46 protein-coding genes and 1 pseudogene (1 of these 47 running past the window's edge) are annotated in these 57,671 nt (G+C 70.6%); 17 read left to right on the forward strand and 30 right to left on the reverse strand.

What is annotated here, in order from left to right; genetic code table 11:
- On the reverse strand, positions 1-880 hold an 880-nt coding region (locus tag IEZ20_RS31505), incomplete at its 3' end, for a non-reducing end alpha-L-arabinofuranosidase family hydrolase (RefSeq protein WP_189305010.1).
- 620 nt (positions 881-1,500) lie between these two features.
- Here IEZ20_RS31505 and IEZ20_RS31510 point away from each other — a divergent pair.
- From IEZ20_RS31510 to IEZ20_RS31520, 3 genes are all read left to right on the forward strand, one after another.
- Entirely contained in the window at positions 1,501-2,937 is a 1,437-nt protein-coding gene (locus tag IEZ20_RS31510) for an endo-1,4-beta-xylanase (protein WP_189305012.1), read from the forward strand.
- Positions 2,938-3,436: 499 nt separating this feature from the next.
- Positions 3,437-5,749 (forward strand): beta-L-arabinofuranosidase domain-containing protein, encoded by a 2,313-nt coding sequence (locus tag IEZ20_RS31515; RefSeq protein ID WP_189305014.1) that lies wholly within the window; start codon positions 3,437-3,439, stop codon positions 5,747-5,749.
- A 185-nt stretch (positions 5,750-5,934) separates the two neighbouring features.
- Positions 5,935-7,347 carry a non-reducing end alpha-L-arabinofuranosidase family hydrolase gene (locus tag IEZ20_RS31520; protein ID WP_189305016.1) on the forward strand — a complete coding sequence of 471 codons (1,413 nt, stop codon included), beginning with the start codon at positions 5,935-5,937 and terminating at the stop codon, positions 7,345-7,347.
- 331 nt (positions 7,348-7,678) lie between these two features.
- Here the strand turns inward: IEZ20_RS31520 and IEZ20_RS31525 are convergent, their stop codons facing one another.
- The 7 genes and pseudogenes from IEZ20_RS31525 to IEZ20_RS31550 all read right to left on the reverse strand — a co-directional run bounded on the left by IEZ20_RS31525 (position 7,679) and on the right by IEZ20_RS31550 (position 21,606).
- Positions 7,679-8,785, reverse strand: a complete 1,107-nt coding sequence (locus IEZ20_RS31525) for a ricin-type beta-trefoil lectin domain protein (protein ID WP_189305018.1) — start codon at positions 8,783-8,785, stop codon at positions 7,679-7,681.
- 156 nt (positions 8,786-8,941) lie between these two features.
- On the reverse strand, positions 8,942-11,134 hold the full coding sequence (locus IEZ20_RS31530) for a 1,4-beta-glucanase (protein ID WP_189305020.1): 2,193 nt from the start codon (positions 11,132-11,134) through the stop codon (positions 8,942-8,944).
- Between the two features lie 5 nt (positions 11,135-11,139).
- A pseudogene (locus tag IEZ20_RS40045) lies at positions 11,140-11,421 on the reverse strand (Tat pathway signal sequence domain protein); the annotation flags it as partial.
- A 1,178-nt stretch (positions 11,422-12,599) separates the two neighbouring features.
- The gene (locus tag IEZ20_RS31535) at positions 12,600-15,368 is read right to left on the reverse strand and encodes a pPIWI_RE module domain-containing protein (protein ID WP_189305022.1); all 2,769 of its coding nucleotides are present in this window, start codon (positions 15,366-15,368) and stop codon (positions 12,600-12,602) included.
- A 31-nt stretch (positions 15,369-15,399) separates the two neighbouring features.
- Entirely contained in the window at positions 15,400-18,909 is a 3,510-nt protein-coding gene (locus IEZ20_RS31540) for a pPIWI_RE_Z domain-containing protein (protein WP_189305024.1), read from the reverse strand.
- On the reverse strand, positions 18,902-20,047 hold the full coding sequence (locus IEZ20_RS31545) for a pPIWI_RE_Y domain-containing protein (RefSeq protein ID WP_189305026.1): 1,146 nt from the start codon (positions 20,045-20,047) through the stop codon (positions 18,902-18,904). Before IEZ20_RS31545 ends, IEZ20_RS31540 begins: the two co-directional genes overlap by 8 nt.
- Positions 20,044-21,606: a PD-(D/E)XK nuclease family protein gene (locus IEZ20_RS31550; protein WP_189305028.1), complete on the reverse strand. Its 1,563-nt coding sequence runs from the start codon at positions 21,604-21,606 to the stop codon at positions 20,044-20,046. The genes IEZ20_RS31545 and IEZ20_RS31550 overlap by 4 nt, the downstream gene beginning before the upstream one ends.
- A 39-nt stretch (positions 21,607-21,645) precedes the next feature.
- On the opposite strand from IEZ20_RS31550, the gene IEZ20_RS31555 reads away from it, so the two are divergent.
- A complete protein-coding gene (locus IEZ20_RS31555; RefSeq protein ID WP_189305029.1) occupies positions 21,646-22,548 on the forward strand; it encodes a serine/threonine protein kinase in 903 nt (300 codons plus the stop codon).
- A gap of 30 nt (positions 22,549-22,578) precedes the next feature.
- On the opposite strand, the gene IEZ20_RS31560 is transcribed toward IEZ20_RS31555, so the two are convergent.
- Positions 22,579-25,284, reverse strand: coding sequence for an AfsR/SARP family transcriptional regulator (locus IEZ20_RS31560; RefSeq protein WP_189305031.1), 2,706 nt, complete (start codon positions 25,282-25,284; stop codon positions 22,579-22,581).
- Between the two features lie 299 nt (positions 25,285-25,583).
- On the opposite strand from IEZ20_RS31560, the gene IEZ20_RS31565 reads away from it, so the two are divergent.
- The 5 genes from IEZ20_RS31565 to IEZ20_RS31580 all read left to right on the forward strand — a co-directional run bounded on the left by IEZ20_RS31565 (position 25,584) and on the right by IEZ20_RS31580 (position 27,874).
- Positions 25,584-25,742, forward strand: a complete 159-nt coding sequence (locus tag IEZ20_RS31565) for a hypothetical protein (protein ID WP_157854403.1) — start codon at positions 25,584-25,586, stop codon at positions 25,740-25,742.
- A 304-nt stretch (positions 25,743-26,046) separates the two neighbouring features.
- Complete coding sequence (locus IEZ20_RS31570) at positions 26,047-26,814, forward strand: hypothetical protein (protein WP_189305033.1); 768 nt, start codon at positions 26,047-26,049, stop codon at positions 26,812-26,814.
- 35 nt (positions 26,815-26,849) lie between these two features.
- Positions 26,850-27,086, forward strand: coding sequence for a helix-turn-helix domain-containing protein (locus IEZ20_RS31575; RefSeq protein WP_078992515.1), 237 nt, complete (start codon positions 26,850-26,852; stop codon positions 27,084-27,086).
- Between the two features lie 130 nt (positions 27,087-27,216).
- Positions 27,217-27,345: a hypothetical protein gene (locus tag IEZ20_RS40500; protein WP_268253089.1), complete on the forward strand. Its 129-nt coding sequence runs from the start codon at positions 27,217-27,219 to the stop codon at positions 27,343-27,345.
- Between the two features lie 235 nt (positions 27,346-27,580).
- Positions 27,581-27,874, forward strand: a complete 294-nt coding sequence (locus IEZ20_RS31580; protein ID WP_189305035.1) for a hypothetical protein — start codon at positions 27,581-27,583, stop codon at positions 27,872-27,874.
- Between the two features lie 812 nt (positions 27,875-28,686).
- On the opposite strand, the gene IEZ20_RS31585 is transcribed toward IEZ20_RS31580, so the two are convergent.
- Together IEZ20_RS31585 and IEZ20_RS31590 are read right to left on the reverse strand one after the other, a co-directional pair.
- Complete coding sequence (locus tag IEZ20_RS31585) at positions 28,687-30,018, reverse strand: class I SAM-dependent RNA methyltransferase (protein WP_189305037.1); 1,332 nt, start codon at positions 30,016-30,018, stop codon at positions 28,687-28,689.
- A 216-nt stretch (positions 30,019-30,234) separates the two neighbouring features.
- Positions 30,235-32,283 (reverse strand): APC family permease, encoded by a 2,049-nt coding sequence (locus tag IEZ20_RS31590; RefSeq protein ID WP_189305039.1) that lies wholly within the window; start codon positions 32,281-32,283, stop codon positions 30,235-30,237.
- Between the two features lie 371 nt (positions 32,284-32,654).
- Here IEZ20_RS31590 and IEZ20_RS31595 point away from each other — a divergent pair, with 371 nt between their 5' ends.
- Together IEZ20_RS31595 and IEZ20_RS31600 are read left to right on the forward strand one after the other, a co-directional pair.
- Positions 32,655-33,326, forward strand: coding sequence for a potassium channel family protein (locus IEZ20_RS31595; protein ID WP_189305041.1), 672 nt, complete (start codon positions 32,655-32,657; stop codon positions 33,324-33,326).
- The gene (locus tag IEZ20_RS31600) at positions 33,326-33,994 is read left to right on the forward strand and encodes a potassium channel family protein (RefSeq protein WP_189305043.1); all 669 of its coding nucleotides are present in this window, start codon (positions 33,326-33,328) and stop codon (positions 33,992-33,994) included. The genes IEZ20_RS31595 and IEZ20_RS31600 overlap by 1 nt, the downstream gene beginning before the upstream one ends.
- Positions 33,995-34,076: 82 nt before the next feature.
- Here IEZ20_RS31600 and IEZ20_RS31605 read toward each other — a convergent pair whose 3' ends face one another.
- The 8 genes from IEZ20_RS31605 to IEZ20_RS31640 all read right to left on the reverse strand — a co-directional run bounded on the left by IEZ20_RS31605 (position 34,077) and on the right by IEZ20_RS31640 (position 41,560).
- On the reverse strand, positions 34,077-34,856 hold the full coding sequence (locus tag IEZ20_RS31605) for a DUF3159 domain-containing protein (protein WP_189305045.1): 780 nt from the start codon (positions 34,854-34,856) through the stop codon (positions 34,077-34,079).
- Between the two features lie 3 nt (positions 34,857-34,859).
- Positions 34,860-35,258: an OB-fold nucleic acid binding domain-containing protein gene (locus tag IEZ20_RS31610; protein ID WP_189305047.1), complete on the reverse strand. Its 399-nt coding sequence runs from the start codon at positions 35,256-35,258 to the stop codon at positions 34,860-34,862.
- 106 nt (positions 35,259-35,364) lie between these two features.
- Complete coding sequence (locus tag IEZ20_RS31615) at positions 35,365-36,051, reverse strand: response regulator (protein ID WP_189305049.1); 687 nt, start codon at positions 36,049-36,051, stop codon at positions 35,365-35,367.
- Complete coding sequence (locus tag IEZ20_RS31620; RefSeq protein ID WP_189305051.1) at positions 36,048-38,606, reverse strand: ATP-binding protein; 2,559 nt, start codon at positions 38,604-38,606, stop codon at positions 36,048-36,050. Before IEZ20_RS31620 ends, IEZ20_RS31615 begins: the two co-directional genes overlap by 4 nt.
- 145 nt (positions 38,607-38,751) lie before the next feature.
- Positions 38,752-39,444 carry an ABC transporter ATP-binding protein gene (locus tag IEZ20_RS31625; protein ID WP_189305053.1) on the reverse strand — a complete coding sequence of 231 codons (693 nt, stop codon included), beginning with the start codon at positions 39,442-39,444 and terminating at the stop codon, positions 38,752-38,754.
- Positions 39,445-39,664: 220 nt separating this feature from the next.
- Positions 39,665-40,426: a DUF3710 domain-containing protein gene (locus IEZ20_RS31630; RefSeq protein WP_189305055.1), complete on the reverse strand. Its 762-nt coding sequence runs from the start codon at positions 40,424-40,426 to the stop codon at positions 39,665-39,667.
- 1 nt (position 40,427) lies between these two features.
- A complete protein-coding gene (gene dut, locus IEZ20_RS31635) occupies positions 40,428-40,979 on the reverse strand; it encodes a dUTP diphosphatase (RefSeq protein WP_189305057.1) in 552 nt (183 codons plus the stop codon).
- Positions 40,976-41,560 (reverse strand): PaaI family thioesterase, encoded by a 585-nt coding sequence (locus IEZ20_RS31640; RefSeq protein ID WP_189305059.1) that lies wholly within the window; start codon positions 41,558-41,560, stop codon positions 40,976-40,978. The genes dut and IEZ20_RS31640 overlap by 4 nt, the downstream gene beginning before the upstream one ends.
- Before the next feature lie 58 nt (positions 41,561-41,618).
- On the opposite strand from IEZ20_RS31640, the gene IEZ20_RS31645 reads away from it, so the two are divergent.
- A complete protein-coding gene (locus IEZ20_RS31645) occupies positions 41,619-42,083 on the forward strand; it encodes a DUF3093 domain-containing protein (protein WP_189305061.1) in 465 nt (154 codons plus the stop codon).
- 14 nt (positions 42,084-42,097) lie between these two features.
- Here the strand turns inward: IEZ20_RS31645 and IEZ20_RS31650 are convergent, their stop codons facing one another.
- From IEZ20_RS31650 to IEZ20_RS31665, 4 genes are all read right to left on the reverse strand, one after another.
- Complete coding sequence (locus IEZ20_RS31650; protein ID WP_189305063.1) at positions 42,098-43,009, reverse strand: hypothetical protein; 912 nt, start codon at positions 43,007-43,009, stop codon at positions 42,098-42,100.
- A 13-nt stretch (positions 43,010-43,022) separates the two neighbouring features.
- A complete protein-coding gene (locus tag IEZ20_RS31655) occupies positions 43,023-43,319 on the reverse strand; it encodes a DUF4193 domain-containing protein (RefSeq protein WP_003997302.1) in 297 nt (98 codons plus the stop codon).
- A gap of 393 nt (positions 43,320-43,712) precedes the next feature.
- Complete coding sequence (locus tag IEZ20_RS31660; RefSeq protein ID WP_189305065.1) at positions 43,713-44,960, reverse strand: sensor histidine kinase; 1,248 nt, start codon at positions 44,958-44,960, stop codon at positions 43,713-43,715.
- A 5-nt stretch (positions 44,961-44,965) separates the two neighbouring features.
- A complete protein-coding gene (locus IEZ20_RS31665) occupies positions 44,966-45,619 on the reverse strand; it encodes a response regulator transcription factor (protein WP_003993508.1) in 654 nt (217 codons plus the stop codon).
- A gap of 412 nt (positions 45,620-46,031) precedes the next feature.
- Here IEZ20_RS31665 and IEZ20_RS31670 point away from each other — a divergent pair, with 412 nt between their 5' ends.
- A complete protein-coding gene (locus IEZ20_RS31670; RefSeq protein WP_023546087.1) occupies positions 46,032-46,205 on the forward strand; it encodes a hypothetical protein in 174 nt (57 codons plus the stop codon).
- A gap of 136 nt (positions 46,206-46,341) precedes the next feature.
- On the opposite strand, the gene IEZ20_RS31675 is transcribed toward IEZ20_RS31670, so the two are convergent.
- Both IEZ20_RS31675 and IEZ20_RS31680 read right to left on the reverse strand, forming a co-directional pair.
- Positions 46,342-47,157 (reverse strand): inositol monophosphatase family protein, encoded by an 816-nt coding sequence (locus IEZ20_RS31675; RefSeq protein WP_189305067.1) that lies wholly within the window; start codon positions 47,155-47,157, stop codon positions 46,342-46,344.
- Between the two features lie 8 nt (positions 47,158-47,165).
- Positions 47,166-48,293, reverse strand: a complete 1,128-nt coding sequence (locus IEZ20_RS31680; RefSeq protein WP_189305069.1) for a ferrochelatase — start codon at positions 48,291-48,293, stop codon at positions 47,166-47,168.
- Between the two features lie 162 nt (positions 48,294-48,455).
- Between IEZ20_RS31680 and IEZ20_RS31685 the strand changes: the two genes are divergently transcribed.
- Both IEZ20_RS31685 and IEZ20_RS31690 read left to right on the forward strand, forming a co-directional pair.
- On the forward strand, positions 48,456-49,694 hold the full coding sequence (locus IEZ20_RS31685) for an MFS transporter (RefSeq protein ID WP_189305070.1): 1,239 nt from the start codon (positions 48,456-48,458) through the stop codon (positions 49,692-49,694).
- Positions 49,654-50,973: a D-arabinono-1,4-lactone oxidase gene (locus IEZ20_RS31690; RefSeq protein WP_189305072.1), complete on the forward strand. Its 1,320-nt coding sequence runs from the start codon at positions 49,654-49,656 to the stop codon at positions 50,971-50,973. The genes IEZ20_RS31685 and IEZ20_RS31690 overlap by 41 nt, the downstream gene beginning before the upstream one ends.
- On the opposite strand, the gene IEZ20_RS31695 is transcribed toward IEZ20_RS31690, so the two are convergent.
- Positions 50,897-51,673 carry a hypothetical protein gene (locus IEZ20_RS31695; RefSeq protein ID WP_189305074.1) on the reverse strand — a complete coding sequence of 259 codons (777 nt, stop codon included), beginning with the start codon at positions 51,671-51,673 and terminating at the stop codon, positions 50,897-50,899. The two genes, IEZ20_RS31690 and IEZ20_RS31695, sit on opposite strands and share 77 nt — an antisense overlap.
- A 480-nt stretch (positions 51,674-52,153) precedes the next feature.
- On the opposite strand from IEZ20_RS31695, the gene sepH reads away from it, so the two are divergent.
- Positions 52,154-53,194 carry a septation protein SepH gene (sepH, locus tag IEZ20_RS31700; protein WP_189305076.1) on the forward strand — a complete coding sequence of 347 codons (1,041 nt, stop codon included), beginning with the start codon at positions 52,154-52,156 and terminating at the stop codon, positions 53,192-53,194.
- Positions 53,195-53,246: 52 nt separating this feature from the next.
- On the opposite strand, the gene IEZ20_RS31705 is transcribed toward sepH, so the two are convergent.
- On the reverse strand, positions 53,247-54,098 hold the full coding sequence (locus IEZ20_RS31705) for a sulfurtransferase (protein ID WP_189305078.1): 852 nt from the start codon (positions 54,096-54,098) through the stop codon (positions 53,247-53,249).
- Between the two features lie 319 nt (positions 54,099-54,417).
- Here IEZ20_RS31705 and IEZ20_RS31710 point away from each other — a divergent pair, with 319 nt between their 5' ends.
- A complete protein-coding gene (locus IEZ20_RS31710; RefSeq protein WP_189305080.1) occupies positions 54,418-55,209 on the forward strand; it encodes a VOC family protein in 792 nt (263 codons plus the stop codon).
- Positions 55,210-55,274: 65 nt separating this feature from the next.
- Here the strand turns inward: IEZ20_RS31710 and IEZ20_RS31715 are convergent, their stop codons facing one another.
- The 3 genes in view from IEZ20_RS31715 to IEZ20_RS31725 are tightly spaced (at most 43 nt apart) and all read right to left on the reverse strand, a layout consistent with a single transcriptional unit that may run on beyond the window.
- Positions 55,275-55,925, reverse strand: coding sequence for a thymidine kinase (locus IEZ20_RS31715; protein ID WP_189305081.1), 651 nt, complete (start codon positions 55,923-55,925; stop codon positions 55,275-55,277).
- 43 nt (positions 55,926-55,968) lie between these two features.
- Positions 55,969-57,165, reverse strand: a complete 1,197-nt coding sequence (locus IEZ20_RS31720) for an alkaline phosphatase family protein (RefSeq protein ID WP_189305083.1) — start codon at positions 57,163-57,165, stop codon at positions 55,969-55,971.
- Positions 57,165-57,671: the 3' portion of a DUF5998 family protein gene (locus tag IEZ20_RS31725; protein ID WP_189305084.1), read on the reverse strand. It continues 90 nt past the right edge of the window; only the last 507 of its 597 coding nucleotides appear in the window; its start codon lies off the right edge, out of view; its stop codon occupies positions 57,165-57,167. Before IEZ20_RS31725 ends, IEZ20_RS31720 begins: the two co-directional genes overlap by 1 nt.

Raw genomic sequence — 57,671 nt, forward strand, 5'->3', positions numbered from 1 at the left:
GCTGCGGAGCGGACCAGCCGTTGGGGTTGGTGGGGTCGCTCGACGTGCGGTAGACGAAGGGCGACGCACCCCACTGGTACGCGAGCACCCAGATGTTCTTGGGCGCGAAGTAGAACAGCGTGGGCGCCACCGCGGCCTGGTTCATGCCGGTCTGGCCGGCCGACGCCATGTCCGACCAGTTCGTGAAGGGCTTGAACATCATCGAGCCGTACGACGAGCCCGACACGTTGGACGCGTAGACCAGGTGCTTGCCGTTGTACGTCACGGTGGTGAAGTCCTTCAGCGAAACCCATCCGTTCGCCGGCTGCGCCAGCGCACCCGTCGACGTCCACCGGTAGGTCGACGGAAGGGCACACGTGCCGTCCGGCGGGGTCGAGGTCCCGGACAGGCCGGTCCACTTCTGGTTGCTGCCGCCGTTGCACGTCCCGATCTGCGCCGCCGTGCCGTTGGACGTGCCGGCGCCCGCGGCCTCCAGGCACAGCCCGGACTCCGCGCCGACGACCGTGCCGTCGGAGTTGACCCGCCACTGCTGGTTCGCGCCGCCGGAACAGGTCCAGATCTGCACCCGCGTTCCGGCCGTGGTGGAGTGGCCCGGAACGTCCAGGCACTTGTTGCCGTACACGGTGAGCTGGCCGCTGTCCGTCAGCGTCCACTGCTGGTTGGTGCCGCCCCAGCAGTCGTACATCTGCAGGAGCGTGCCGTCGGTCTGGGCGGCACCCGGCACATCGAGGCACCGGTTCGAACCGACACCGCGCAAGGCGCCGGTGGAAGCCGCCTGAGCCGGAGTGGCGACGAGCATCGCCGCCAACGCGGACAGGACCGCAACCGCGGCGGCGAGCACCGCAGACAGATGCCTGCGGCCGAAACTTCCTCTGTGCATGGGGGTTTCCTCAACCTTTGAGTGGGCGGTTCCGGTCGGCCTCGTCAGAGGTTGTCCGGACTGTCGGTGCAGTGCGGTGCGCAACGGCCCGTGACCACAGTGGCGGACGCGCAACTCGACGCGTTCGCAATATCGAACAAGGGCCGAGGTGTCGAGCAAGCTGAATGATAGGGAACCGGTGAACGGCGTCAACACCTCTCGCACGCGTCGCCAGTGAGGTCGAAACATTCGAGACCGCCGCGACACAAGCGCGGCAGGCGGCGCTGACCAACAGCCGAGTCGCGGTGCACCGGTCACCGGAATGAAGGCGGACCGACGCAGAAAGCGGGGCAGATTCGCCTCCCGTTCCAGGAATTCGAATGTTTCGAAGATGGAACGGAATGTTTTCTTGTGAGGACTATTGACGATGCCTCGTCAACACCTCAATCATTCCTGCCGGAGCAATCGCCCCCACCAGAGCACCCGCGCCACCCCAGTGTCGATCCGGGGACGTTCACGCCAGCGCACCCTGGCTCTTCCCGGCAACCCAGGCTCCGCCCCGCCCATCTGCCCACCGGTTGCGGATGACGCAACCCCCTGCACGTGAGTCCTTCCGTGATGTCCACCTTGGAGGCACAGCCATGGGCTCGTACGCCCTTGCCAGATCCGTTGTCCACAAGAAAATCCGCGGCCTGTTGCTGGCGCTGTTCGTCGGCGTCCTCGGTGCGGCCGTCGCACTGGTCGCGCCGCCGGCCGCACACGCCGCCGAGAGCACGCTCGGCGCCGCGGCGGCGCAGAGCAACCGCTACTTCGGCACCGCCATCGCCTCCGGCAGGCTGGGTGACTCGGCGTACACCTCGATCGCGAACCGTGAGTTCAACATGGTGACGCCCGAGAACGAGATGAAGATCGACGCCACCGAGCCGCAGCGGGGCCAGTTCAACTTCACCGCCGGCGACCGCGTCTACAACTGGGCCGTGCAGAACGGCAAGAAGGTGCGCGGCCACACCCTGGCCTGGCACTCCCAGCAGCCCGGCTGGATGCAGAGCCTCAGCGGCAGCCAGCTGCGCCAGGCGATGATCGACCACATCAACGGCGTGATGGCCCACTACAAGGGCAAGATCGCCCAGTGGGACGTCGTGAACGAGGCCTTCGCCGACGACGGTTCGGGAGGCCGCCGGGACTCCAACCTCCAGCGCACGGGCAACGACTGGATCGAGGTCGCCTTCCGCACCGCGCGCGCCGCCGACCCCGCGGCCAAGCTCTGCTACAACGACTACAACATCGAGAACTGGACCTGGGCCAAGACCCAGGGCGTGTACAACATGGTCCGCGACTTCAAGCAGCGCGGCGTGCCGATCGACTGCGTCGGGTTCCAGTCGCACTTCAACAGCGGCAGCCCGTACAACAGCAACTTCCGCACCACCCTGCAGAACTTCGCCGCTCTCGGCGTCGACGTGGCCATCACCGAACTCGACATCCAGGGCGCCTCGTCCACGACCTACGCCAACGTCACCAACGACTGCCTGGCCGTCTCGCGCTGCCTCGGCATCACCGTCTGGGGTGTGCGCGACACCGACTCCTGGCGCTCGGGGGACACGCCGCTGCTGTTCAACGGCGACGGCAGCAAGAAGCCTGCCTACACCGCCGTCCTCAACGCGCTCAACGGCGGCTCCACCACCACGCCTCCCCCCACGGGAGGCGGACAGATCAAGGGCGTCGGCTCGGGACGCTGCCTGGACGTGCCGAACGCCAGCACCACCGACGGCACCCAGGTCCAGCTGTGGGACTGCAACAGCGCCACCAACCAGCAGTGGACGTACACCGACGCCGGCGAGCTGAGGGTCTACGGCAACAAGTGCCTGGACGCCGCCGGCACGGGCAACGGCGCCAAGGTCCAGATCTACAGCTGCTGGGGCGCCGACAACCAGAAGTGGCGCCTCAACTCCGACGGATCCATCGTCGGCGTCCAGTCCGGCCTCTGCCTCGACGCCGTCGGAGCCGGCACCGCCAACGGCACCCAGATCCAGCTCTACTCCTGCTCGAACGGCACCAACCAGCACTGGACCCGCACCTGAGGGAGCCTGCCGCGAACGGAAGACCGACCGACGACGACCTGGGCGCGGCTCCCCCCGCCCCACCAGGAAGACGTCGTCGCTGATCCCGGGTCGCCGCCGAGATGGCGGCGACCCACCGGTGCGAGAAACAGTTTCTGAGCGAGTCCTGGAAAGGACCAGGTCAGAGACGCGACGGCCTGCCCCGCTACCTGGACCTGCTCCTCCAGTTGTGGCCGGTGCGGCGCACCCTGGCCCGCCTGGTACTCCCCCATTTGAGGCAACGTCAGGGGCGGCAACCAGACGAAACCCGCAAGTAGCCAAGCCTTCCGTGTCGCGAGACTGGACAGGGGCAACGTCCGTATCCGTTAATCCCTCCCATGTATCACTCGGGAGGGTTGAGCGAACCGAGACCCCAACGGATGAGCACGTGACGCGTCGCACCCGACCGCCCGACCGCCCGACCTGTGAACGAACGCACCGAAGACCAAGCAGTCACCTTCCCCCCACCGAAGGGTGCGAGATGTCTTCCTCCGTCAGCAGACGGCGTCTCCTGCAACTAGCCGGGGCCACGGCCGTCGCCTCTGCCACCGGTTCCTTCATCGGCGCATCGCCTGCCCGAGCGGCCGTCCCTCCCGCGAGGGCCGACATCGGGGTGTCCGCGCATCCCTTCGCGCTCGGCCAGGTCCGGCTCACCGCGAGCCGCTGGCTGGACAACCAGGACCGTACGCGGAACTACCTGCGGTTCGTCGATGTCGACCGGCTGCTGTACAACTTCCGCGCCAACCACCGCCTGGCCACCAACGGTGCGACGGCGAACGGTGGATGGGACGCGCCGACGTTCCCCTTCCGCACCCACGTCCAAGGGCACTTCCTCACGGCGTGGGCACAGCTCTACGCGGTCACCGGGGACACCGTCTGCCGGGACAAGGCGACCCACATGGTTGCGGAGTTGGCGAAATGCCAGGCCAACAACAGTGCCGCCGGTTTCGGCGCCGGGTATCTCTCCGGCTACCCCGAGTCCGACTTCACCGCTCTCGAGCAGGGGACCCTGAGCAACGGCAACGTGCCGTACTACACCATCCACAAGACCTTGGCCGGCCTGCTGGACGTGTGGCGTCACATCGGCAGCACACAAGCCCGTGACGTCCTGCTCGCCTTGGCAGGGTGGGTCGACCGGCGCACCGGCCGGCTGAGCGGCCAGCAGATGCAGGCCATGCTGCAGACGGAGTTCGGCGGCATGAACACCGTGCTGACCGATCTCTACCAGCAGACAGGCGACACGCGGTGGCTCACCGCCGCCCAACGGTTCGATCACGCCGCGGTGTTCGACCCCCTGGCGGCCAACCAGGACCAGCTCAGCGGACTGCACGCCAACACGCAGGTACCCAAGTGGATCGGGGCCGCCCGCGAGTTCAAGGCCACCGGCACGACCCGGTACCGGGACATCGCCACCCATGCCTGGAACTTCTGTGTCAACAACCACACTTACGCCATCGGCGGCAACAGCCAGGCGGAGCACTTCCGTGCCCCTGACGCCATCGCCGGCTACCTGAGCAAGGACACGTGCGAAAGCTGCAACACCTTCAACATGCTCACCCTCACCCGGGAACTGTTCGCGCTGGACCCGGATCGGGCCGCCTTGTTCGACTACTACGAGCAGGCGTGGCTGAACCAGATGATCGGCCAGCAGAACCCGGCAGACGACCACGGCCATGTCACCTACTTCACCCCGCTCAACCCTGGAGGCCGACGCGGCGTGGGTCCGGCGTGGGGCGGCGGCACGTGGAGCACCGATTACGGCACCTTCTGGTGCTGCCAGGGCACAGGCCTGGAGATGCACACCCGGCTGATGGACTCCCTCTACTACCGCAGTGACACCACGCTGATCGTGAACATGTTCGTGCCCTCGGTGCTCGACTGGTCGGAGCGCGGAATCACCGTCACCCAGACGACGACCTATCCCGTGAGCGACACCACGACCCTGCGGGTGACCGGTGACGTCGGCGGAACCTGGGCGATGCGCATACGCATCCCGAGTTGGACCTCCGGGGCCACCGTCAGTGTCAACGGCGCGGCGCAGAACATCACCACCACGCCCGGCAGCTACGCCACCTTGACCCGCTCCTGGACCTCCGGCGACACGGTCACCGTCCGCCTGCCCATGCGGGTCGTCATGCGGGCGGCCAACGACGACGCGAACGTCGCCGCGATCACCTACGGCCCCGTGGTCCTGTCCGGCGACTACGGCGACTCCGTGCTCGACTCCCTGCCGGCGCTGGACACTTCCTCGATCAGACGGACCGGCAGCACGTCGCTCGCCTTCACCGCCACCGCCAACGGATCCACCGTCGACCTGGGCCCGTTCCACGACGCGCACGGCCACAACTACACCGTCTACTGGAACACCGGCGGTACCGGCACCGTCCGTCTCGCCAACGTGAGCAGCGGACTCGTGCTGGGCATCCAGAACATGTCCACAGCTGACGGCGGCCGCGCTCTTCAGTGGAACGACTCGGGCACCGCCGACCACGACTGGCACATGATCCCCGACGGAGACGGCTTCCGCTTCCGCAACGCTCACAGCGGCAAGGTGCTCGGCGTCCAGGACATGTCCACGACAGATGGCGCGACCGTCCTGCAGTGGGCGGACAATGGCACCGCCGACCACCGCTGGACGCTGCTCGACCAGGGAGACGGGACCCACAAGATCCGCAACGTGCACAGCGGCAAGTTGCTCGCCATCGCCAACAGCTCCACCGCTGTCGGCGCGTTCGCGGTACAGGACTCGGACGACGGCACCGCCGACAACCGCTGGCGCCTCGTGCGGAACTGACGCCCCCCGGAAGCGAATTGTGATCACTCTCTCCCCTACCTTGCGCGCGACACTTCGACCATTGTTCGAAATAACGAACATTGTCGTTCGATGGCAAGCGCCAAGGTCGGGTCGTAGCGCATCAACAGTCCGGACAGCCTCTGACGGGGCCGACCGGAACCGCTCACTCAAGGAATGAGACCCCCATGCGCAGACGTGGTTTCAGCCCCAGGCATCTGTCCGTGGTGCTCGCGGCCCTGGTCGCTTCGGCGGCGACACTCGTCGCCAACCCGGCTCAGGCGGCCACCAGCGGCGCGTTGCGCGGCGCCGGTTCCGGCCGGTGTCTCGATGTGCCGAACGCCGGCCAGACGGACGGCACGAACCTGCAGATCTGGGACTGCACGGGCGGGACCAACCAGCAGTGGACGCTGACGGACGACAACCAGCTGACCGTGTACGGCAACAAGTGCCTGGATGTGCCCGGCCACGCCACCACGGCTGGTACGCGGGTGCAGATCTGGGCCTGCCACGGCGGTGCGAACCAACAGTGGCGGGTGAACTCCGACGGCACGATCGTCGCAGTGGAGTCCGGGCTCTGCCTGGACGTCAGCGGCGGCGCTACGGGCAACGGCACGGCGGTGCAGCTCTGGGACTGCAACGGCGGCAGCAACCAGAAGTGGACGGGACCGTCCGTGCCGCCGGGCGATACGTGTGCTCTTCCGTCGGCGTACCGGTGGTCGTCGACCGGCCCGTTGGCGCAGCCGTCGAACGGCTGGGTCGCGCTGAAGGACTTCACCACTGTGCCGTACAACGGCAAACAGCTGGTCTACGCGACCACCTCTGACGGATCGTCGTGGGGCACGATGGCGTTCCGCCCCTTCACGAATTGGTCGGACATGGCAACGGCCACCCAGACCGGGATGAGCCAGGGCCTGGCGGTGGCGCCCAAACTGTTCTACTTCGCGCCCAAGAACATCTGGGTGCTGACATCCAACGGGTGGGGTACCGCCTGGCCCTTCACCTACCGCACGTCCAGCGACCCCACCGACCCCAACGGCTGGTCCGCCCCGCAGCCGCTGTTCACCGGCAGCCTCCCCGAAAGCGGCCCGATCGACCCGACCATGATCGCCGACAGCCAGAACATGTACATGTTCTTCGCCGATGACAACGGCAAGGTCTACAAGTCGACCATGCCGATCGGGAACTTCCCGGGCAGCTTCGGCTCGTCGTACACCACGGTCATGAGCGACACGAAGGAAAGGCTGTTCGAGGCGCCGGAGGTCTACAAGGTCAAGGGCCAGAACCAGTACCTCATGATCGTCGAGGCGATGGGTGCGAACGGCCGCTATTTCCGCTCGTTCACCGCCTCCGGCCTGAACGGTCCGTGGACACCGCAGGCCGGCAGCGAGAGCAGCCCCTTCGCCGGCAAGGCCAACAGCGGTGCCACCTGGACCAACGACATCAGCCACGGTGACCTGGTCCGCACCAACCCCGACCAGACCATGACCGTCGACCCCTGCAACCTGCAGTTCCTCTACCAGGGCAGGAGCCCCGCATCGGACGGCACCGACTACCTGAAACTGCCGTACCGGCCGGGTCTCCTCACCCTGCGACGCTGACCCGCGCGCACATGGTCACACACCCCTGACCGCCGACCAGGCCCGCAAAGCGGCCACCGCTGCGCGGGCCGGGAAGGCCCCCCCATGGTTCCCCCGCACAGACGACTGCTGCGGCTCCTCGCGGCCACCGCGCTGACCCCGCCGCTCGGCCGGAACAGCTGGAACAGCTGGAACAGCTGGAACAGCTGGAACAGCTAAACGCGACGGGGAAGTGGCGGAATGTGAGGGGCGACGGCGCTCGTGGGCCGGATGACCGCTGCTCCGCAGCGGTGCCCGCTACCGATTTCTTCCGGGATCCGCCCCCGGAGAGGGTGCGGATCCCGGAGCGGGGTCATCCGGCGGTCAGAGTGGTCCACTTCTGGTTGGCGCCGCCGTTGCAGTCCCACAGGTGGAGCTGCGTGGCGTCGGCCGTGGAGGAGCCCGGAACGTCGAGGCAGCGGCCCGAAGCGGGGTTGCGGTAGCCGCCGTTGTAGGGCTGCCAGACCTGGTTGGCGCCGCCGTGACAGGACCAGAGCTGCACCTTGGTTCCGTTCGCGGTGCCCCAGCCGGCGGCGTCGAGGCACTTGCCCATGGAGCGCAGCGTGCCGTCGGTGTAGGCGGACCACAACTGGTTGGCACCGCCGCCACAGCTCCACGTCTGGACGGCGGTCCCGTCGGCTGTGGCGGCGCCTTTGACGTCCATGCACTTGCCGGCGATGCCGGACTGTACGCGTGCGGGGGCGGGGGCGGGGTTCTTCAGCCATCCGGCGCTGTCCGCGGCCCGGATGCCGCGGTGGAAGGCGTCGGCCATCTTCTGGTAGCCCGAGTCGTTGGGGTGCAGGGGGTCGGCCAGGTCGGCCGTGGTCAGGCTGCTCATGTCGACGTGGGCGACGTGTTTGCCCGCCGCTTGTGCCTCGCTGACGATGTCGCGGGTGGCCTGGTTGTACTCCCCCCGGAACCGCTCCTCCGAGCTGCTGGTGGACACGACCAGGGAGGCGACGAGGACGGTTGCGTCGGGGACGTCGGCGGTGATCTGGTTGACCAGCGACTTCAGCCGGGCGATGGCGGTGTCGACCTCGGAGGCCCCTTGGAGGTCGTTGGTGCCGATGTGCAGCGTGACGACATTGGGCCGGTAGCGGGTGAGCGAGGCGTCGGCGAGTGCGGCGATCTGGTCGATGCGGTACCCCGAGTGGCCCTCGTTGTCGGGATCGGACATCGAACCGGCCCGCCCGGTGCCTACGAAGTCCAGCGGGTGGCCGTCCGAAGCGAGTCCGTCCCACAACGGCGCCCGGTAGCCGTTGCCCGTACTGCTTCCCACACCCCAGGTTATCGAGTCGCCCAACGGCATGACCCGCAAAGGCGTGTCGGAGGCGGCGGAGGCAGGGGTCACACCTGCCGCTGTCAGCCCGAGCACGGCGGAGACAAGCGTGACCAGGGGCAGGATCCGAGACTTTTTCATGAAGTTCCTTCTCTTCTGCGAGTGACTGCTGTCCAGCGGGGCTTATCGCCGCCCGGCGGGCCGTTGCTGCTGAGGAAGGCGATTTCCCACCGGGTGGCCGGGTGCGGCCGTCAGGCGCCGTGGACGGTGAGGACGACGCCGATGCGCTGTCGCGCGTCAGGCGGGCTCCCCGTACTGCACGCCGCGTCCGTTGGTGGCGACGTAGACCCGCCCGTAGACGCGGGGATCGCCGGTGACGGCGGCTCCGGTCCAGCCCCACTGGTGACGGTCGTCGTTGATCCGTGTCCAGGTCTTCGCCTCGTCGTCGGAGCGGTAGACGGCGGTGATGGTGTCCGTGGCGCCGACCATGTAGAGCGCCGGGTAGGAAGCGCCCCTGGCGGCCTTGCCGAAGCCCAGGGTGTGTGAGGCGTGGCAGCTGCTGACCTTGGTGAAGGTCGCGCCGCCGTCGGTCGAACGGTAGAGCCCGTTGCCCTTGAGGCTGAGCCACAGGTCGCCGGTGCGGCCGGGTGCCGCGACCAGCTGGAACTCGGTGTCGCCCGAGCTGAGGCCGGTGGCCCGCGCGGTGAAGGTCTGGCCGCTGTCGGTGCTGGCGAAGAGTGTGCCGGTGGTGGTGTCGAAGGCGTAGCAGCGGGTGGGGTCGAGGGGGTCGGCGACGGGTGCCGCTCCCTTGGGGAAGGTGGGGATCTCCGTCCAGGTGGCGCCGTTGTCGATCGAGCGGTGGGCGGGGTTGGCGGTGCCGAAGGACCACAGCAGCACGCTGGCGTCGGCGTTGGTGGCGATCGGGCCGGGTGCGCTCCCGGCGGGGTCCGGCTGGGTCCTGAAGGGGGTCCAGGTCTCGCCGCCGTCGTTGGAGAAGGCGCCGTTGCCGTGGTCGCCCCAGCCGGCCCGGACCACGTAGGAGGGTTCGGCGGTGGCGAGGGACAGGCCGGTGCTGGTGCCGAAGACGGGGTTGGACGCCATGCCGCGTGAGGGTGAGGCCGTGAGCCGTTGGTGGTACATCACGCCGATGTCGCCGGAGCCGCTGAGCAGGTGGGCGCGTCCGGTGGGGGGCGAGATCAGCTGGCGTACGGACGCCTCTTCCACACCGCGGATCTGGGGGGCGAAGTGCTTCAGGTCGCGGGTGCCGTAGAGGGTGGCGCCGGTGCCGTAGACGACGTGCCGGGAGTCGAACGGGTCCAGTCCGACGGCCTGGATCCACCAGCCGAACTTCGGCTTGTCGGCACCCCACTTGAGGTAAGGCGTCTCAGACACGTCGAGGACGGCCCCGTCCTTCAGGGACGTCCAGGTGCGGCCGCCGTCGGTGGTCCGGTACAAGGTGTCCACCAGCGACCAGCGGTTGTTGGTGGAGACGACGAGCGTGCCCGGGTGGCGGGCGTCGACGGCGACACCGCCGTAGCCGAAAGAGTCGGCTGAGCCGTCGGCCGTCGTGCCCCCCGGCTTCACCGGGGTGACCTCGGTCCACTTCCCGCTCGTCGTGCGCAGCTTGTGCACACTGCCGTCGGACTGCCCGTTCGGGCCCGGAGCGTTGGCGTACGTCACGTACAGCTCGCGCGTGTGCCGGTCGTAGGCGGCCCGGATCGGGACCTTGGCGGCGGTGCCGGTCGGCTGTCCCGGGACGGCCTCCCAGGTGGCGCCGTCGGACGTGCGGTAGAGGTTCGCGGAGGTGCCGTCGGAGTCGCCCCAGCCGGCGTAGACGCTGCGGCCCACGGCGACCAGGAGCGTGACGCCCTGGCCGGTGACGCTCGGGGCGGCCGGGAAGTTCACGGCCTGCCAGGTGGCGCCCCGGTCGGTGGACTTGAGCAGCCCGTCGTGCCGGGTGCCCAGCCACAGGGTGTCGCTGTCGCGCGGATCGACCAGGAGGCGCTCACCGCAGCCCCGGCCGTCCTCGTTGGCCCCGAGCTTCACGCTGAGATCGGTGCGCTTCCAGGTCGCCCCTCGGTCATCCGAGCGCAGCACGGCCCCGTTTCCGGCCCAGGACTGCGTGTACGCGCCCAGGGACAGATACACGCGGTTCGGATGCGCCGGGTCGACGGCCATGGCCTCCACGCCCAGCAGGTTCCAGTCGTCCCAGCCCAGGTGGTCGGTCAACGGGATCCAACGGTCGTCCTGGTCGTCCCACCGGTAGGCGCCGCCGATGTCGGTCCGCAGGTAGGCCAGCCCGCGCACGGAGGGATGGAACAGCACCCCGGTGATGAACCCGGTACCGCCCTGGACCACGTTGCGCCAACGGTATCCGCTCTTCGCGGGGGTGGCGGCGGCTTGCGCACGTCCTTGGCCGAGCGGCAGGGAGGCGGCTGCGACAGCGGTCCCGGCGAGTACAGCTCTTCTGCTGATGTGGAGCGTGCGCATGACATACCTCTTCCTTGTGCGAAGGAGACGGAAGGAGCGACGCCCCTGAGGGGCGCGGGGACCTTGCCGGTGCAGTCGGCCGCCGAGCCGTTCTCCAACGGAAGGTCCGGCTGTGCCGCAATGCGCGTCGGGAGCAGCTTGTCGGCGGCCTTGCCCTAGGTGGTGGACCTGCCCCGGGCGGTGAGCAGCGGCATCCCACCGGTCACCGCTGCGGTGGCGAACGCCGTGGAGGCGAGGAAGCCTCTCCGGCTTGGTCCGCAGCAGGTGGAGGCGGCATTCGGCGTCATCGCGTCAACCCTTCATGGCGCACCAGGACACCCGGCGGAGGGCCGTCGGCTGCGGTGTCGTGACTGGAATTGGCTGAGCTGAGAGCAGGCATCCCATTACTGCGACGTGTTGCACAGTCGAAGCGCTTCGATGTTGCTGCGAGGTTAAGTGAAGGCATGAGAGCACACAAGGGCCGCTTCCAAGATCACTTCAGGAGTCAACAGAGGGGTCAGCGCGCTCTGTTCAACCGGCGAGGCCGACTTCTTGGCACTGCCCTGGAGCTCTGACGAGCATCGAAGCGCTTCACTGTCCTTTCCGGTCCTCCTCAGGGCCGGAGTGCCGGGTTCGGCGCTGTGGACGGTGAGGGAGCGACCCTGCTCACCGATCAGGTTCGACAACCCACGGTCGTAGGGGCTTTCGGTGACCTCACCCCCCCCGACTCCGTCGCGGGCCACGCGTTCCCATTCGGGGTACATCCGTTGGCGCGGGGGTCGAGGAAGACGAACCGGCAGGTGTTGGCCGGCTCCTGCTCGACCTCTGCAGGCCCTCGATGATGCGGAGCACGCTCGGCCGCGCGGTGGCCCTCTTTGGACGGCGCCGAACCCGGGCCGGGGTGGCGCTCGTCGCACGGGCCGGGGACACCATCGGCAGAACAGCCCGTACGGACGCCGCCCCTGCGGTGACGCCTCAGCAGAACGAGCGTCGTCTGAGCGTCAGGACGGCTGTCGCCGTCCGGGCCGAAGTACGTAAGGACGATCGCGTCGCTTCGACAGCCACCGCAGGAACGCCAGGCCGGACAGCCTTCGCGAGCCAAAAAGGTGCTCCACACCGTGCGCTCGGGGAAACAGGTCGAGTCCACCCGGCCGCACCTGAGGTGCCCATGAAAACCGCAGGTCAGAGCCCCTTTGCCGCAGGCTCCAGAATCGCCACGCACTCCACGTGATGCGTCATCGGAAGCATGTCACCCGGGTGAACTCAGAGAAAACCGCAGGTCAGGTCAGTCCCTCGTCTCCATCTTGGGGCCACCAGGTGCGAAGAGCATCAAACGAGCGTCACCGCGGACGCCCAGTGATCCCAGCAAGGAGTGCACCAGACGCCGTCCCCGTGGTCAGGTTCAGGCTTCGGCGCTCACACGAAGGAAGCATTGATCCTTATCAGCGTCATTCGTTTGGGACGCCCCATTCAGGCGGCACCTCGCTCAGGAAGCGGATGACGTACTCCCCGCTGACTTCGTTCCGGCCACCGGAAGCACGTACTCACCGGCGAGACGCGCCCAGTGCAGCGGGAGAGGCCGGGCGAGCGGCGGGTAGTCGTCGTGGTAACGCAGCTGGTGCGTTAGCGTCGCCCACTCCGCCGGCCGGTCGGGCGGGTCACCCGCACGCCCCGAGTCCGTCAGCGCCTTCTCCGACAGACAGCCGAGCACGGTGATCTCCAGTTGCCCGGGGTTCCACGCGGTCTTCCCAGGCGCTGTCCGGCCCTGTGCCGTGGGCACCAGCTTCATGAGCCCCTTCGGCAGTTTCGCCACCGTGTGCGGCTTCGAGGCCGTACTGGCGAAGACACGGCCCTCCGTATCCGCCGTCCCCCACACACCCTCGGCGAAGCCGACCCCGCCCTCGGTGTCGTGGGCGTACCACTCCGCCACTTCACCCCGGGCGTTGGCGTCCCGTACGAGCAGCACCCGCAGGTCGTGGCCGTAGAGCGTGTGCCGCTGGGCGGGTTCGGCCCCGAAACCAAGCGTGTCGCGGTCCAGTGAACCGTTGCGCAGGCCAGGCCAGCACTGGCGCAGATTGCCAGCGTCCGCCAGCAGCAGCGTCGGGCGGTCGCGGAGCTGGAAGAGCAGTGCCCGGATCTGCCGCTCGGTCTCCCGCTGCCTGTCCTGCTCCACGCCCGGGCGGGCAGCGGGCCGGGATCCTCCCGGGGCTGCCGAGTCATCGACGAGCTTCCCCGTGCCGGTCTCCGTCCCGCCGCTCGCCGCCGGTTCCCGTGCCTGGGAGAGCAGCAGCAACAGCTTCGGATACGGCACCCACTCGGCTCGTTCTGCGTCCCACCCCTCGATGACGCCCGGTCCGTCCCCGGGACGCACCCGCACCGCCACCAGCCGGTGGACGGGGCATCGCGTGGGCCCCTTCCTGGTGTGGCGTACGAGCCAGAGCGCCACGTACTGAAGGTCGCCCGGAATGCCGGCTCCCACCCGATGGGCGGGCGGGCTGATCGCGCCCAGCTGCCGGAAGGCGTCCAGCCAGGTCCACCTGGCCCGGTGTTCCAGAGCGCTGTCGGTGTCGTCGGGCGAGTTCACGAACTGGGTCAGCCGTCCCTGCCGTGCCCAGGCGATGCGCAGCGCGTGCTTGGGGTCGGAGTCCGGGACGGCGGCGAAGCGCTCCTTGCCGGCGATCTCCGTGATCACGACTCCGGCCCCGCCGAGGAGCGGGTCCGCCCGGTCCGCCACGAGCCCGCAGCGCCCTTCGATGGCCTCGGCCAGCCGGACGGCCCCGAGGCGCCCGCGGGCTCGGGTGGTCGGCAGGGGGTCGGCCAAGGGTCCCGCGGGCCGGGCCTGGACGCGGATGTCGACCCCCTCGCACTGCCACTGCCAGGTCTCTCCGTCGGCCGACGGCACTTGCTGCCCGGCGGGAAGACCAATGAGCTTGGGCAACTCGGCGAGCAGCGCCGCACGGGTTTCCGGGGACTGCCAGAAGACGTCGATCTCCAGGGGGCGGCCGTTCAGTGCGCGTGTCAGCGCCGCCCGCCGTTGCAGAGCCAGCTGGGCGTCGCGGACGCCCGGGACGCGTCCGGCACCGGAACGGGGCAGCAGGGAGGGTGTGTTGCTCCTGGAGACGCGCGTGAGGTCGGGGACCCGGGTCAGCAGGGGGCGCAGCCCTTCCTCGACCCAGGCGTCCAGATCCGCCCGCTCCCGTGGCATCAGCCCGGGTCCGACCTCGTGCGGGCCGATCGACGGGTGGTAGACGATGCCGGCGGCCACGTCCCCGGAACCGTTGATCCAGCGTTCGGGGTCGGAGAAGAGCGCTTCGGGCCGGGGATAGTTGCGCACGATGTCCAGCTCGGGCACGAGCGGTGCGGGGCTGTGCCGGCGCCAGGCCAGTTCCTTCGATCGCCGGTCGTAACCCAGCGTGTTCACCATCAGCCGGTGGCCCCGGTCCGGCCCTTCCGGCCACGGCAGTGGAGCGTCGAGCAGGACGGTCGTGCCGCCGAGCTGGTGGGGGCGTACATCCAGTCGGGTGGCCCACCGGCGTACCTGGGTGGACACATGGACGCGGAACCGCGGGGCGAACGGCACGGTGTGGACGGTGATGGTGAGGCAGGCCGAGTAGTACCAGGTCTGCCGTCGGCGCTCGTATCGCTGAGGCGGCCAGGAGACAAGTCGCGCGCCGTCACCCGAGCTCTCGACGCGGAAGTGGAGTGTGGTGCCGCCCGTGCGGAACGTCCGGGCGGCCAGCCGGAAGGCGATCCACTCGGGCAGCAGGCTGTAGAGCCGCGCGGCGGGTTCGGCGGTTCCGCCCGCCGAGAGCACGCTCTCGGCGAGGTCGACCGGTTCCGTCTCCCACTGGGGCAGACGTACCGTCTCGGCCGGGTCACCGGAGCGGAGCCTCTCCTCGAGATCGGCGCCCTCCGAGTCGTCGTCCTCCCGGTGCATTCCCGCCGCCCACGCTCCTACCACCGGGGCCAGCACGTCCGGCGGGACGGCTTCCCGCGCGTAGAGCCACGGCAGACGGCCATCCGTCCCGGCGTTGCGGCCAGTCGCGATGACGCCTGGCGCCATCGCCTGGAGCAGGGAGTTGAGCCTGCGCACGGGGAGCCGGTGGGGGTGGACGGAGTTCTTGTCCGCCTCGGCATGCATCCCGGTGAGCTCGGCGTGCAGGTCCTCGCCGAGCCGCAGCACTTTCATCTCCTCCCGCCAGGGTCCGTGGAGCGGGTCGGGTTCGTAGGCCGCGACGCGAATGTGGTGGTACACGGAATTACCTCCTGGGACAGGGGTTCGGCGCTTACGGGTGGGCAGGTACGGCGGCGAGCAGGCGGGTGAGCATGCTGCGCAGTGGCGCGTACAGGGCGCGGACGATGAACTGCTCCTCCGCGGTCGTCGTGCCGCCGTCGAAATACGGGTCCAGGACGGCGAGGACACTGTGCAGCAGACTGGATTCGGGGGTGTCGGGCCGCGCCGGTACGGCGCCGCGATTGGGGGCGAAGGCGGCATCGACGAAGACCACCCGGGCCGGTACGCCACCGCGTACCAGTCGCCCGATCACCTGCCACAACAGGACCAGCATGTCCCAGGTGACCTGTTCCCGTACATCGTCGTCGAGACGGCTCCACGCCATCGAACGGGCGAGTACCTGGTACCAGTACGAACGGGCGAGGCGGCGGAACTCCTCCGCTCCTTCCTCGACGGTGGGTTTTCCCTGTACCAGGGTGGCGAAGTCACCGCCGGTGACCGCGCGGACGACCCAGTCGTTGACGGCATTGACGGCCAGGTGGAGGTCCTCTGGGTGCGGATGGGGCCGTGCCAGGAAGTAGACCGTGCCGATGGCCGCCTCGTCGTCCTCGTTGAGGATGTTGTGGCCGCGTTCCAGCGCGAGCAGGGGTGCCACCAGGATGTCCGCCTCGAGGTCCTTCAGGTGCTCGACGTCGCCCCGGCGCAGTGATCGGGCGTGGTAGGCGGACGGCGCCTCGTCCTCCGCGGTGATCTCCTCGTCGTCCGACACCAGGCACAGCACCTTGTTGCGCCAGCGGACGTTGAGGTTGTGCAGTGTGTCGGCCACCACACGTGCCTCGGCATAGCTGCCGACCAGCAGAAGGATCTGGTCGCGCCCTGGAGGAAGAGAGAGCAACTCCTGCTGGAGCGGACCACCTTCAGTAACCTCGTACTCGTCTCCGCCCTCACCTAGATGGCACGCGATGCGGCGCAACTTCTCCGGGCGGTCGTCCGGATGGGTTCCCGACATGCGCAGTTTCTCGTCGCCGTCGTCGATGAACTCGAAGCGCATGGAGCTCTCGTTGGCGATGCGTTCGGTCACCTCGAGCGGCGGTTCGATGACCACACCGACCGGGACGCAGACGTGGTAGCGGCTGGACGCGCCCGCCCAGCTGCTGCCCGACATGAGCAGCAAGTGGGCACCGGGCCTGCCGTCGACGGAGGTGAGATCGGGGATGGCACGCAGCAGCTCACGTCCGACGCCGCTGCACCGGAAGAAGGTCAGTTCGCCACTGCGGACTCCGCCCTTGTCCTCACCCGGGACCCGGAACTGGAAGCCGAGCACATTGCCCATCGGGGCCTCGGGCACCATCGGGCCGTAGTCGAGCGGCCGGCGGTACATCGTGTTGAAGCCCAGGCTGAGGGCGGCCTCGACGCGGGGCCACATGGCGTTGATCATGGCGAGCCGTGGTTCCAGGGCGCTGAGCAACAGTGTGAACTCGAAGCGCTCCGCGAGTTGCTTCCGCCATTCCTCGGGAGTCTGGGGCGGAGGCTTGGGCTTCCTGCGGCGTCCGCGCTTCTTCGCCTGTTCCTCCTCCTCACGCCGCCACTCGTCGTACGCCTCTTGGTACTTCCGCTGCCGGGCAGCCATGTACTTCGAGTCGATGGCGAAAACCTCGTCCATGACCTCGCTGAGGCGGCGCCGGGTGTTCTCCGGGTTGCCGGTGTGGAGCAGCTCGTTGAGGAGGGCGGTCAGCCGGCTGAAGTCCTCCTCCGTCCTACGGTGACGATCACCGAACGGGTTGTCCCGGAACGCGTCGAGCAGTTTCCCGAGAGCCTCGCGGGGGGCGTGATGAGGGTGGTCCCAACCGCTGTCGTCGGGGAGTTCGTAGCGTTCGTCGAGGAGCCCCAGCTGGAGCGTCCAGGCGCTGAAGTAGCCCGTCCGCACCCATTTGCGCAGCTCGTACCCGGCGACGAGCATCGCGTACAGCCGGTCGGTGGCCGCGCCTGCGGTGTTGAGGGCGGCGGCGAAGGTCTCGACGTCCCGTTGGGAGAGCTGGGTGCGTCCGCCGGCCGCGAGTTCCCGGATCTTGTGCCGGCTCAGCTGGTCGATGAGGCCCTTGTCCTCGTCGCTGGCAAGGACCACGGCGGGTGCGAAAGTCCGGTCGAGCTGCATCTGGACACGGTCGGCCTCGTCGATGATCACGAGGTCACTACGGCGGCAGGCGAGTTCGAGGAAGCGGATGCGCTCGCCGTTCTGAGGGCGGGGCGGCGAGGCGTCGATCAGCCCGGCCGGGGTGGCCACCCAGATCGAGGCGTCGACCAGCGTGCGGGCTCCGTGGTGACGGGGGCAGGCGGACCAGTACGGGCAGTTCGTCGCCCTCTTCTGCCACTCGGAGTGCCGTCCGTCGCTCGGGTCACGGCGCAGGGCCGACGGGGGTCGGAGCCGGGAGCAGGGTGCCTCGCCGTAGGCGAGTGGTTCGGTCGTCGATGTGGCGCCCTGCCGTCTGACGTTGAGCAGGCAGGACGTGCCGAGGTAGGCGAAGGCGGGGTCGTCGTGGGCGAGCAGTCGGTGCTCGCCCCGGCCCGCCAGCCGGCGGTGCAGCCGCTGGGCGTGCCGCTCGCGGCCGGAGGAGCCGAGCACGGGTGCGGCGGCGCCGTCGGTATAGAGGTCGTAGAGCCGGACGAGCTTCAGCACCTCCGCGACATCGGTGACGACGACGGTGGTGCGCTTACCCAGCTTGGCGAGATGGACGGCGATGATGTCGCGCAGTGTGCTCTTGCCGGCGCCGACGATGCCGAGCAGGTGCTGGATGCCGTCGACCGTGAAGGTGAAGTCCTCGTCCTTCCTCGTCTTGTGGAAGGTTCCGTTCTCCTTGGTGGACAGGTCGAACGACCGTAACCGCTCCAGCCACCGCGGCGCCCGTTCCTCGCCGAAGCGGGTGTGCTGTGCGTCCATTTCCGCCGCCGTGCGCTCCAGCCCCTCCCTGGTGAAGACAAGGGGCTCGCCGCCGCCGGCCGGTTCCAGGTCCATGTCGTGGGCGACTAGGGGGGTGCGGGGGACCGGCGGCAGGTCGACGACGGCCATGGTGCGACTGACGGGGAAGGCGTGCGGGCCCTGACCCGCGACCGGCAGCCGCTTGCCCGCCAGCGGCGGTGCGGCACGCAGCAGTTGTTCGTAGACGGAGAAGCGGTCGCCGGCGACGGAGAGGTCGCGGCGGGCAGCAGGTGTCTCGGCGTCCGGTACGTCGTAGGCGCGCACTCTGGGGTCGAACCTCTGGTAGGTGTCCAGCGCATCGAGCCAGGTACGGCTCCGGCGCAGCGTCCACAGCGAGTACCGGGCGATACGGAGGGTCTTCGCCGCGTCGGATGGCAGCGGTGCCCGGTGCGCCTCGACGAACCCGTACCCGCTGAACAGCACCCAGGCGCTGCCCGCGGGGCTGCCCGGCATCATCTTCTGCTGGAGGTACAGGCCGAGTTCGACCTGGCAGAGGGCTTCCAGCGCGGGCTGGGGCACGGAGGACCCCAGAAATGCTTTGAGCGCGTTGAACACGCCGGTCAAGGGCGGGGTGAGGCTACGCATCGTCCTTCTCCTCTCGCCGGGCCTGTCCCAGGTCGGGCACGAGGTCCATGGGGGTGGTAAGCACCAGCCGGTCCCGCAGGAGCGCGGGAAGGGCGTCGGTGAAGGCCTGCCGGTAGCCGTCCCGTCCGGCGAGCGCGTCGGGGACCACGACGAGGGTGCGGTCCGCGAGGGGTGTGTTGTCGGTGAGATGGGCTGCGAGGAGCGCCGGCTGCAGGCGGTCGTACACCTGGATGTCCACGATGCGGGGGCCGGTGTCCCAGAGCCGGTAGGCGGGCAGAAGACCGGGCAGGGTCTCGTACGCGACTTCGGCGCGCTCCAGTGCCTCCCGGGCGGCTTCGTCGGTGCGGTGCGGCAGTACGAGGTACCACCGCAGCGAGCGCTGCAGGATCCACGCCTGGTCCGGCTCACGGATGAGCCGCGGAGGGGCGTCGCGCGGGCAGTCCTCCCCCTCGCACCAGACTTCCGCGCCGGTGCCGGACGGTCCGGGTACGGGCACGGCACTGTCCCGGGGCAGGGCGGGGAGCCTGCACGAGGGGCAGTACAGGAAGTCTCCGTCGACGAGCAGGAACTCGGGCAACGGACCGTAGAGGTTCTTGACCCGGCTCCAGACCGCCCTGTTCCAACCCGGCGCGAAGCGGTCCTGCTGTTGGACGACCGGGTGACGCGCCAGGAACGCCCGGCACTGCCGGTAGCGCTCTTCCGTTCCACTCCGCGCGTGCAGGTCCCCGAGGAGCGCGCGGGCGTGTGCCGCCACGCCTCCACCCGGTCCGTGCGAGGCCACCTCGAGACACGACCGGGTCGGCATCCGGCCGACCCGGTGCACCAGCGTGGTGCCCGGCGAGACCAGGGAGGAGGGGACCGCGAAGAGTGAGTCGTCGGACGGCCTGGTCCGGCACCACTCCCACAGCTCCGGAAGACTCCTCGGCGGCGACTCCCCCGCTTCGAGGCAGCGCATCACCGTGTGATCCAGCGCCCGCTGGGCGAGGCCGGGATAGGGCAGGGTGAAGGAGCGGAGCCCTTGGACCTCGGAGAGAGCCGCCACCATGCGGGCGAGTTCGCCGAAGAGGTCGCTGCCCACGCCCTCGGGTGCCTCGCCGGCGTCCGGCTGATCGGCCCGGCCGGCCGACCCCGCCCTCATGCCGCGGCCTCGCTGACGGACGACGCCGTGCACCAGCGGGCCACTTCGCACCGCTCACAGGAGCGTCCGGGCCGGGCCGCGTACTGGTCGTCACTGTGCCAGTCGGCCACCATCGCCCGCAGTACCTTCTCGGCGGTGACCCGATTGGCCGGGGCGAAGGGATCGATGATCTCCAGGTCGGCGCCGCCGGGGCGCAGCACCTCTAGCTCGACCCGGGCGCGAAACGGTTCGCCGCCCAGGTCACCGCGGGCGATCAGCACGACGGCCAGGGCCAACTGCGGATAACGCTCCAGCAGGGGGCGGTCGGACCGCCGGTCGGTGACGGAGGTCTTAGTCTCGCGCCACACCCATGACCCGGCATCCCGGTAAAGCAGGTCGGGCGCGGCCAGGACCACCACGTCGGCGGTGGTGTCGTGCCGCACCACCCGGGGCTCGGTCCGCACATCCGCGCCGTCCCCGACGTACCGCAGCGGGCAGACCGCGGCGTGCCGCCGCAAGAGCAGGGCACCGAGTGCGCGTTCGTCTGAGGGCAGGTCGAATCCTTGCGGGACCCACTCCTCGGGGACCTCAACCGTGCAGGGCCGAGGCGATCCGTGGGCGTGCCGTTCGGCGAGGTAGGCATGCAAGGCCCGGCCGCGCTCGGCCGTCACCTCGCGTTCGACGGAGTCCGCCGTGGGCAGGTGCAGCCGGCGCATGTGGTCGCGCGCCGGGCAGGCTCGGTAGGCCCGCCCGCTGGTGACCGACCAGGTGCGGCGGGGTCGGTCGTGCGCCTCGATGCCCAGCAGTCCGGGCGCTGTGCGCAGGGCCGGGCACACCGACAGGTAGGGGCACCCGCCACAGGCGGATCCCGGGCGGTATTCCCGTCCGTCCAGTACGCCGGCCAAGGCGGCGGGGCCGTGTTCGCGGTACCGGGCGCGCGCCTCTTCCCGGCTTCCCGCGAAGAGTTCCCGCGTACGGCCGTCGAAGAGCGCGAACTCCACGATCCGTACGTGCTCCGGCGGCGGTCCGGGGGCACCCTCGGCCAGCACCAGGGCGACGGCCGCGGTGAAGCCGTCGGGCGGCCAGTCCCGCAGGCGGTGCACGGGCAGACGAAGCTCGCGGTAGGCACCGTCCGGGGAAGCCAGGCAGCGGCCCCACGCGGTGAGGCGGTACTCCTGGGCGTCGCGCGGGTCGGGACCGGACGGCCGGTAGCGGTACGTCCACGGCTCGGGCACCTCGTGCAGGGGACGTTCCGGGTCGAGAGGGAAGGCCGACTCGTACATCTGCACGCCGTGCTCCGACCAGGTCCGCAGACCGTCGTGCAGGGGCCCGGTACGTGTCCGAGGCGGGCTGCCGGCAGGCCCCGAACGGATGTCGCAGGCAGCCATGAAGGGGCCCAGAGCGAAGTGCTCCAGCCTCTCACGGCGGCGCGGTACGGGGTCGGTGGTGTGGTAGCCGCGGGTCTTGAGAGCGTCAGCGGCGGGACATCGGAACTCTCCCCCCTTGAACATTCCGGCGGATACCGTGATGACTTCGGAGGTGCGGGTCACCCCGTCCGGGGGCAGCCATGGCTGTGACATTTCGTGCTCCATTTCCGTACGGAGGAAAGGTGGATGGCCGTGAGGGAGATCGAGGAGATCGGCGATGTGGAGAGGCGCTACGAAGTGCTGGACATAGTCGGCGACGGCGGCCAAGGCGACCTTTTCCTCGGGCGTGACCGCAACAGCGGGCAGAAGGTGGCGTTGAAGCTTCAGAAGGCCCGGGACCTCGGACCCGAGAGCGATTTCCGCTGGGCCGGCGATGAACTCCTCAAAGAGGGGTCACGCATGATGATGCTGACGGGAATCCAGGAGATTCCCGAAGTCATCGCCACGGGGACACACCGGCGACGCCGGTGCCTGGTCATGGAATTTGCCGAAGGGCACCAACTGCAGAAGGTCCTGTCGGCGGCCCTGCCCGTTAAGGATCCTGGGACCGTTGCGGCCGTCATCGGCCAACTGTGCGAAATTCTGGCAGAAGTCCACGACCGGAATCTGGTGCACTGCGATCTCAAGCCCGAGAACGTCATCGTGCAGCCGGACGGCCGTCTCCGGCTCATCGACATGGGCCACGCGGTCTTGGCGGATCAGGAGACGGAATACGCACGCGGCACGCGCGGCTGGGCCTCCCCCGAGCAGTCCGACGCGTGCCCGTCAGGTCTGACGCGGCAAGCGGACATCTTCGCACTTGGCTGCATCCTGCTGGAGATGACCGTGATGCGCCTGCCCTACGGCGGACAGGACGAGCGGGCGGAAGAGGGCACCCCGGTGCTGCCGGCCGACCGGCTCGCCAAACTACCCCCGGAGTTCGCCTCCCTGGCGCTGTGGATGGTCCGGTGGAAGGCCGCGGAGCGCCCCGCGGATGTCCGTGAAGTGTTCGATCGGCTCCGCTGCTACCTACCCCAGCTCGGCTCGCGACGGCCATCGAAGCCCCTGCGCCCGGACCCGACCGAGTACTACCGCACGCATCCGCCCCGGCTTTGACGGTGAGCCGACGGCCGCCGACCGGGCGGGTCACCTCAGCCCTTCCAGCCGCTCCCGAACCTCCCGCACCCCTTCACCGTCCATCAGCTCACGCAGCACGATGACTCTCTCCAGCTCCCGCACCGCCGCGTCGGTGTCGCCGGCGGACACCAGGACATCAGCGAAGAGCATCCGTACCTTGTCCTCGTTGGGCCAGTTCTCCTGTTCGCGGTAGATGTCGGAAGCCTGCCGGCACAGGGTGATGGCCTCGTCCCGTTCGGAACGGGCCAGGTGCACCTTGGCCAGGGTGAACAGCACATCGGCCAGGCCGCTGCGCTCCGTCGTGCGCTCCACCACGCCCAGAGCGTCGGCGCACCGACGGAGCGCCCGCTCGTGCTCGCCCCGGTCGAGGTGGATCGCGCCGAGGACGTTCAGAACAGCCGCTTCCCCGACCCGGTCGGACACCTCCCGACACAACTCCAGTGCACGGCGGAGCACTTCCTCCGCTCCCGTCAGGTCGTCCTGCTTGCGCAGGGTGAGCCCGAGCCGGTGCAGCGTACGGGCCAGACTCAGCCGGCCTTCCGTGCTGCGGTCCTCCTCGCTGAGCCGGACGGCCCTGCGCAGGGCGCCCACCGCCAAGTCGTACTCAGCGAGCCGCCAGTGGGTCCCTGCCAGCGACCGGTGGACCATGGCGCGATCGACCGGACCGGCGACGGTTTCCGCCGCCTCGACGGCGTGCCGGAGGTTCTGCCGCGCATCATCGAGCAGGCGGCGGCGCCACTGGTAGATGACCAGGGCCATCGGAAGCAGCCATACGTACCGGTCGATACGCCGATTGATCGCCAAGTGAATGCCTCGCTGGACGGTGGCGTACTCCTCGTCCAGAAACGCCATCGCCTCCGTGAGGTCCGCGGGGTCGGTGACCCTGACCGCTCCGGGCTCGCCGGTGGGCAGGGTGCGTTCGCGGTCGAGCACCCGGTCGCAGGCGCGGACGTTGTGCAGCTGGTGTTCCAGCACCTGTCGTACGGTCGCCCGCTCGATCTCCGAGTTCTCTCCGTCCGGCACCGGCCGCACGTGCCGAAGGGCGAAGGCCCGCACGAGGTCGTGCAGCCCGTATCGGTCGCCGTGATGTTCCACCAGGTTCGCCGCCACGAGGTCCACCAGGGCCCGGTCGGTACGCGTCCCTTCGTCCACTGCCCGTCCCAGATCCATCACCGCCTCCCAGGAAGCGCTGGGCCCGGGGTGGACGGCGAGCTGCCACAGCAGCAGCCGGGCTTCCTCATTCAGCACGCGCACGGAGCAGTTGAGCGCGGCGCGGACCGACAGTTCGTGCTCGGGCAGGTCCAGAGTGTCCAGCTTCGCCCGCTCCAGCTCCTTCTCCATCTCCCGCACCAGGGCAGGGAGGGTGTGCAGCGGACGCGCACCGCCCTCCAAGAGCCGGGCCACCACCACGAGGGCCAACGGCAGCCGACCGCAGAGGTGGACCAGCTTGCTGAAGGGCACGGCGTGCTTAGCCCGGTCCTCGGCCGACACTTTTTCCTGAAGTACCTCCAGGGCGTCCGCCTCGTGCAGCGGCTCCATCTTGCGGAACAGCACCTTTCTCTCGGACTGCAGCCGCAAGAGGTCGTTACGACTGGTGACGATCACGGCGCAGGTACCGTCTCCGGGAAGCAGCGGCAGCACCTGCTGGGCGCTGAGCGCGTCGTCGAGGACGATGAGCACCGACCGGTGGGCCAGCGCCGACCGCAGCGCGTTGCTCTTGCTCTCCGTTCCGGTCACCGTGGTGTAGGGCGGCAGCGCGGCCAGAAAGCCGTCCAGGATCTCGTCCGGTTCGGCGGGCCGCACGTCTCCGTCGGCGAATCCGTTCAGTTCGCCGCGCAGCACCCCGCCGGGAAACCGCTCCCGCAGCCGGCCGGCGAGGTTCTCGGCCACCGTGGTCTTCCCGACGCCCGCCATGCCGCTGATCAGGACCAGCGCCAGATTGCCGGCGTCCTGTTCCTCGCACACGGCCTCGAAGAGGTCACCGATCAGCTCGTCCTGCCCGATCGGCTTGCGGCTGCCGCCGGGCAACTGGTCGGGAACGGGGGGCAGGAGCGCCCCGCCCGGCCGGCGGCCCTCTCCCCGGAGCTGGTCGATGGCGCTCTGTACATCGACGTCCGCTCTTCCGTTGCGCTTCTCCCACTTCTTGATGAGCCGCTCACGTTGGGACTCCGGCAGGTCTGCGTGGGCGAGCAGGTAGAACCGGAAGATCTGGGGCAATTCCGGCGCGCGCTCGAACCATTTCTCCGTCTCCTCGCGCAGCCATTTGACCTCCCTGGACTTGTAGGCTGCGTCCAGCCGCGCGTACACGGCGGCCATCAACTCGGCCCGTAGCTCCTCCCGACGCAAGTGGAAGCCGGTCTCGGACAGTCCGTGCAGCGGTTCGTCCTCGCCGTCCCACTCCTCCAAGGCCGCGCCGAGCAGCTCGAACTGCGCTTTGCAGGTCTGTCCCTCAGCCTGCTTCACCTTTTCGCGAAAACGGAGCAGGTCGACGTCTCCCACCGGCACGCGGAGCGTGCAGTAACCCGACTTGCCGCTATGGGGCACGGACTCCTGGCCCAGCCGCTTCCGCAGGTCGGCGACGACGCGGTTAACCAGATCGCCGACGTCCTCGACGCCCTCCCAGAGGACTTCGGCTATGTCCTTCCTCTTACATCGGCAGTCTGGCGAGGTCACCAGGAGCGCGAACAGGGCCGCCGCCTTTGACCCTTCGACCACCCTCCTGCCGCCGCCCCCTTCGGCTCGCACCGGGCCCAGCACGTACCCCTCCATCGCCCTCCCCCTCACCGCGCCGCAGTCAGTGATCCGGCCCCTCGCCGGCGCTCCTTCATCAGTGCGCCGCGCTGTGCCGCTTCACACGCGCTTGCTTCTTCACGCCCCCCGGGGACTCAGTTATCCCTCAGTTTTCGCTCTGCGGTCCCGCTTCACCCCCGGGCACGATGGCACCAGCCGCTCGCAGAAGCACGAAACGGCGGCTTAGTCATCCATCGACTCATCAGAGAGGAACCGCGAACCCGATGAACAGCCGTCAGCGGAACCGCCGGGCAGCCCGTCTACGCCAGTCCCCCGACTGGCCGCCGAGCCGCCGCCGGCGGGCGGCCGTCCGGACCGAGGACACCACCCCGGCGACCCCGCCCACCGAGGCGCCGGACACCTCGTCCTCCGAAACCGCCTGAGCGCAACAGTTCGTGGGTGCCCGTTCTGTACGGGCACCCACCAGCCTCACGAACTATGTCACCGGCGAGCTCGCGGCCTGGCTGCCGCGCTTGCTACACGCTCGTGGTCAAAGGCGGCGTTACCTGGTCGAGAAGACCACTACCGCATGCTCACGCATCAAAGTGAGGCTGGTGGGACTCGTCTCCGCTTGACGCGGATATGAGGCGGTACGTCCCCATCACAGGACACACCTCGTCCAGCATCTCGGTATCTCCAGCACCTTTGGACTCAGGTTTCCGCAGTCCGAAGAGAGGACATTTCCTGATGTATCAACCGCACAGCAGTGCGTTCGCCTCGGTGAGGCGGCACTTCGACGATCCCCGGACCAGTGACGCGGTCTACGTGCTCCTCCCCACGGACGCCGACGAGGCTGATCCGGTCCGGCTGACCGCCGCCGAGACGCACGAGGCCTTGTACGGCCCCGGCTCCGACCCCCAGTTCGCCAACGCGGTCTGGAAGGAGGTCATCCGTACGGCACAGAGCGACCTGACTCCAGACAGCACGGGGAAACTCCTGGCGATCTGGCTGGCCCTGCCCCGGTTGACGGGGACAGTCCACCGGGTCTGCACGCGCTTGCGGGCCGACCGGTCGGACGTGGAGGCCGAGATGGTCCTGGCTCTCCTGGAGAAGCTGGCGGATCGGGACGGCGCGAGCTGTCTCACCGACTCCTCCCTGCTGCACGCGGCGCGCGCCAGGGCGTGGCATCTCGCCCGGGAAGGGCTGCGGGAGCTTCCCTCCACCCAGATCGAACGCATCACCGAGGAGCACGCTCTCACTGCGTCCGGCGAGGAGGCGGACGCTCCGGCGGCGGAGAGCCTGGACGTACGGGTCGACCGTCCGGACGGCCCGGACGGGCTGTGCGCACCGCTGCGTTTCCGGGTGCGCCCGGAGCATCTGCGCCGACAGGGAATCTTCATCGACACCGACGACGGGTCGCAGGACCGTTCGGCGGGTCACAGCCCCGGGAAGAGGCGACGGCCCGGGCGCCGCGCGGACACCCGGCCGGTCCGCCCTGCGGGGAGGCGAGGGTGAAGGACCCGGCAGAGGGCCGCCTCAGTTTCACGGAGATGTTCGACCTGCCCGTCGCAGTGGACCTGCGCACGGCGGCCCGAGCACTCGGAATCGGCTCGACGACCGCGTACCGGCTGATCCGCGAGCATGAGTTCCCCTGCCCCGTCCTCCGCATCGGACGTAGGTACAGGATTCCGACCAACGAGCTGATGCGCGCCCTGGGGATCGAGGACCGCCCGCTGTACAGCGTGGACCCGGAAGAGGACACGGACGATCCGAGCGTCGGCTTCTGACGGTAACCAACGTGCGGCTCCGTGGCATCGGTCACGGAGCCGCACGGCCCTGCCTCCTACGACGGGCCGTTCGCCACCGACGTGCGCCGCACGGTTCTCCACGGCTGCTCGGCAATCGGAGGGCGAAGGGATGCCCTCCTTCTTCGCCGAGCGGTTCGGCGGCCGACAGCCCTGGCGCGTCTGCCAGTTCGTGAACGCGCCGGCGATCATCGACCCGAGCTACGGCGAGCACGCCCGTCAACCCCGAACCTGCCGGTGAGCCGTCGACGCACGCTTCGGCGCCCACGTCATGATCGCCGCGCCCGGCCGGGGCGCGGATCTGAACGGCCCGGCGGCCCAGCCCTACGCACCGCTCGCCACGACCGCCTTCGAGGGGATGACCCCGAAGGTCCTCGTCGTCGTGGGCACGAAGGACTGGCACCCACCCAATCTTCTCCGACCGGCAGGACTGGGGAAGCGACGCCTACACGGCGTCTCCCGCACCAAAGACCAGGTTGGACAACTTCGACGACGCGGAGCACGGGCTGGGCCGCATCCCGGCCTTCGACGCTGCCGAGGCCACCGACGAGCACCCCGACCGCGTCACCGCCGCACGAGCCCTCGTCCGGGTGCACCTGCGCGCCCAAGTTGTGCCCGCAGGAACCGGACTGGTACCGGGCCACCGCGGTCCGCGCATCAGCTCCCACTGCTCCCGGTCCCGCTTCGTGAAGCCGTCGGGCGTGACGTCGTGCCCTGGCGCCTTCAGTTCCAGGAAGCCGGTGATGCGCCCCGATGTCTCCACCGCATAGTCCGGACGCACCCGGGCCTCGGGCAAGGGATACTCAGGATGAAGAACTCAGCTTCCAGCGCGCCCCGAATGTTTACACCAGCTTCGCCACCGGCGGGCTGATGGACGCCTCCGTGTCGCTGACCCGCAGACGCTTGCACTTGGATCCAAAGTCCGCCACGAGAGCCCGTATCCATTCCTCCGGCACCTTGTCCCCCTCCAAGCTGTGGACGTGGACGATGGATACCGCAGACACAGCTTGTTGGAGGCGAGAGGACCGGCTCAGTGCGCACGGGGGGCGCGCGAGGGGCACGGACAGCGCGTTCCGTAACCGCTGGGAAAGCAGGAGCGGGTGTTGGTTGGGAAGAGACCGCCGTAGCCAATGTGGACCTTGCCTGCCGCCCAAAGGGGAAGGCGCGTGGGACGCCATTCTCGCGCCGAGCGGACCCGCTGCCCCATCTCGCGAAAGCATACGAATCCGTCCTTCGTGGCCCGGTCGGCCGCGGTCTCGGTTCCGAGGTGCGTGTGACGAGGTAGCAGCACGCGCCGCCGCTGGTGAAATGCAGTCGGCCCCCCAAAAAAACCGGAGTCCTTGCCCCGCGCCAACAGCCCCGGTCTGCGGCCCAGGGCCGGAGAGGCCCGAGGTTGAGGCTTCCGATATTCGAGCGTCATCCGAGCGTCAAAAATTCTGCATTGCGCATCGCCACGTCGCCGCGAGACCCACGCCGGCCCTCGAACCTGCAGCTCAGAACGTTCTGCACAAGCGAACCTCAGTCGACGCATTCCGCGAGCGAAAACAGGTCGAGCTGACCACCTGAAATGCAAAACGGCAGGTCAGAGCCCCTTTGCCGCAGGCTCCAAAATCGCCACGCACTCCACGTGATGCGTCATCGGAAACAGATCGAACGCCCGAAGCGTCCGCACCCGGTACCCGCCCTCCCGGAAGTACCCCAGGTCCCGGGCCAGCGCCGCGGGATCGCAGGCGACGTAGGCGATGCGGCGGGCGCCGAGGGAGGTGAGGTGGGCGACCGTGGCGCGGCCGGCGCCGGCGCGGGGCGGGTCGAGGACGATGAGGTCGACCTCGGTGATGCCGGTGCGCGGCAGCACGGACTCGACCTTGCCCTGCTCGATGCGGACCCGCGGGAAGTCGGCCAGGTTGTGCCGGGCGTCCTCCACCGCGCGCTTGCCGGACTCGATGCCGAGGACCGCGCCCTTCTCGCCGAGGCGGTCGGCGAGCGCGCCGGCGAAGAGGCCGACGCCGCAGTAGAGGTCGAGGGCCGTCTCGCCCTTGCGGGGCAGCAGGCCCTGCATGACGGCCGTGACGAGGGTGTCGGCCGCCTTCGGGTGGACCTGCCAGAAGCCGCCGCCGCCGACCCGGTGCGTACGGCCGTCCGCGCGCTCGCGGACGAAGGGCCGGCCGTGGACCCGGTGCACGCCGCCGGACTTCTCGTCGACCCGGAGGACCGAGACCGGCTTGTCCAGCTCCACCAGGGGCAGGCGGGCGCCCGGGCGCGGGGTGAGGATCACCTGGCGGTCCTGGGAGCCGGTCGCCGCGATCGCCTCGACCGACTCCATGCCGGTCCAGTCCCGCTTCTCGATGCCGAGCTCGCTCACGCCCTCGGCCGCGATCATGCAGTGGTCGACGGGCTCGACCTCGTGCGAGCGGTGCCGGCGCAGGCCCGCCTTGCCCGTCGAGGGGTCGATCGCGTACTGCACCCGGGTGCGCCACTGCGGGACCTGTCCCGCCGGCAGCTTGTCACCCTCGGCCGGGACCACCGTGCCGTCCCAGCCCGCCTCCTCCGGAGTGAGGCCGGCGAGCCGCTGCAACTGCTCGGCGATGACGTCGGCCTTCAGCCGGCGCTGGGCGCCCGGCTTGGCGTGCTGCCAGTCGCAGCCGCCGCAGCGGCCGGGGCCGGCGAAGGGGCAGGGGGCCTCGATGCGGTCCTTGGACGCCTCCAGGATCCGAACCGCGTCCGCGCGGAGGAAGCGGGCTCCCTCCTCGCCCTCGGTCACCTTGGCCACCACCCGCTCGCCGGGCAGCGCGTGCCGGACGAACAGGACCTGTCCCTCGGAGGTACGGGCGATGCAGTGTCCACCGTGGGCGACGGGGCCGATCTCGACCTCGTACTCCTCCCCCACCAGCGACTTCTTCGGTTCTGCGGGCATGGCGGGGAGACTCCAGATCGACAGCGGGGGCGGCCCCGCGACGGGGCCCGACAACAGCCCACCAGTCTACGGCCTCCCCGCCCGGCCTCAGCCCCGGTCCCGGTCCCGGTTCCGTTCCAGGTCCGGTCCCGGTTCCGTTCCAGGTCCGGTCCCGGTTCCGTTCCAGGTCCGGTCTCGGTTCCCTTCCAGGTCCGGACCCGGTTCCGGAAGTCCCCGTCACTCCTTCGCCGACGGCTCCTTCGGCCGTTCCACGGCCGGGCCGCGCCGGACCGCGCCCGGTGCGTTCCATTCCTGCCGCTTGCGGGCGCGGGCCCGGGCGGCCTCGGAGGACTGGAGCTGGTAGGGCACCGAGGTCACCATGATCCCCGGGGTGAACAGCAGGCGGCCCTTCAGGCGCAGCGCGCTCTGGTTGTGCAGCAGGTGCTCGTACCAGTGGCCGACCACGTACTCGGGGATGATCACGGAGACCGCGTCGCGCGGGGACTCCTTGCGCAGGCTCTTGACGTACTCGATCACCGGACGGGTGATCTCCCGGTAGGGGGAGTCGAGGACCTTCAGCGGTACGTCGATGCCGCGCCGCTCCCACTCCTCGCGCAGTGCCTTGGTCTCGGCCGGGTCGACGTTGACGGTCAGCGCCTCCAGGGTGTCGGAGCGCATCAGCTTGGCGTAGGCGAGGGCGCGGAGCGTCGGGCGGTGGATCTTGGAGATCAGGACGACCGAGTGGACGCGGGAGGGGCGGACCAGGTCGTCGCTCGGGCCCTCGGGCGCGGCGATCTCCTCGGCGACCCGGTCGTAGTGCTTCCGGATCGCGGTCATGGTCGCGTAGAAGATGCACATGCCGAGCAGGGCCACCCAGGCGCCGTGCGTGAACTTGGTGACCAGGACGACGACGAGCACCAGGCCGGTGAAGAAGGCGCCGAACGCGTTGATCGCACGGGAGCGGACCATGTGGCGGCGCTTGGCCTGGTCCTTCTCCACGGCGAGGTGGCGGTTCCAGTGCCGGACCATGCCGGTCTGGCTCAGCGTGAAGGACACGAACACGCCGACGATGTACAGCTGGATCAGCCGGGTGGAGTCCGCGCCGTAGATGAACACCAGCAGCATCGCCGCGCCCGCGAGGAGCACGATGCCGTTGGAGAACGCGAGCCGGTCGCCGCGGGTGTGCAGCTGGCGCGGCAGGTAGCGGTCCTGGGCGAGGATCGAGCCGAGCAGCGGGAAGCCGTTGTACGCCGTGTTGGCGGCCAGGAACAGCACCAGCGCGGTGGCGGCGGCGAGGAGGACGAACAGGAAGCTGCCCTTGCCGAAGACCGCCTCGGCGACCTGGGAGATCACCGGGTTCTGCACGTAGCCGGAGCCGAGCGGGACACCGTTGTGGATCAGGTCGGTGGCCGGGTGCTCGGCCATGCGGACCTTGGTCACCATCGCGAGCGCGATGATGCCGCAGAACATGGTGACGGCGAGCAGGCCCATCATCGCCAGCGTGGTCGCCGCGTTCTTCGACTTGGGCTTGCGGAAGGCGGGGACGCCGTTGGAGATCGCCTCGACGCCGGTGAGGGCCGCGCAGCCGGAGGAGAAGGCGCGCAGCAGGAGGAAGACGAGCGCGAAGCCGGCGAGGCCCTGGTGCTCGGCCTCGATGTGGTAGTCGGCCGTCGGGGCGCGCATCGTGTCGCCGAGGACCAGGCCGCGGAAGGCGCCCCAGGCGATCATGATGAAGACGCCACCGACGAACACGTACGTCGGGATGGCGAACAGCTTGCCCGACTCCTTCACGCCACGCAGGTTCATCAGCGTGAGCAGCACGATGACGGCGGCGGCGCAGAACACCTTGTGCTCGACCACGAAGGGGACCGCGGAGCCGAGGTTCTCGATGCCGGAGGAGATGGAGACGGCGACGGTGAGGACGTAGTCCACGAGCAGGGCGCTGGCCACGGTGAGGCCGGCCCGCGGGCCCAGGTTGGTGGTGGCGACCTCGTAGTCGCCGCCGCCGCTGGGGTAGGCGTGCACGTTCTGGCGGTAGGAGGCCACCACCGTGAACATGAGGACGACGACCGCGAGGGCGATCCAGGGGCTGAAGTGGTACGCCGACACACCCGCGATGGAGAGGACCAGCAGGACCTCCCCCGGCGCATAGGCGACGGAGGACAGCGGGTCGGAGGCGAAGACGGGGAGTGCGATGCGCTTCGGCAGGAGCGTTTCGCCCAGCCGGTCACTGCGCAGTGCGCGCCCGATCAGGATCCGTTTGGGCACGTCGGTCAGTTTGGACACGAGAGAGGATCGTAAGCCTTCGAACTGGCACCCGCCCACCCGGCGTGCGGGATCTGCCTCACGAGTGAAATCCAGGGTGCGTGGAACTGCGGAATCCGTCGTCCATGTGCCCCCCGTGCCTAGATGGCAAACCCCGCTTGTCATCGCACTTCGGAGGTTCCATGCCCGCGACCGCGGAGGTGATCGGGGCGGTCCTCGCCCTGACCTGCCTCGGAATCCTGACCCTGTGCAGCGTGCGCAGCATCACTCGCCGGCGGGTCCGTCCGGCCACCGCCCGCGGATGTCCGGCACGCGGCGCCCGTGTGTAGCTTTGGGCGCCTGTCTGAGACCCTGATGCTGAGCAGTAACTTTTGGACACCGGAAGGACGGTCGTGCACATCGTCATCATGGGCTGCGGACGAGTGGGTTCCGCTCTCGCCCAGACCCTGGAGCAACAGGGACACACGGTCGCCGTGATCGACCAGGACCCCACCGCCTTCCGCCGGCTGGGCCCGGGATTCGGGGGCCGCCGGGTCACCGGCGTCGGCTTCGACCAGGACACCCTGCGCGAGGCGGGCATCGAGGAGGCCGGCGCCTTCGCCGCGGTCTCCAGCGGTGACAACTCCAACATCATCTCCGCGCGCGTGGCCCGTGAGATGTTCGGCGTGGAGAACGTGGCCGCCCGTATCTACGACCCCCGCCGCGCCGAGGTCTACCAGCGCCTGGGCATCCCGACGGTGGCCACCGTGCGCTGGACCGCCGACCAGATGCTGCGCCGGCTGCTGCCCTCCGGGGCAGAGCCGCTGTGGCGCGATCCCACCGGCGGGGTGCAGCTCGCCGAGGTGCACGCCTCCGCGAAGTGGGTCGGCCACAAGATCAGCAAACTGCAGGAGGAGACGGGCGTCCGGGTGGCGTTCCTGACCCGTCTGGGCGAGGCGATCCTGCCCACCTCCCAGACGGTGCTGCAGGAGGGTGACCTCGTGCACGTGATGATGCGGACGGACGACGTGGAGAAGGTCGAGGCGGCGTTCGCCGGTGGCCCGGAAGAGGAGGGCGGTCACTGATGAGGGTCGCCATTGCCGGGGCCGGCGCGGTCGGCCGCTCGATCGCGGGCGAGCTGCTGGAGAACGGCCACGAGGTCCTGCTGATCGACAAGGCGCCGACCGCCATCTCGGTCGAGCGCGTCCCGCAGGCGGAGTGGCTGCTGGCCGACGCCTGTGAGATCACCTCCCTGGACGAGGCGGCGCTCCAGCGCTGCAACGTCGTGATCGCCGCGACCGGCGACGACAAGGTGAACCTGGTCGTCTCGCTGCTCGCCAAGACGGAGTACGGCGTCCCGCGCGTCGTCGCCCGCGTGAACAACCCCAAGAACGAGTGGCTGTTCAACGAGGCCTGGGGCGTCGACGTCGCCGTCTCCACCCCGCGCCTGATGTCCGCCCTGGTCGAGGAGGCGGTGAGCGTCGGCGACCTGGTCCGCCTGCTCCGCTTCAGCCACGGCGACGCCAACCTGGTCGAGCTGACCCTTCCGGAGGAGTCGGCGCTGGCCGGTACCCAGGTCGGCGATGTGGAGTGGCCGGAGGACACCTCCCTGGTCACGATCATCCGCGGCACCCGGGTGCTGACCCCCTCCAAGGAAGACTCCCTGGAACCGGGCGACGAGCTGCTGTTCGTGGCCGCGCAGGCCCGGGAGGAGCAGCTGGAGGACCTGTTGTCGGTGCGGCGCGAGGACTGACCGCACGGGGCGCGGGACCGACCGCGCACGAGAAGGGCGCCCTTGCCGGCAAGGGCGCCCTTCCGCGTCGTACGACGGCTGCTCAGGCCTGACGGCGGTGCCGTCCCCCGGTCGTCTCGCCGCTCTCCGCGGCCTGCGCCGCCCTGTGCTCCTCCGCGGCCTTCTCGGCCTTCTCGGCGGCCTCCATCTCCGCGAACACGTCGATCGGCGCGGGCGCCTTCGCGAGGAAGACCCAGGTCAGCCATACCGCCAGCAGGAACGGCGGGATCTTCAGGATGACCAGGACCCAGCCGAGCTGCGCGGTGTCGGCCCACCAGTACAGCGGGAAGAGGATCGCGCACTTGGCGAGCAGGATCAGGCCCCAGGCCCAGCTGGCCTTGGCGTAGGCCTTCTTGCGGCCCGGGTTGCGGGTCCGCCAGGAGAGGTTCTCCTTGAAGACCGGGCCGAGGATGAGGCCCATCAGGGGCACACCGGCCAGGGTGGTGATGATGTAGGCCAGCGCCATGCCCAGCGTGTAGAGCATGCCGGGGAGGTAGAAGTCCTTCGCGTTGCCGGTGAACATCGCGAAGACCACGCCGAACACCACGCCGAAGACACCGCTGAAGGCGTGCTTGACGGTGTCCTTCATCGCCAGCCGGACGACGACCAGGATCAGCGACACGGCCAGCGCGGCGATCGCCGCCATGTGCAGGTTCTTGTTGACCGTGAAGATCGCGACGAAGAGCAGGCCCGGCAGGACCGTCTCGACCATGCCGCGGACCCCGCCGAAGGCCTCGAACAGCGCCGCCTCGGTCACCGCACGGGCGTCGTGAGGATCGGTCGTCTGGTCGGTGTCCTGGGTCGGCTTGTCGAGGGACGTCACCGGCTACTCCCGTCCGAGGGGTCGCAGTTCGTACTTAGGGTTGAACAGCACCCGGCGGCCCCGGCTCATCGAGATCCGGCCCGATGCGAGCAGCTTGCGCCCCGGTTCTATGCCCACGATGGAGCGCCTGCCGAGCCACACCACGTCCAGCGCGGCGGAGCCGTCGAACAGCTCCGCCTCCAGGGCCGGGACTCCGGCGCGCGGGCGCAGGGTGACCGTGCGCAAGGTACCAGTTACGGTGACGATCTGCCGGTCCTGACAGTCGCCGATCTTCGTACAGCCGGCCGTCTCGGCGTCTTCGCGCAGCTCCTCGGACTCCAGGTCCTCCTGCGACGAGGAGAGCCGGTCGAGCATGCGCCGGAACCGGCCGGCCGGCTTTTCGGAACGAGGAACAGCAGTCATATCTGAAGCGTACCGGGGAGCGCCGACAGGGCTGTAAGCCCGCTCACTTCCGGAACGGACAGCCCTGCTTCTCGAACCGGTACCCCAGCTTCTCGAACCGGTACCCCTACTTCTCGAACCGGTACCCCATCCCCGGCTCCGTGATGAAGTGCTTCGGGTGCGAGGGGTCCGACTCCAGCTTCCGCCGCAGCTGGGCCATGTACACCCGCAGGTAGTTGGTCTCGGTGCCGTACGACGGCCCCCACACCTCCTGCAGCAGCTGCTTCTGGCTGACCAGCCGGCCGGTGTTGCGGACCAGCACCTCCAGCAGGTGCCACTCGGTGGGGGTGAGCCGGACGTCCTTGCCGCCGCGGTTGACCTTCTTGGCGGCGAGGTCGACGGTGAAGCCCTCGGTCTCGACGGTCGTCAGGTCGTCCTCGCCCGGCCCGACCGGCTCGGCCCGGCGGACGGCGGCCCGCAGCCGGGCGAGCAGCTCGTCCATGCCGAACGGCTTGGTCACGTAGTCGTCGGCGCCCGCGTCCAGCGCCTCGACCTTCTCGTCGGAGGAGTGGCGGGCGGACAGCACCAGGATCGGCACCCGGGTCCAGCCGCGCAGGCCCCTGATCACCTCGACGCCGTCCATGTCCGGCAGGCCCAGGTCGAGGACGACCACGTCGGGGTGGCGGGAGGCGGCCGTGTCGAGTGCGGTCCGGCCGTCGGGGGCGGCGTCGACCTCGTACTTGCGCGCCTTGAGGTTGATCACGAGGGCGCGCACGATCTGCGGCTCGTCGTCGACCACGAGCACCCGGGTCATGGGGCTGCCTGCCTTTCCGGTTCGGTACGGGACTCCCCGACGGGGAGCAGCTCGGGGCGCGGTCCTGCCGCACGGAGGCTGAGCACCATGGTGAGCCCGCCGCCCGGCGTGTCCTCGGCGTTGAGGGTGCCGCCCATGGCCTCGGCGAACCCCCGGGCGACGGCGAGGCCGAGCCCGACGCCGGCGCCGCGGGGAGCGTCACCGTACCGCTGGAACGGCTCGAAGATACGGTCCTTCGCCTCGTCCGGCACGCCCGGACCGCGGTCCACCACGCGCACCTCCACCCGGTCGGCGATGGCGCTCGCGGCGACCAGGACGCGCCGCCCGCGCGGACTGTACTTGACGGCGTTCTCCACCAGGTTGGCCACCGACCGCTCCAGCAGCCCGGGGTCGACGGCGACCATCGGCAGCGACTCGGGCACGTCCAGCTCGACGCTGTCCTCGGGTACGCCGACGAGGGCCATCGGGACGACCTCGTCGACGTCGATCTCGCGGATGAGCGGGGTCACCGTGCCGGTCTGCAGCCGGGACATGTCCAGGAGGTTGCCCACGAGGTGGTCGAGCCGGTCGGCGCCCTCCTCGATGCCCTCCAGCAGCTCGGCCTCGTCCTCCTCGGACCAGGCGACGTCGTCGGAGCGCAGGGACGACACGGCGGCCTTGATGCCGGCCAGCGGGGTGCGCAGGTCGTGGCTGACGGCGGCCAGCAGGGCGGTGCGGATGCGGTTGCCCTCGGCGAGCGTGCGGGCCCGGTCGGCCTCCTCCTGGAGGCGCCGGCGGTCCAGGACGACGGCGGCCTGGGCGGCGAAGGCGGCCAGCACCCGGCGGTCGGCGGCGGGCAGCACCCGGCCGGTGAGCGCGAGCGCCATGTGGTCACCGACCGGCATGTCGACGTCGGCGTCCTCGGGGCGCTCCAGCGGCGGCCCGAAGCCGGCCCGGCCCGCGCAGGTCCAGGGCGCCACGTCGCTCTCGCGTTCCAGCAGGGCGGCGGACTCCAGGGCGAAGGTCTCGCGGACCCGTTCCAGCAGTTCCTCCAGGCTGGTCTCGCCGCGCAGGACGTTCCCGGCGAGGAAGGACAGGATCTCGGACTCGGCGCGCAGCCGGGCGGCCTGGTGGGTGCGCCGGGCGGCGAGGTCGACCACCGAGGCGACCGACATGCCGACCCCGAAGAAGATCGCGATGGCGACGATGTTCTTCGGGTCGGCGACGGTCAGCCGGTGCAGCGGCGGGGTGTAGAAGTAGTTCAGCAGCAGCGAGCCGAAGGCCGCCGAGGCCAGCGCGGGCAGCAGGCCGCCGAGCAGGGCCGCGGCGACGGTGACGGCCAGGAACAGCAGCATGTCGTTGGCGAGGCCGAGGTCGACGGTGTTCAGCAGCACCGCGAGGACCGCCGGGCCGACGAGGCCCACCGCCCAGCCCCAGACGATCCGGGCCCGCCCGAGCCGGCCGCCGCGGGCCACGGGCAGTCCCCGGCCCTTGGCGACCTCCTCGTGGGTGACGATGTGCACGTCCAGGTCGGGGCCGGAGTCCCGGGCCACCGTGGCACCGACGCCGGGCCCGAAGACGTACTGCCAGGCCTTGCGGCGCGAGGAGCCGAGCACGATCTGGGTGGCGTTCACCCCGCGCGCGAAGTCGAGCAGGGCGGCCGGGATGTCGTCGCCGACGACGTGGTGGAAGGTGCCGCCGAGGTCCTCCACGAGGGTGCGCTGGACGGCCAGTTCCTTCGGGGAGGCCGAGGTCAGCCCGTCGCTGCGGGCGATGTACACGGCGAGGACCTCGCCGCCCGCGCCCTTCTCCGCGAGCCGCGCGGCACGCCGGATCAGGGTGCGCCCCTCGGGGCCGCCGGTCAGGCCCACCACGATCCGCTCCCGGGAGCCCCATATCTTCGAGACCCGGTGCTCGCTGCGGTACTCGTTCAGATACTCGTCGACGCGGTCGGCCACCCACAGCAGCGCCAGCTCGCGCAGGGCCGTGAGGTTGCCGGGGCGGAAGTAGTTCGACAGGGCCGCGTCGACCTTGTCCGGCTGGTAGATGTTGCCGTGCGCCATACGGCGGCGCAGGGCCTGGGGGGACATGTCGACCAGCTCGATCTGGTCGGCCCGCCGTACGACCTCGTCGGGGACGGTCTCCCGCTGCCGCACCCCGGTGATGGACTCGACCACGTCGCCGAGTGACTCCAGGTGCTGGATGTTGACGGTGGAGACGACGTCGATGCCGGCGGCGAGCAGCTCCTCCACGTCCTGCCAGCGCTTGGCGTTGCGGGAGCCGGGGATGTTGGTGTGGGCGAGCTCGTCCACGAGGGCGACGGCGGGCGCCCGGCGCAGTACGGCGTCGACGTCCATCTCGCCGAAGACGGCGTCCCGGTACTCCAGCTGCCGGCGCGGCACCTGCTCCAGGCCGTGCAGCATCACCTCGGTGCGCGGCCGGCCGTGGTGCTCCACGAACGCGACGACGCAGTCGGTGCCCCGCTCGACCCGGCGGTGCGCCTCGGCGAGCATGGCGTAGGTCTTGCCCACGCCCGGTGCCGCGCCGAGGTAGATCCGAAGCTTGCCGCGTGCCATGGCCCCATTGTCTTCCCGTGCCTGTTGCCTACGCAGCGTCGACCTTACGGCCAACAGTCAGGGCAGCCGGGGCACGGGAGGCCGGCGGCGGGCAACTTTGACGCAACCCTGATGACCGGCCCGGTGAACGGGGGCGCGGTGGGGCTCAGTGCTCGGTGATCTCCCCGTCGCGCAGCTCCAGCACCCGGTCGGCCAGGTCCAGCAGGGTCGCGTCGTGCGTGGCGACCAGCGCGGTGACCTTCTCGCTGTGGACGACGGCCCGCAGCAGCTCCATGACGGCGTGCCCGGTCTCGGCGTCGAGCTGGCCGGTGGGTTCGTCGGCGATGAGCAGCGCCGGCCGGTTGGCGAGGGCCCGGGCGATGGCGACCCGCTGCTGCTGGCCGCCGGACAGCTCCCCGGGCCGCTGCGCCGCGTGCCCGGCGAGCCCCACGAGGGACAGCAGCAGCTCGACCCGCTCCTCCCGCTCCCGCGGCTCGGCCCGGCGCAGCCGCAGCGGTACGCCCACGTTCTCGGCGGCGCTGAGGATCGGGATCAGCCCGAACGACTGGAACACGAACCCGACCCGGTCCCGTCGCAGCCGCAGCAGCTCGCTCTCCCCGAGCCGGGCGAGGTCCCGCCCCTCGACCTCCACCCGCCCCCGGTCGGGTACGTCCAGTCCGCCGACGATGTTGAGCAGGGTGGTCTTGCCGGACCCGGACCGCCCTTTGAGGGCGACGAGTTCTCCCCGGGGCACCTCGAAGGACACCCCGCGCAGGGCGTGCACGGCGGCGGCGCCCTGTCCGTACGACTTGTGCACGTCCTCGACCCGCACCATGGTCTCGGTGACCACCTGTGTCATGTCCGCCTCCCCCATCGGCCGGGCGCCAGTATCACCGGTCGGGGCAGCGCCTCGAAAGGGGCGCGGGGCCGTGTCCGACGTGCGGCTGCCGCCGCGCGGGCGCGAGCGATCGCAACCGGAGCGCGCACCGCCACAACCGGAGCGCACGCCCCCACAGCCGGAGCACGCGCCGCCACGACGAAGAACGGGCCGCGCCCCGGAGGGCGCGGCCCGCTGCGGTCTAACGGACTTCCGTGATCTCGGGGCCCCGCTGCAGCTGCCCCATCCCCCCGGAGAAGCGCGAGCCCTCCTCCTGCTGCACGCCCTCGGGGACCATCTGCGCATCGTTGGGCAGCTTCAGGACGATCGGATCGCGCGGAGCCATCGGCCCCTCGCCGCGGACCACCACGGTGTCCCGGAAGATCTGCTCCAGCAGCCCGGCGGCCTGCGGCTGCACCGCGCCCTGGCCGGAGATCACACCGCGCAGGAACCAGCGCGGACCGTCCACGCCGACGAACCGTACGACCTGGAAGCCGCCGGTGCCGTCCGGCAGCTGCACCGGCACTTGGGCGCGCAGCTCCCAGCCGAGCGACCCCTCGACCTCGTCGACGATGCCACCCTGCTGGGTGATGCCGGACGCGATCTCCTCGCGTACCTCGGCCCAGATGCCCTCGCGCTTGGGCGCGGCGAAGGCCTGGAGCTGGATGGCGCTGTCGCGCAGCACGACGGTCGCGGCGACGATGGCGTCACCGGCGACCTCGACCCGCAGCTCCATGCCGTCGACGCCCGGCACGAACAGACCGCCGAGGTCCACGCGGCCCTCGGCCGGGTCGCGCACCTCGCTGCTGTCCCAGGGGCCGTCGGGCCGGGGCCCGGGCTCCAGCCGGACGCGCTCGCGCCCGGCCTCCTCCTCGTCCGCCTCGGTGTCGACGCTGTCGACGACCTGCTCGGCCTCGCCGGCCGCGTCCTCGGCGGCACCCTTCTTCTTGCGACGTCCGAACACGTCACTGTCCTTCCCGGTCGGATACGACCGAAGCGTATCGATTCCCACCCGTCGGACCGCCCTCGGCGGCCTGACCGCTTGTGCCGCTCCCGCCGCCCACCGCGGCATGGCCGCCGGTGGACCCGAAGCCCCCCTCGGCCCGCGCCGAGTCGGGAAGTTCCGCGACCTCCTGGAAGCGGACCCTCTCGACCTGCTGGACGACCAGTTGGGCGATCCGGTCGAAGCGCTCGAACCGCACGCTCTCGCGCGGGTCGAGATTCACCACGATCACCTTGATCTCCCCACGGTACCCGGCATCAACCGTCCCCGGGGCATTCACGAGGGCGACACCGCAGCGGGCGGCGAGACCGGAACGCGGATGCACGAAGGCCGCGTACCCCTCGGGCAGGGCGATCGACACTCCCGTGGGCAGGACGGCCCGCTCGCCGGGCTTCAGCTCGCAGGCCTCGGTGGTGCGCAGGTCGGCGCCGGCGTCGCCGGGGTGCTCGTACGCCGGAAGCGGTACGTCCGGATCGACGCGCCGGATCAGCACGTCCAGGGGGGCTCGGCTCACGGGTTCACCTCGAAGGCTCGGGCACGCCGGATCTGGTCCGGGTCGTTCAGGGCCGCCTGGATCTCCTCCGTGCGGCCGTGGTCGACGAAGTGATCGACCTTGACCTCGATGAAGAGGGCGTCGGCGCGCACGGCGACCGGCCCGTCGGGGCCGCCGATGCGCCCGGTCGCGGTGGAGTAGATCTTCCGCCCGGCCACGGCGGTCACCTCGGCCTCCAGGTGCAGCGTGGTGCCGACGGGCACGGGCCGTACGTAGTCCGTCTCCAGCCGTCCGGTGACGGCGATGGTCCGCAGCAGCCAGTTCAGCGAGCCGAGGGTCTCGTCCAGGGCGGTGGCCAGCACTCCGCCGTGCGCCAGGCCGGGGGCGCCCTGGTGGGCGGGCTGCACGGTGAACTCGGCGGTCAGCGAGACGCCCTCGCCGGCGCGGGCCTCCAGGTGCAGTCCGTGCGGCTGCCCGGGGCCGCACCCGAAGCAGTGTTCGTAGTGGGCGCCGAGCAGCTCGCCGGGCGCGGGCGCGTCGGGGTGCCGTACCGGTTTCGCCGCGTCGGCGGGGGGCTGAAGAGCTGCGGAACTACCTCTCACAGCCGCAGACCTTACCCGCGCGTCGGGGCAATGCGGATCCCGTGCCAAGCTTGGCTTCATGCAGCTCTCCGCCACCCCCTACGAAGAACGCCTCACCGCCCCCCGCTCGTGGTGGCTGGTCAGCTTCCTGGTGGGCGTCTCCTTCGCCCTGATCCTGCTGCCCTTCGGCACCCTGCCGCTGCTCGGCGGCCTGGTCGGCGGTACGGCCGCGGCGGCGGTGGTGGCCAGCGCCTACGGCTCCCCGCGCATCCGGGTCGTGGGTGACTCCCTGGTCGCGGGCGAGGCGAAGATCCCGGTGTCGGCGCTGGGCGCGGCCGAGGTGCTGGACGCGGAGGAGGCCCGCGCCTGGCGGACGTACAAGGCGGACACCCGTGCCTTCCTGCTGCTGCGCGCCTACATCCCGACCGCGCTGAGGGTCGAGGTCACGGACCCCGAGGACCCGACGCCGTACCTGTACCTGTCGACGCGGGAACCGGAGAAGCTGGCCGCGGCGATCGAGGCGGCGCGGGCGGCGCACGCCTAGAGCGTCCGGGGCGGCTACGCGTCGGGCAGTTCGCGCAGGACCAGGGGGTCCTCGGGTTTCTCCAGGGGCGGCAGCTCGGGCAGCTCGTCCCAGGGCACCTGGAGCCTGCGCAGGTCGGCCCGGACATGGGCCGCGAGTCTCTTCGTGTCCCGGCGGTTCATGACCGCCCCGACCGCGGCTCCCACCATGAACGGCATCAGGTTGGGCAGGTCGCGGACCATCCGCTTCATGATCTGCTGGCGCAGTTCGCGCTTCATCCGGCCGCCCAGGGCCGTGTCGTACGTCGACGGTTTCATCACGTCGATCCCGCGCTCCCCCGACCAGGAGGACAGATACGCGGCGGTACGGGTCTTGAGGCTGCCCGGCGGGCGTACGCTGTAGACCTCGTGCAGTTCGGCGACCAGTTTCACTTCGATCGCGGCGACCCCGGTGATCTCCGCGGCCAGCTGGGTCGGCATGGCGGGCGGCACCGGCAGCATCGCCGCCGCTCCGATCCCGGCTCCGACCGTCGAGGTGCCGGTGGCGGCGCCCGCCACCAGTCTGTCGGCGAGTTCCTCCGGTCCGAGGCCGGGGAACTGCCTGCGCAGGGTCGCGAGGTCGCGTACGGGGATCCGCGGGGCGATCTCGATGATCCGGTCCGCGAGGTACCCCAGCCCCGCGCGGGCCCGGCTGCCGCCCCTTCGGGCGCCTTCCTGGGTCAGTTCCCGGGCCTTGTCACGGATCACCGCCGCCCGGCGCCGGGCGACGGGTGCGGGGTGCCGGGCCGACGCGGGCGGGTTCTCCCGGTCGGCCGTCGGTCCGAGCGGGGCTCCCGCTCCGGGTGAGCCCCGCTCGTCGTCACGCGCGCCGTGCGGGCCGTCGATGGGCCCTTGGTCCGCTTTCCACCGGGGGAAGCGGCGCTTCCGGGGAGGGGTCGAGCCAGACACGGCCGACCCGTCCTCAGTCGCAGTCGCGGCAGATCGGCTGACCGTTCTTCTCCCGGGCCAGCTGGCTGCGGTGGTGCACCAGGAAGCAGCTCATGCAGGTGAACTCGTCCTGCTGCTTGGGCAGCACACGGACGGCCAGCTCCTCGTTGGAGAGGTCGGCGCCGGGCAGCTCAAGGCCCTCGGCGGCCTCGAACTCGTCGACGTCCACCGACGAGGTGGACTTGTCGTTCCGCCGGGCCTTCAGCTCTTCCAGGCTGTCCGAGTCGACGTCGTCGTCGGTCTTGCGTGGAGTGTCGTAATCGGTTGCCATATCGCTCTCCCCCTCTGGGTGTCTGCGGTGTCTCCAGCGCACGTAACGCGTGAGAGGCCGGACTTGTGCCCGACCTGAGGCGGAGATTTTGCCTCACATCAAGGTCTGTTACTCAATCGACACCCAACCCGATCCCTCGAGAGTGATCGGCTTGGATGGCGGTGAGGACCGTACACGGTTCGAATGCCGCACCTCAAAGGCGCCTCACCGTGTACTTCCCGTGATCAAGAGCCCTGAAAACCAGGACTTTCCCGGCTTTCCCGCTTCTGTCATGATCACCCTGCGTACATGGCCGGAAATCCGTCCATGTGATCGATCACACAGGAAGAAGCCCATTCGGCCGTCGAAAAATTCCGCGTAGAGCGAACAATCTCCGCGTGTGTCGGTCCGGTCTCACAGCGGCATCGTGACCCGCATCACCAGGCCGCCGCCCTCGCGGGGCTGGGCCAGGATGTGGCCGCCGTGCGCGCGGGCCACGGACCGGACGATGGAGAGGCCGAGGCCCACCCCCTTGTCGCTGCCCGTGCGCTCGGTGCGCAGCCGCCGGAACGGCTCGAAGAGGTTGTCGATCTCGTACGCCGGGACGACCGGGCCGGTGTTCGTGACGGTCAGCACCGCCTGCCCGTGCTGGATGTCGGTGGTGACCTCGACCCAGCCGCCCTCGGGCACGTTGTACCTTACGGCGTTCTGCACCAGGTTCAGCGCGATCCGCTCCAGCAGTACACCGTTGCCCTGCACCACGGCCGGTTTGCGCTCGCCGCGGATGCCGACGCCCTTGGCCTCCGCCTCGGCGTGCACCTGGTCGATGGCCTGCGTGGCGACCTCGGCCAGGTCGACCGGCTTGCGCTCGACGATCTGGTTGTCGCTGCGGGCCAGCAGCAGCAACCCCTCGACCAGCTGTTCGCTGCGCTCGTTGGTGGCGAGCAGGGTCTTTCCGAGCTGCTGGAGTTCCACCGGCGCGTTCGGATCCGACAGGTGCACCTCGAGGAGCGTGCGGTTGATCGCCAGCGGGGTGCGCAGTTCGTGGGAGGCGTTGCCGACGAAGCGCTGCTGGGCCGTGAAGGCCCGCTGCAGGCGCTCCAGCATGTCGTCGAAGGTGTCCGCCAGCTCCTTCAGCTCGTCGTCCGGGCCGTCCAGCTCGATACGGCGGGACAGGTCCGAGCCGGCCACCTGGCGCGCGGTGCGGGTGATCCTGCCGAGCGGGGAGAGCACGCGGCCGGCCATCGCGTACCCGAACGCGAAGGCGATCACGGCGAGGCCCAGCAGGGCCAGCAGGGAGCGGCTGAGCAGGTTGTCCAGGGCGCCCTGGCGCTGCTGGTCGACGCAGTGGGCGATCGCGTCGTTGAAGTCCGACAGCGGCAGGCTGGTGGTGTTGATCGCGGGGCAGTTGTCGCTGGAGACCCGGATCTGGGTCCCGCTGACGATCTTGAACAGCGGCTGGTTGCCGGTGCTGATCGCCTGGGCGGCGAGCAGGTAGATGATCGACAGCAGCAGGATGCCCGCGATCAGGAACATGCCGCCGTACAGCAGCGTCAGCCGTATGCGGATGGTCGGACGCAGCCACGGGAAGGGGGGCTGCGGCCTTCTGGGGTCCCAGGTGGGCTTCGGTGGCGCCTGGGGCGGCGCGGGGGTCGTGGCCACGGCGATCAGATCCGGTAGCCGGAGCCGGGGACGGTGACGATGACGGGCGGCTCGCCCAGCTTGCGGCGCAGGGTCATCACCGTCACGCGCACCACGTTGGTGAACGGGTCGGTGTTCTCGTCCCAGGCCTTCTCCAGCAGCTGCTCGGCGGAGACGACCGCGCCCTCGCTGCGCATCAGCACCTCCAGCACCGCGAACTCCTTGGGTGCGAGCTGGACCTCCTTGCCGTCGCGGAAGACCTCGCGGCGGTTGGGGTCGAGCTTGATGCCGGCGCGCTCCAGGACCGGGGGCAGGGGCACGCTGGTCCGGCGGCCGAGGGCGCGGACGCGCGCGATCAGCTCGCTGAACGCGAACGGCTTGGGCAGGTAGTCGTCGGCGCCGATCTCCAGGCCCTCGACGCGGTCGCTGACGTCACCGGAGGCGGTGAGCATCAGGACGCGCGTGGGCATGCCCAGCTCCACGATCTTGCGGCAGACGTCGTCGCCGTGCACGAGCGGGAGGTCGCGGTCGAGGACGACCACGTCGTAGTCGTTGACGCCGATGCGCTCGAGGGCGGCCGCACCGTCGTACACGACGTCGACGGCCATGGCCTCCCGGCGCAGCCCGGTGGCCACCGCATCGGCGAGCAGTTGCTCGTCCTCGACGACGAGTACGCGCACGTCCCTTGTCCTTCCTGTGTCCACCCGCGTAGCGCGCCGTGGGCGCGTGCGGGCAGGGGTGTCCGTGAGGTGTGACCCCCATCCTGCCCTTTTCGGCCATAAGTCGGCTGTAAGGCGGGGTCCGGGCCGCAGGGGCGGGGTTCCGGGCCGGGAATACGAGAATTTCTCCTCCGGTTGAGGTTTCCGCGGGAGGGAGCGGGGGGAGGACGGCTTTACACCCCGCGATCACGCTCTGCATGTGCCGCAGCACCATGCGGTACTGCTCCATCCGCTTCGCAGAGCGGACGCGGATGTCCGGCACCGTCGCCGCCCAGCAGGGCAGCGCTGGGCACCCGCGAGAGACGTGATCGCCCCTTCCCTACGGCACACCCCCGTGCCACCCGACCCACGACCCAGGACGAGGGGGCGCAGCATGGACGCTTTCACCGCAGGACTTCTGCAGCGCATAAGGGCGACCGAGTCCGACCTGTCGCGGGCTCGTGACGAGGGCGACGACTTCCTCGTCGAGGTGGAGCAGGCAGAGCTCGACGACCTGCGACGCCTCGCCGCCGAACACGGTGTGGAGGTCGGCGCGTCACGCGTCTGATCGGCCCGAAAGCGCAACGAGGGACCCCGGCGAATCCAGCGCCGGGGTCCCTTCGCGTGCGTACCCGGGACATCGGTGTGCGTAACCCGGAGGTCGGCGTGCGTACACCCGGGCTTGGCGTGTGCGCTCCCCGGGGTCAGTCGTGCCAGGCGCCGAAGTCCTCCAGCAGCCGCTGCAGCGGCTCGAACACCCCCGGCGACCCGGCGACGGTCAGATCCCTCGACGGCCGCTCGCCGGGCCGTCCGCCGGTCAGCGCGCCCGCCTCCCGGGCGATCAGGTCACCCGCCGCGTAGTCCCACGCGTTGAGCCCCCGCTCGTAGTAGCCGTCGAGCCGGCCGGAGGCCACATCGCACAGGTCGACCGCCGCCGAGCCGCTGCGCCGGATGTCCCGCAGCAGCGGGACGAGCCGGGCGGCGACCTCGGCCTGGTGGGTGCGGACCTCGGTGACGTAGTTGAAGCCGGTGGAGACCAGGGCCTGGTCCAGCGGGGGCGCGGGGCGGCAGGCGAGCGCCCGCTCGCCCTCCCAGGCGCCGGTGGCCCACGCCCCGCCGCCGCGCACGGCGTGGTACGTCTCGCCGCGCATCGGGGCCGCGACGACCCCGACGACGGTCTCGCCGTCCTGCTCGGCCGCGATGGACACCGCCCACGTCGGCAGGCCGTACAGGTAGTTGACGGTGCCGTCGAGCGGGTCGATCACCCAGCGGACGCCGCTCGTTCCCTCGGCCGAGGCACCCTCCTCGCCGAGGAAGCCGTCCTCGGGGCGCTGCCCGGAGATCAGATCGGTGATCAGCTTCTCCGCTGCGATGTCCATCTCGGTCACGACGTCGATGGGACTGGACTTGGTCTTCGCCACGGCCAGGTCGGCGGGACGGCCGTCGCGCAGCAGCTCGCCGGCGCGGCGGGCAGCCTCCTGGGCGAGTGCGAGCAGGTCCCGGTGCAGGGCGTCGGTCACGGGTCTCCTCACGCGTAGGGGCTGTCGGCGCCCGCGGCGGCGGGGCGGGCCGCGCGGGCCGGGCAGCAGCCGACCGGGCACAGGTGGTGGCTCGGCCCGAGCGCGCCGAGAGCGCAGGGGGTGACCTGCTCGCCGCGCTCCACGGCGGACCGCTCCAGGATCAGCTCGCGGACGGCCGCGGCGAAGCGCGGGTCGGCGCCCACGGTGGCCGAGCGGCGCACCGGCAGGCCCAGCTCCTCGGCCTTGGCCTTCGCCTCGGTGTCGAGGTCGTAGAGGACCTCCATGTGGTCGGAGACGAAGCCGATGGGGGCCATGACCACGGCCGGGACGCCGGCGGCGTGCCGCTCCTCGAGGTGGTCGCAGATGTCGGGCTCCAGCCAGGGGATGTGCGGGGCGCCGGAGCGGGACTGGTAGACGAGCCGCCAGGGGTGTTCGACGCCGGTGCGCTCGCGGACCGCGTCGGCGATCAGCTGGGCCACGTCCAGGTGCTGCGCGACGTAGGCACCACCCTCGCCGTGGGCCTCGACCGGGCCGGAGGTGTCGGCGGCGGAGGTGGGGATGGAGTGGGTGGTGAAGGCGATGTGGGCGCCCGCGCGGACGTCCTCGGGGAGGTCCTCCAGGGCCCGCAGCACGCCGTCGGTCATGGGCCCCACGAAGCCGGGGTGGTTGAAGTAGTGCCGCAGCTTGTCGATCCTCGGCGGCTGAAGGCCCTCGGCCTCCAGGGCGGCCAGCGCGTCGGCGAGGTTCTCCCGGTACTGCCGGCAGCCCGAGTAGGAGGCGTAGGCGCTGGTGGCGAGGACGAGGACGCGGCGGCGGCCGTCGGCGACCATCTCGCGCAGGGTGTCCGTCAGGTACGGCGCCCAGTTGCGGTTGCCCCAGTAGACCGGCAGGTCGAGACCGTGGTCGGCGAAGTCCTTGCGCAGGGCTTCCAGGAGGGCGCGGTTCTGGTCGTTGATGGGGCTGACCCCGCCGAAGAGGAAGTAGTGCTGCCCGACTTCCTTGAGGCGTTCCTTCGGGATGCCGCGCCCGCGCGTGACGTTCTCCAGGAAGGGGACCACGTCGTCCGGGCCTTCGGGGCCGCCGAAGGAGAGCAGGAGCAGGGCGTCGTACGGGGTGGCATCGAGCGCGTCTGGCATGAGTCGATCCTGCCACCCGGCACTGACAGCGGGGAAACAGCGCGGTGAGGAGTCGGGTCGGTGCGGTGTGCCGGGACACGTCCCCGACGGATAATCCGCGAGACTTAGGGTGACCTAACCCGTAAGCTGTTGCCCCCTGCTTCACGCCTTACGGAGACCCGCGTGCCCAGCCCCTACAGAGCCCTGTTCGCCGAGCCCGGCACCCAGGCCTTCGCCGCCGCGGGATTCCTCGGCCGGATGCCGCTGTCGATGATGGGCATCGGCGTGGTCACGATGGTCTCCCAGCTCACCGGCCGGTACGGCCTCGCGGGCGCCCTGTCGGCCACCATGGCGCTGTCCGCGGCCGCGATCGGGCCGCGGATCTCCCGGCTGGTGGACCGGCACGGGCAGCGCCGGGTGCTGCGCCCCGCGACCCTGGTGGCCCTGGCCGCGGCGGGCGGCCTGCTGTTCGCCTCCCACCTGCGCGGGCCGGACTGGGTGCTGTTCCTGTGCGCGGCCGGGATCGGCTCGGTGCCGAGTCTGGGCGCGATGGTCCGGGCCCGCTGGGCGGCGCTGTACCGGGGCACCCCGAAACTGCACACCGCCTACTCGTTCGAGTCGGTCGTGGACGAGGTCTGCTTCATCTTCGGGCCGATCATCTCCATCGGCCTGTCCACCACCTGGTTCCCGGAGGCGGGCCCCCTGCTGGCCGCCTGCTTCCTGGCCGCCGGCGTCTTCTGGCTGACCGCCCAGCGCGCCACCGAGCCGGAGCCGCACCCGCGCGAGGAACACGGCGGCGGCAGTGCCCTGCGCTCCGCGGGGCTCCAGGTGCTGGTGGCGACGTTCGTGGCGACCGGCGCGATCTTCGGGGCCGTGGACGTGGTCACCGTCGCCTTCGCCGACGAGCGCGGCCACAAGGGCGCCGCGAGCGTGGTCCTCGCGCTGTACGCGGCCGGTTCCTGCGTGGCGGGCGTGGTCTTCGGAGTGCTGCGCTTCCGCGGGGCGCCGGAGCGCCGCTGGCTGCTGGGCGTGGCGGCGATGGCCGTGAGTATGATCCCCCTCCTACTGGTTGGAAACCTGCCGCTTCTGGCCGTGGCGCTGTTCGTAGCGGGGCTGTCCATCGCGCCGACGATGATCACGACGATGTCCCTCATCGAAGAGCACGTACCGCGCGCACGGCTCACCGAGGGCATGACCTGGGTGAGCACCGGCCTCGCCGTCGGCATCGCGGTCGGCTCCTCCGTGGCCGGCTGGGTGATCGACGCGGCCGGGCCACGGGCCGGGTACGGGGTTCCGGCCGTGTCCGGGGCCGTCGCGGTCGCGGTCGGTTTCCTCGGGTACCGCCGGCTGCGCAGGCCGGCCGCGGGTCGGGGAGGCACCGTTGAGCAGCACAGCGAGCGGGAAGAACGGCACCTGGCGTAACTGGGGCGGCAATGTCGCGGCCCGGCCCGCCCGGCAGGTCGAGCCGGCCTCGGTGGAGGAGCTGGCCGCCGCGGTGCGCCGCGCCCGGGAGGACGGCCTGAAGGTCAAGGCGGTCGGGACCGGACACTCCTTCACCTCGATCGCCGCCACCGACGGTGTGTTGATACGCCCTCAACTGTTGACGGGCATACGCAGCATCGACCGGGACTCCATGACGGTCACCGTGGAGGCGGGTACCCCGCTCAAGAGACTCAACGCGGCTCTCGCGCGCGAGGGCCTGTCGCTCACCAACATGGGCGACATCATGGAGCAGACGGTCTCCGGGGCCACCAGCACCGGGACGCACGGCACCGGCCGCCTGTCCGGCTCCATCGCCGCCCAGATCAAGGGGCTCGAACTCGTCACGGCCGACGGCTCGGTGCTCACCTGCTCCGAGAAGGAGAACCCGGAGGTCTTCGCCGCCGCCCGGATCGGCCTGGGAGCCCTGGGCGTCGTCACCGCGATCACCTTCGCCGTGGAGCCGCTCTTCCTGCTCACGGCGCGCGAGGAACCCATGCCTTTCGAGCGGGTCGTCGCCGAGTTCGATCAACTGTGGGCCGAGAACGAACACTTCGAGTTCTACTGGTTCCCGCACACCGGCAACACCAACACCAAGCGGAACAACCGCAGCGCCGGCCCCGAACAGCCGGTGGGGCAGCTGGCCGGCTGGTTCGAGGACGAGTTCCTCTCCAACGGAGTCTTCCAGGTGGCCCAGTGGGTCGGCCGCGCGGTCCCGGCGGCGGTCCCGGCGATCGCGCAGATCTCCAGCAAGGCCCTGTCCGCGCGGACGTACACGGACATCCCCTACAAGGTGTTCACCTCGCCGCGCCGGGTGCGCTTCGTGGAGATGGAGTACGCCGTCCCGCGCGCGGGCCTGGTGACGGTGCTGCGCGAGCTGAGGACCATGGTCGACCGCTCGGGCCTGCGGGTCAGCTTCCCGGTCGAGGTGCGCACCGCCCCGGCCGACGACATCACCCTGTCCACCGCCTCCGGCCGGGACAGCGCCTACATCGCCGTGCACATGTTCCGGGGCACGCCGTACCAGGCGTACTTCACCGCCGCCGAGCGCATCTTCACCGCGCACGAGGGACGTCCGCACTGGGGCAAGGTGCACACGCGGGACGCGGAGTACCTCGCCCGGGTGTATCCGCGCTTCGGCGAGTTCACGGCGCTGCGGGACCGTCTCGACCCGGACCGGCTGTTCCAGAACGACTACCTGCGGAGGGTGCTGGGGGCGTAGGCGTCGTGGCGGACGCGCTCGGCGCAGCGGACGTGGGGGCCGGGGTGGCCGGGTCGCCGCTCGGCTCGCCGCTCTTCTCGACGCCGCCGGACCCGCCGCCGTCCCCGCCCGGGTCGCTGCTCGGCTCCCCGCTCGGGGAGGTGCCGGGTGCCGGGGAGGTGCCGGGGGCCGTACCGCCGCCGGTGGACGGCGTGTGCCGCGGGGACGGGGTGCGCGAAGGGGCGGGTGCGTCGCCGGACCCGGCGCCGGAGGCGCCCCGGCCGGTGACGGCGTCGCTGACCGTCGTCCCGCCGCCGCCGCTGAAGGTGCCGCCGGACACCAGCTCGTACGCCGTGATGCCGGCCATGGTGACCCCGAAGACCAGGGCCGCGGCGACCAGCGGGCGGCGCCGGCCCCTCGCCCGCGCGCGGTAGACGGTGCCCTCGGTGAACGCGCCCGGCGGCGCGGGCGCTTGTTCCCTCGGCGGGGCCGTCACGGCGTTCCTCTCCCGCAACTGCTCCCCGGTCCGCTTGAAGAAGTGCTGGAAGACGGAGCCGCCGCAGGTGGCGACGACGCTGACGACGCCGGCGCCGAGGATCGTGCCGTACACCCCGAAGTACGAAGCCAGTTTGGCCGCCACGACCGCCGCCAGGGCGCTGCCCGCGACCTGGGGGACGCTCAGATCGATCCGCTTCCGCCCCGTATCGGGTGTCTCGCGCATACCCGGAACTTGCCTGCCTTTCCCGTACTTGATCGACATTGACCGACCGACTGCACGAGAAGGGGACGTACGGACGAAACCATTAGTTCCGTTTCTGGCGATTGCGTGAAGTTCACCACGTTCATGATCGGTAAAACCGGTTGCGAAGGGCCAAGTCGCAGCCCTTGCCTGAAGTTGGGCGGCGCGCCAATCCACGCACGTGGTCCGAATGGAGTACTGTTGCGAGCCCTGGGTCCGGTCTCCCACCAGGGTGCCCGCGGCCAGCCAGGACCGCCGGGAGGGGGCTAGTTGCACAGGGTGACGCAGTTGGTCACTTAGCGTTGCGAACAGGTAACCGTGCCATAACGGCGGTCCCGGGCCCGCGCCCGACACGCCGGGCAACTCGGCAAGGTTGTGGCAGGCTGCACCCGGGCAGGCCACACTCGACTAGCGGAAGCAGCGACGCACGTGACGTCGGCAGGCACCACCCGGGAGGTCCCCATGCCCGAACTGCGTGTCGTGGCCGTCTCGAATGACGGCACACGGCTGGTGCTGAAGGCTGCCGACTCTACGGAGTACACGCTTCCGATCGACGAACGCCTGCGCGCCGCCGTGCGCGGCGACCGGCCGCGCCTCGGCCAGATCGAGATCGAGGTCGAGAGCCATCTGCGCCCGCGGGACATCCAGGCGCGGATACGAGCCGGTGCCACCGCGGAAGAGGTCGCCCAGCTCGCCGGCATCCCCGTCGACCGGGTACGGCGCTTCGAGGGCCCGGTGCTGGCCGAGCGCGCCTTCATGGCCGAGCGGGCCCGCAAGACCCCGGTCCGCCGCCCCGGTGAGAACTCCGGCCCGCTGCTCGGCGAGGCCGTGCAGGAGCGGCTGTTGCTGCGCGGTGCCGAGAAGGACACCGTGCAGTGGGACTCCTGGCGCCGCGACGACGGCACCTGGGAGGTGCTCCTCGTCTACCGGGTCGCGGGCGAACCGCACTCGGCGAGCTGGACGTACGACCCGCCCCGGCGGCTCGTGCAGGCCGTGGACGACGAGGCACGCTCGCTCATCGGCGAGTCCGACGACCTGGCCGTGCCGGAGCCGAGCTTCCCGTTCGTCCCGCGCATCGCCCGGCTGCCGCGCGAGCGCTCCATGGACCGCGCTCTCGACCGCAGCGACCGCGAACGGCCCAGCCTGCCCGCGCAGTCGTCGGAGCCGGCCGAGGAGGGCGCGGGCGAACGCGACTCGCTGACCAGCCTGCTGGAGGCCGTGCCGAGCTTCCGGGGCGACCTGGTGGTCCCGGAACGCCCCGCGGAGCCCGCCGAGGAGTCCGAGGACGAACCCGCCGCCGAGGAGCCGCCGGCGCCGGCCGCGTCCGCCGGCTCCGCCTACGCGGATGTCCTCATGCCGCGTTCCGTCGGCAGCCACCGCGACCGGCTGATCGGCGCGACCGACCGCCAGGCCGAGGCCGACGGCGTCCGCCCCGGCCGCCGCGCCGCCGTCCCGAGCTGGGACGAGATCGTGTTCGGCACCCGGCGCAAGAAGCAGGAGTAGGCCTCCCTGGGAGGGGGCACGCGCGCGTGCCCCCTCCCGGGGAGGAGCCCCGCTACTGCGGATCCGCCCCCACCGCCACCGGCCGGGACGGGTCCGAGGACCATTCGGACCAGGAACCCACGTACAGGGCCGCCGGGATGCCCGCCACCGCCAGCGCGAGGACCTCGTGGGCGCCGGAGACGCCCGAACCGCAGTACACGCCCACCTCGGTGTCCTCGGACACCCCCAGGGCCTTGAAACGGTCCTTCAGCTCCACCGCGGGCAGGAAACGGCCGTCGGGGCCCACGTTCTCCGTCGTCGGGGCCGAGACCGCGCCCGGGATGTGCCCGCCGACGCGGTCGACCGGCTCCACCTCGCCGCGGTACCGCTCCCCCGCGCGCGCGTCCAGCAGCACACCCGTACGGGCCAGGGCCGCGGCCTCGTCCGCGTCCAGCAGCCCCGCGTCCGCGGGCCTGGGCGCGAAGTCGCCCTCGGCCGGGGCCGGTGTCCCGGTGGACAGTTCCCCTTCCCAGGACGGCAACCCGCCGTCGAGCACCCGCACGTCCGGGTGACCCGTCCAGCGCAGCAGCCACCACGCGCGCGCGGCGGCCCAGCCCTGGCCGCCGTCGTACACGACGACCGGACGCCCGGCCGACACGCCCGCGCGGCGCATCGCGGCGCCGAACTCCGCGAGGTCGGGCAGCGGATGGCGGCCGTGCGCGCCGGGCGCGGAGGCCAGCTCCCGGTCCAGGTCGACGAAGACCGCGCCGGGGATGTGCCCGGCCGCGTACTCGGCCCGGCCGTCGAAGGCCGGCGCGCCCGCCGCCTTCGCAAGACTCAGCTGCCAGCGCACGTCCAGCAGCACCGGCGGGGTGCCCCCGGTCAGCTGCTGTGCGAGTTCGGATGCGGTGATGATGGCTGTCATGGCGTCCATCCATACGCCAGGGGTGGCCGCGGCGTCCAGGTCCGGCTACTCTGCTCGGCCGGACAGGCTCGATCACGAGGCGTATGGGATCGAGCACGTGCCGTACAGCCGACGGACCCCCGCCGGCCCTCGTCAGGAAGCGGCGAAAGACGGCAGATCGGGCATCCTTTCGTGGTGACGGCCGAGCGGCGCGGTACGGCCCCGGGCCACCGCGGAGGATGCGGGTACCGGCACGGGCGTACGCGCCAGCGGCGTGGACACCCCTTCCGGGGAGCGGAAGCGACACGGCCACCGCGAGGGGCCGGGGAGAGAGTGATCGATGACCGAGGCACCGGAGTCGGCCGGTCCGCACGCACGGCGCGTGCCCGGCACGCCCTGCTGGGTGAGCCTGATGGTGCACGGGCTGGACACCACCGAGGAGTTCTACGGTGAGCTGTTCGGCTGGGAGTTCCGGCCGGGCCCGCAGCAGCTCGGCCCGTATGTGCGGGCGCTGCTGGACGGGCGGGAGGTGGCGGGCATGGGCCAGCTGCCGCCGGACCGCCGGCTGCCGGTCGCCTGGACGCCGTACCTCGCCTCGGACGACGTGGACCAGACCGCGGACACGGTACGGCTGTGCGGCGGCACGGTGGCCGTCGGCCCGCTGGACGCCGCCGAGGCCGGGCGGATGGTGATCGCCTCCGACCCGGCCGGGGCGGTGTTCGGGATCTGGCAGGCCACCGCGCATTTCGGCACGGCGGTCACCGGGGTGCCCGGCACGCCGGTCTGGAACGAGCTGCGCACCTTCGAGACGGAGAGCGTCGGCAAGTTCTACAAGAGCGTCTTCGGCTTCGAGGAGGAGCCGGAGGTGTCCGCCGACTTCGACTACCTGACCCTGCGCCTCGACGGCCGGCCGGTGGCCGGACTGCACGGCATGGGCCAGGCACTGCCGCGGGACCGGGGGCCGCACTGGGAGACGTACTTCGAGGTGGCCGACCTCGGAGAAACGCTGCGGCAGGTCACCGGCCTGGGCGGCCGGATCCTGCGGCCCGCCCACGACAGCCCGCACGGGCGGGTGGCGTCGGTGGCCGACCCGGAGGGCGCGGAGTTCTCGGTGGTCCAGGATCCGCGCTGAGCCCCGTACGGGCCGGGAGGGGCAGGTCCAGGACCCGCGCGGAATATCCGTACGGGCCGGGAGGGTCAGGCGGAGGGGACGGGCAGCACGTCCGGGGACAGGGCCGCCGCGCGGGCCGACGCGGCGGTCATCCGGCGCCGGTGGTGGCGGCGGCACAGCACCTCGTAGCCGACCTCGCCCGCGGCCTGGTTGACGTCGCCGACGACCACCTGGGCGCCCTCGACCACCATCTCGCCGCCGATCGTGCGGGCATTGTGCGTGGCGCGGGCGCCGCACCAGCACAGCGCCTCCACCTGGAGCACCTCGATCCGGTCGGCCAGCTCCACGAGCCGCTGCGAACCGGGGAACAGCTTGGAGCGGAAGTCGGTGGTGATGCCGAAGGCGAAGACGTCCAGGCCGAGATCGTCCACCACGCGGGCGAGCTGGTCGATCTGCCCGGGTGCGAGGAACTGCGCCTCGTCCGCGATCACGTAGTCGGCCCGGCCGCCCTGCGAGAGATGGTCCACGAGGTAGGCGTACAGGTCCTGGCCGTCCTCGACCTCCACCGCGTCGGTGACCAGGCCCAGCCGGGAGGACAGCTTGCCCTCGCCCGCCCGGTCGTCCCGGGTGAAGATCATCCCGACCAGCCCGCGCGCCGAGCGGTTGTGCTCGATCTGCAGAGCCAGCGTCGACTTCCCGCAGTCCATGGTTCCGGAGAAGAACACCAGCTCGGGCATGAGACGTTGAGGACCTTTCAGCGGGGGAGGACAGGGCGAGGGGTCAGGAGCGTACTTCGAGCAGCGGGACCAGCTGCTCGGCAGGGGTCATCGAGCCGTGGTTGCCGACCAGCGCGGACTCCTTGGGCTCCCGTTCGGAGGCGATGATCAGGACGTCGTCGTGCGCGGCGGCGACCACGTCGCCGATCCGCGGGTACACGCGCTCGTCGCACTCGCCGGGCGGCCCGAACCAGCCGGCCGAGATCGCCTCGTCCCGCGACGCCACCCAGAACTGCTCCCCGAGCACCTCGCGCCAGACGGTCAGGACGTCGTTCTCGGCGCCCGGCACCGCGTACACGTGCCGGGCCCGGCCCTCCCCGCCCAGCAGGGCGACGCCGGCGCGCAGTTCCCAGTCCTCGTCGAAGTCGATGCGGTGCTGCTCGTCGAACGGCACGTCGACCATGCCGTGGTCGGCGGTGACGTAGAGGGCGCTGCGCGGCGGCAGCTGCTCGGCGAGGCGCTGGGCGAGCCGGTCGACGTTCATGAGCTGGCCGCGCCAGGTATCGGAGGCCACGCCGTAGCGGTGTCCGGCGCCGTCCAGCTCGGAGTAGTACGTGTACACCAGCGAGCGGTCCCCGGCGGCCAGTTGCCCGGCCGCCAGGTCCATGCGGTCCTCGCCGGTGAGCCGGCCGTGGAAGCTGCCGCCGCTGAGCGCGACCTTGGTGAGCGGGGTGTGCTCGAAGGCGGGCGAGGACACCTGGGCGGCGTGCACCCCGGCCTCGTGGGCCAGCTGGAAGACGGTGGGGTACGGCTGCCAGGGGCGCGGTTCCGTGTACGGCTGCCAGCGGAGCTGGTTCATCAGCTCGCCGGTCTCCGGGTTGCGCACGGCGTAGCCGGGCAGGCCGTGGGCGCCGGGCGGCAGGCCGGTGCCGACGGAGGCGAGGGAGGTCGCGGTGGTCGCCGGGTACCCGGTGGTGAGCGGACGGCCGGTGCCGCCGCGCGAGCTGCCGAGCAGGGAGGTCAGGAAGGGCGCCTCGTCCGGGTGGGCCCTGAGCTGCTCCCAGCCGAGGCCGTCGATCAGGAAGACGCAGACCCGGTCGGCGGGGGTCAGCTCGCCGATCGTGGCGGTCAGGCCGGGGACGCCCATGCCCGCGGCCAGGGTGGGCAGCAGGTCGGCGAGGGAGCCGGTGCCGTACTCGGGCAGCGGGGCGGTGTGGAGGGCGAGGGGTTCCGGGTGGTCCCAGGCGGAGAGCTGGGACATCAGCGGGTGAGGTCCGCGGTCGCCTCCGAGATGGACTGCGCGAAGGCGAGCGCCTGGCGCACCGTCTCCGGGCCGTCCCCGGCCTCGCTGACGCGCAGGCTGAGGTCGTCCGCCGTGGAGCTGCCCGTGTAGCCGTGGTCGGCGTCGCAGTTGGGGTCGCCGCAGGCGGCGGGCTCCAGGTCGATGCGGTTGACGGCGCCCCAGCCGATGGTGAGCACGACCTCGCGGGGCAGCGTGCCCGGCTTGTACTGCTCGGGGTTGGCGACCACCCGGCTGACCACGACCGAGGAGATCCGGTCGAGCTTCACGGACTCGGTGGAGGTGGTGGCGTACGGCGTCGGGGAGGTGCTGTCGGCGGCCTGCTCGTCGGTGTGGCTGACGATGAAGCGGTTGCCGGTGAGCACCAGGACGGTCACGTGCCGCCGCACCTCGTTCTGGTCGAAGGTGGTCTCCTGGTGGACCAGGTACGACCGGACGGGCTCGCCGCCCACAGCGGCCTCCACCGC

Origin of the sequence: Streptomyces cinerochromogenes (genome assembly GCF_014648635.1) — a bacterium.
In the GTDB taxonomy this organism is placed as follows: domain Bacteria; phylum Actinomycetota; class Actinomycetes; order Streptomycetales; family Streptomycetaceae; genus Streptomyces; species Streptomyces cinerochromogenes.

Bases quoted from the DNA above. Each gene is read 5' to 3' on its own strand.
- IEZ20_RS31710 (WP_189305080.1), top strand. From the start codon at position 54,418: ATGACCGAGGCACCGGAGTCGGCCGGTCCGCACGCACGGCGCGTGCCC.
- IEZ20_RS31545 (WP_189305026.1), bottom strand. From the start codon at position 20,047: ATGAGGGCGGGGTCGGCCGGCCGGGCCGATCAGCCGGACGCCGGCGAG.
- IEZ20_RS31565 (WP_157854403.1), top strand. From the start codon at position 25,584: ATGAACAGCCGTCAGCGGAACCGCCGGGCAGCCCGTCTACGCCAGTCC.
- IEZ20_RS31585 (WP_189305037.1), bottom strand. From the start codon at position 30,018: ATGCCCGCAGAACCGAAGAAGTCGCTGGTGGGGGAGGAGTACGAGGTC.
- IEZ20_RS31575 (WP_078992515.1), top strand. From the start codon at position 26,850: ATGTTCGACCTGCCCGTCGCAGTGGACCTGCGCACGGCGGCCCGAGCA.
- IEZ20_RS31705 (WP_189305078.1), bottom strand. From the start codon at position 54,098: ATGACAGCCATCATCACCGCATCCGAACTCGCACAGCAGCTGACCGGG.
- IEZ20_RS31615 (WP_189305049.1), bottom strand. From the start codon at position 36,051: ATGACCCGGGTGCTCGTGGTCGACGACGAGCCGCAGATCGTGCGCGCC.
- sepH (WP_189305076.1), top strand. From the start codon at position 52,154: ATGCCCGAACTGCGTGTCGTGGCCGTCTCGAATGACGGCACACGGCTG.
- IEZ20_RS31625 (WP_189305053.1), bottom strand. From the start codon at position 39,444: ATGACACAGGTGGTCACCGAGACCATGGTGCGGGTCGAGGACGTGCAC.
- IEZ20_RS31510 (WP_189305012.1), top strand. From the start codon at position 1,501: ATGGGCTCGTACGCCCTTGCCAGATCCGTTGTCCACAAGAAAATCCGC.
- IEZ20_RS31695 (WP_189305074.1), bottom strand. From the start codon at position 51,673: ATGCGCGAGACACCCGATACGGGGCGGAAGCGGATCGATCTGAGCGTC.
- IEZ20_RS31550 (WP_189305028.1), bottom strand. From the start codon at position 21,606: ATGTCACAGCCATGGCTGCCCCCGGACGGGGTGACCCGCACCTCCGAA.
- IEZ20_RS31680 (WP_189305069.1), bottom strand. From the start codon at position 48,293: ATGCCAGACGCGCTCGATGCCACCCCGTACGACGCCCTGCTCCTGCTC.
- IEZ20_RS31715 (WP_189305081.1), bottom strand. From the start codon at position 55,925: ATGCCCGAGCTGGTGTTCTTCTCCGGAACCATGGACTGCGGGAAGTCG.
- IEZ20_RS31645 (WP_189305061.1), top strand. From the start codon at position 41,619: ATGCAGCTCTCCGCCACCCCCTACGAAGAACGCCTCACCGCCCCCCGC.
- IEZ20_RS31515 (WP_189305014.1), top strand. From the start codon at position 3,437: ATGTCTTCCTCCGTCAGCAGACGGCGTCTCCTGCAACTAGCCGGGGCC.
- IEZ20_RS31655 (WP_003997302.1), bottom strand. From the start codon at position 43,319: ATGGCAACCGATTACGACACTCCACGCAAGACCGACGACGACGTCGAC.
- IEZ20_RS31610 (WP_189305047.1), bottom strand. From the start codon at position 35,258: ATGACTGCTGTTCCTCGTTCCGAAAAGCCGGCCGGCCGGTTCCGGCGC.
- IEZ20_RS31720 (WP_189305083.1), bottom strand. From the start codon at position 57,165: ATGTCCCAGCTCTCCGCCTGGGACCACCCGGAACCCCTCGCCCTCCAC.
- IEZ20_RS31525 (WP_189305018.1), bottom strand. From the start codon at position 8,785: ATGAAAAAGTCTCGGATCCTGCCCCTGGTCACGCTTGTCTCCGCCGTG.
- IEZ20_RS31600 (WP_189305043.1), top strand. From the start codon at position 33,326: ATGAGGGTCGCCATTGCCGGGGCCGGCGCGGTCGGCCGCTCGATCGCG.
- IEZ20_RS31530 (WP_189305020.1), bottom strand. From the start codon at position 11,134: ATGCGCACGCTCCACATCAGCAGAAGAGCTGTACTCGCCGGGACCGCT.
- IEZ20_RS40500 (WP_268253089.1), top strand. From the start codon at position 27,217: ATGCCCTCCTTCTTCGCCGAGCGGTTCGGCGGCCGACAGCCCTGGCGC.
- IEZ20_RS31520 (WP_189305016.1), top strand. From the start codon at position 5,935: ATGCGCAGACGTGGTTTCAGCCCCAGGCATCTGTCCGTGGTGCTCGCG.
- IEZ20_RS31570 (WP_189305033.1), top strand. From the start codon at position 26,047: ATGTATCAACCGCACAGCAGTGCGTTCGCCTCGGTGAGGCGGCACTTC.
- IEZ20_RS31540 (WP_189305024.1), bottom strand. From the start codon at position 18,909: ATGCGTAGCCTCACCCCGCCCTTGACCGGCGTGTTCAACGCGCTCAAA.
- IEZ20_RS31620 (WP_189305051.1), bottom strand. From the start codon at position 38,606: ATGGCACGCGGCAAGCTTCGGATCTACCTCGGCGCGGCACCGGGCGTG.
- IEZ20_RS31670 (WP_023546087.1), top strand. From the start codon at position 46,032: ATGGACGCTTTCACCGCAGGACTTCTGCAGCGCATAAGGGCGACCGAG.